Genomic DNA, 57,088 nt, shown 5'->3' with positions numbered 1-57,088 from the left:
TGCACGCTGGAGGGCGCCCTGCTGCGCACGCTCGCCACGTTGCTGCGGCGTGATCCGCGTCCCGAATTCATCGTGATCGAGACCAGCGGGATCGCCGATCCCGCCGACATCGTGCGCAACCTGATGGATCCCGTGATCTGGAAGGAGGCGCCGCTGGAGACCGTGCTGTGCGTGGTCGACGCGACGCAGCCTGCGGCGATGCTGAACGATGCGCTGCTGCGCTCGCAGCTCCGGGCGGCGGATGTGGTGGCGCTGAGCAAGGTCGATCTGACTGACGCCGCTGCGTGCGCCGCGATCCGCGACGCCGTGCGCGCGGTGCGTCCGGCGGCCGTGGTGGTCGATGCCTTGCATGGCGAGGTGCCGGCCGCGCTGCTGTTCCCAGCGGACCTCGATCATGTGTCGGCGCCGCGCGAGACCGCGCCGCGACGGCCGTCGTCCGATCGCTTCGACACGCTGAGCTGGACCTCGGAGCGGCCCGTCGTGCTGCCGCGCTTGCAGCAGGCGATCGGCAGACTGGCGCCGAAGCTGGCGCGGGCGAAGGGATTGTTCGAGACGGTGGAGCAGCCCGGGCGGCTGACCGTGCTTCACCTCGCCGGCGGCCGCGCGACCTTGGCTGCGGGCGGCGTGCCGTCGCCCGGCGTGCCGCGCACGCGCATCGTGTTCATCGCCGAGATGGGTGCGCTGTCGCGCGCGGAGATTGATGAGGTGATGCAGGGATGCGTCGAGGCTCAGTGACGCGAACCTACGTTTCCCGTCATACTGAGGTGCGAGGGAAGCGGCGTCTCGAAGGATGAATCGGCCACCAGCCGGGCCGTGCATCCTTCGAGACGCGCGTGCCGCGCTCCTCAGGATGACGGGTTGCCTTTCGGCGTCAGCCCTCGACGTCGCTGTGTCATCGCCGCAGCAGCATCTCGCAAAGCATGTGTGCGACAATCGCATCGAATTGACAGCCTTGCCGGCACCACCTATCGTTTTTGCCGACGGTTCCCTTCGGGGATCAAAAGGGAATGCGGTGCGAGGGTAACCCCAATGCCGCAGCTGTCCCCGCAACTGTAAACGGCGAGCCTTTCGTCAATTTTGCCACTGGGCCATCGGCCCGGGAAGGCGTCGACAGGCGATGACCCGTGAGCCAGGAGACCTGCCGTCAGTCGTGGTCACACGCGAGTACATCGGGCGGGGGCGTCCTGGTGGGATCGGAGCACTGCCTTTTTTGGCAATGCGCCAGTCCACGTTCGCGGTGACGTGCCACGTTACCGCGAGTCCTTTTCATGTCTCCGTCCTCTCCCGTTGCGCGCAAATGGCGCCTCGGTCTTCTCTGCTCCCTGTCATCATTGTTGTTGCCGGTCGAAGGCTCGGCACAAACGCCGCCACCAACCAGACTCGATCCGATTGAGGTCGCGCCTTCCGCTGCGGCAAAGCCGAAGCCTGCGGCGCGCAGCCGTGACATGACCGCTGCGGCGCGGCCACGGCCGAGGCCTGCAACAGCCGGCAACGCCCCGCGCGTCGCGGCGTCGGGCGTACCGGGATCGGCATCGCCGACGCTCAATGCCACCACGCAGGGCGGCACCGGCAGTCGTCTCAACCTGACGCCGCTGCAGACGCCGGCCAGCGTCGAGATCATCACGGCGCAGACCATCGCTGAACGCGGCCAGCATAATGTGCTCGATGCCGTCACCCAGGACGCGGCCGGGTTCGTCGCAACGCCGGCGCCAGGCAATGGCGGCCTGTCGTTCAGCACCCGCGGCTTTGCCGGCAGCAACTCGGTGATGACGCTGTATGACGGCACGCGCTTCTATATCGGCTCCGGCACGCTGACGTTCCCCTATGACACCTGGTCGACGCAGCGCATCGAAGTGCTGCGCGGCCCGGCCTCGGTGCTGTACGGCGAAGGCGCGATCGGCGGCGTCATCAACGTGATTCCGAAGAAGCCGCAGAGCACGCCCTATAACGAGGCCGAGGTTTCGCTCGACAGCAACATGACGCGGCGGCTCTCGGTGGACAGCACCGGTCCGATCAATCCCAATGTGTCGTACCGCATCAACGCCACCGGCAACATGTCGGACAGCTGGGTCGATCGCGACAAGACCTCGAACGCGGTGGTCTCCGCTGCCGTGCGGGTGCAGGCGTCGGACAATCTCGCCTTCACGCTCTCGGAAGATTACGGCGATCGCAGCCCGTCGCGCTATTTCGGCACGCCGCTGATCAACGGCGCGATCCAGGACGCGCTGCGTTTCAAGAACTACAATGCAGCGGACAGCGCGATCCGCTATCAGGACAGCTGGACCCGGTTCAAGACCGAGTGGGACGTCGCCGACGGCATCAAGGTCAACAACACGCTGTATTACCTGACCAGCGAGCGGCACTGGCGCGACATCGAGAACCACACCTGGAATCCGAAGACCCAGCTGATCGATCGCACGAGCTATATCGAGATCTTCCACGACCAGAAGCAGCTCGGCAACCGGATGGATACGACCTTCAGCGGCCACGTGTTCGGCCTTGCGAACCAGGTCGTCGCCGGGTTCGACGTCAACCGGATCGACTTCACCCATACCAACAACTCGCCCTATGGCGGCGCGTCGTCGGTCAATCCTTATGTGTTCGATCCCGGATCGTTCTTCGCCACGACGACGGCGACCACGCCGGGCTTCAACGCGATCGTCAATCAATACGCGCTGTTCGCCGAGGATCGGCTCTCGCTGACCGATCAGTTGTCGCTGGTGACCGGGGTCAGGTATGATCGCCCCGGAGTGGACCGCACCGACTACAAGACGCCGGCAAACAGTTTTGAGACGACGCTATCGGGCACTAGCTGGCGCGCGGGCCTCGTTTACGAGCCGATCAAGAACCTCGCGTTCTATGGCCAGTACGCGGTCGGCGTCGATCCGGTCAGCAATCTGATCTCACTGTCGACCACGCAGAAGACATTCCAGCTTGCGACCGGCAAGCAGACCGAGATCGGGGTCAAGCAGTCGTTCTGGGGCGGCCGCGGCGAGTGGACGCTGGCCGCCTACGAGATCGTCAAGACCGGGCTCACGATTCCCGATCCCGGCAACCCTACCGGCGGCGTGGCATTGCAGATCGGCCAGCAATCATCCCGCGGGGTCGAAGGATCGATCGGGCTCGCGCTGAACGACGGCTGGCGCGTCGACGCCAATCTTGCGCTGTTGCGCGCCAGATACGACAACAACAGCCAGGTGGTCGGCGGCAAGATCGTCAGCTTCAACGGCAATGTCCCGGTCAACGTGCCGCAGCAGGTCTCGAATGTCTGGCTGACCTGGGATTTCGCGCCCAACTGGTCGGTCTATGGCGGCGTGCAGATCGTCGGTGCGATGTACTCCGATCTTGCCAACACCCAGCTGCGTCCGGGCTACAATGTGGTCAATGGCGGCGTCAGGTGGAAGCCGGATGACCGCACCACGGTCGCGTTCCGCGTCTACAACCTGTTCGACAAGGCTTACGCGGCGACCTCGAACGGCACCGGGCAGTGGCTGCTAGGCATGCCGCGTACCGCCGAATTGTCCGTCAACGTGAAGTTCTGACCATGCGCAACGCTCTGATCCGGCGCGGGCGGCGGTGGCTCTATATCGTCCATCGCTGGATCGGCATTGCGACGTGTCTCCTGTTCGCGATGTGGTTCATCTCCGGCCTTGTCATGATGTACGTGGCCTTTCCGCGCCTTACCGACAGCGAGCGCCTCGCCGCGCTTCCTGTCATTCCCTGGAGCAAGGTGCGGGTCACGCCTGATCGCGCGATGGCGATCGCAGGTGTCGAGCGTTATCCGCGTGACCTGCGGCTTTCGATGATGGACGACACGCCCGTCTATCGGGTGACCGCCTGGAAGGCAGGGACGATCACCATTTCGGCGACCGACGGCAGCGTGATCGACCGGATCACGCCCGACCAGGCGCTGGCCATTGCCGCTCATCATCCGCATGCCGTGCAGCCTCGCTTGATCGAAACGATCACGCGCGACCAATGGTCGGTGACCGCGCGCTTCGATCCGTTGCGGCCGCTCTATCGGATCGGCCTCGGGGACGCCGATGGCACCGAACTCTACGTTTCCTCGCGCACCGGCGAGATCGCGCTCGACACCACGCGGCGCGAGCGCGTCTGGAATTGGCTCGGCTCGATCCCGCACTGGATCTATCCGACCGTGTTGCGCAAGGACGGCCCGCTGTGGCGGGATGTGGTGCTGTGGATCTCGGGTGTCTGTCTTGTCGTCGCGGTCACCGGCTTCTGGATCGGCGTCCTCCGCCTGCGGCTGATGCGCCGCTACGCTGATGGCGCCGTCTCGCCCTATCGCGGCTGGATGGCCTGGCATCACATCGCCGGCCTGGTCGGCGGCATCTGCGTCTTGACCTGGATGTTTAGCGGCTGGCTGTCGCTCAATCCCGGTGGCGCGTTCTCCGGCCGCGGCGTCACCCGCGAGATCGCGATCGGCTATAGTGGCCATGACACGGCCGACATCGTCGCCGGCTTCCAGTCGTCGCCATCGATGCCTGCGGTGGAGGCCCGCTTCGTCTGGATCGGCGGACACCGGTTAATGTTGCTCGACGACGGCAACGGCGGCCGCAGCATCGCCGATCCTGTGACCGGTGCGCGGATGCCCCTCTCGCGCGACGAGGTCATCGCTGCCGCCCGACACGCAATGCCCGGCGCTGCGATGACATCAGCGCGGCAGCTCGATGAACCCGACGCCTATTGGTACACGCTGCACCAGGCGCGCGAGCTTCCGGTATTGCGGATCGGGTTCGACGATCCCGCCCGCACCTGGCTGCACATCTCCCCCGTCACCGGCGAGATCCTCGAGCGCAGCGACGACAGCCGCCGGTCCTACCGCTGGCTGTTCAACGCGCTGCACAGCCTCGATGTCCCGCTGCTGCTGCGCATCTGGCCGGCGCGCGACGTCGTGGTGTGGCTGCTATCGGCGGCTGGTACGATTATCTCGATCAGCGGGATCGTGATCGGGTGGCGCCGGTTGCGGCGGCGGAAGGTACGAGGCAGGCGCGTGTCGGCGGGCCTCGTGCGCACACCCCCGTAAGGCGCGATTACTTGGCGGTCAGGTGCACGTCCGGCGCCGGCCGATCGGGGGCCCATTCCAGTGCAAACCGCTGACCGGCGATGATCTCATAGGTCGAGAGCTTGGATGCGACCGCATCGCGGAAACGGAGATAGGCATCGCGCTGCCGCCCGTTCGAGCGGGCCGCGGCCAGATTGAGCCATTTGTAGGCCAGCACGAAATCCGTCGGAACGCCGTGACCCTTGTCGTACATCAGGCCGAGCTGGGCCTGCGCGAACGGGTCGCCCTGCACGGCGCCGCGATAGTAGCAGTCGGCGGCGGCTGCGTAGGCCTGCGGCACGCCGAAGCCGTGCTCATACAAGAAGCCGAGCATGCCGAGAGCGCGCGGATTGCCGCGCTCGGCGGCCGGCGCGAGCTCCCGAGCCGCCCGGACATAGTCGCCGCGATGGAAGGCGGCCGATCCGCGCGCGACGCTGTCGGCGCTCGCGACAGAGGCGGTCATCGCCCAAAGCGCGATCGCAAGCGAAGCCGAGAGGCCCGTCCGTTGTGCGAGAACGCGGCGCATCCTGCTGCCCGGCTCAGTGATAGCTGGTGGTGATCGGCGCATTGGTCGATGTCGTGGCGATGCTGCCGCGCAATTTCGATCGAAGCTCCTCGGCCACAGTCTGGGCGTCGGAGCCGTTGCGGATGATCTGCGGGCGGATGAAGATGATCAGCTCGGTACGCTGGGTGCCGTTGCTCTGATGTCCGAAGGCGTCACCGAGGCCCGGAATCTGGTCGAGCACCGGAAGCGCGTTGCGGGCGCCGCTCTGCTGTTCGCTGATCAGGCCGGCCAGCAGCACGGTCTGACCGTTGGCCACCGAGATCTGGCTCTTGACCCGTCGCTCCGAAACGGTCGGCGTCAGGTTGACCGTGCTGCCGCTGCTTTGGGGAACGTTGCTGATCTCCTGCTCGACATCGAGCCGCACGGTGCCGTTCACGCTGACGCGTGGCGAGACCTTCAGGATGATGCCGGTGTTGCGATAGTCGATGGTGTTGACGACGGTGTTGCTCGTGGTCAGCACCGTCGCGCTGCCGGTCGAGACCGGGACGACGTCGCCGACCTGCAGGGTCGCGACCTGGTTGTTGATCACCACCAGCGAGGGATTGGACAGCACCTTGACGCTGGTGACGGCGTGCAGCGCATCCAGGATCAGGCTCGGCTGCGTTGCATTTCCGATCAGGAAGTTGAAGCCCGGGAAGCTCTGGTTGATGAAGGCATTGGTGAGCGACCCCGCGACCGAGACCGCGCCGGTGGTCGCGTCGGTGGTGGTCGCGGGAGCGGAAGTGGCCTGGGTGCCGAGGATCGAGCCGGTGTTCGGCTTCAGGCCGAGGTTCTGGCTGGTGAGATAGGTCTGCACGCCATAGGACAAGGTGTTGTTGAGCGTGACCTCGGCGATCGTCGCGTCGATCGCGACCTGGAGCTGCGGCTCGTCGATCTGCAGCAGGGTCGACTCGATAATGCGGTAGTTGGCCTGGTCGGCATAGATCAGGAGATTGTTGTTCACGACATCGGGCGTGATCCGGACGTCCTGCATGACGGGCTGCCCGTTGCCGCCGCCGGCACCGCGTCCGGCATCCAGCGCGGCATTGTTGCCCTGGCCCGGATTGTTGGGATTGTTCGCTTGCCCGCCGGCGCCGAATCCCTGGCCAAGGCCCTGGCCTGTTGCGCCTGTCCCCGACGTGCCGCGGGATGCGAAGCCGCTCATGCCTGAATTCGCGCCGTTGTTGTTGTTGAGCGACAGACGGTCGGCGACGCTCGAGGTCGACGAGGTGCCGGAGCCGGGCGCGAGCTGGCTGTCGGCACTGTCGAGCAGGTTGCCAGACGATCCGCCAAGGAACATGTCGGTCAGGACCCGCGCGATCTGGCGCGCATCGCCGTATTTGACGCGGTAGACATGGACCGAGGTGCGCGCCGTGTCGTTGCGGTCGAGGCGCTTGATCCAGGTCGCGGCCGTGTGCAGCATGTCGGGCTTCTTGGTCACCACCAAAATCGCGTTCAGGCGCGCGATCGGCATGAACTTGATGACATTCTGGCTGAGGCCGTTCTCGCCGGAATCGACGATCTTCTCCAGCTCGGCAATGACAGGCGCGGGCGAGCCGCTCGAGATCGGGAAGATGCCGACGGATTGGCCGCGCATCCAGTCGACGTCGAAACTGAGCACGGTATCGACCGCGGTGCGGCGCTCGGCGCCGGTGCCCTGGATCAGCAGCAGGTTGCGTGTCGTGTCGGCGCGGATCGCGCCCGCCCTGGTGGCGAAGCTGTCGGTCAGCTTCATGAGGGTCTGCGCCGACACATATTGCAGGGGGACCACCGAGATGCCGAATCCGGGTTCGGGATTGGCCGCCGCAGCATCGACGCGGCCGCCGCCGACGGCGTCGCCGAGCGGCGTCAGGCGATAGCCTGCCGTATCCTTGAGCAGCACAACGCCGCTCAGGCGGAGTGCGTTTTCAAGCACGAACACCATGTCGGACTTCGGCACCGGGCGGACCGAGACCAGGCTGACCGTGCCCTGCACCCGCGGGTCGATGGTGTAGCCGACATGCAGGATGTCGCCGAGCACCACCTTGGCGACGGTCGCCACCGGCGTGCTCTCGAAATTCAGATCGAAGCCATTGCCGTTCGACGCCGGTTGCGGCCGCGCGTCCGCGACCGCCGTCACTTCGCTTCCGTCATACATCGCCGCGCGGACGCTGCCGCTCTGGCTGCCGCCCGTCGCCGCCAGTGCGTTCACCGGTTGCGGCTGGCGCTGCGCCAGATCCAGCGAGCGCACCTTGTCGGTGACGTCGAGTTGGGATGCGTCCACGCTCTCGCCGACCGTCGCGGAATTGCAGGACGCCAACAGCCCCAGTGACGTCAAGGCAAAAATGGCTGCGAGGCCGCCACGGATCGTCGGGCAGCGGCCCACTGTGCCTACGCGTTGCATGAAGGCCCTTCGCTTTGACTAACTGAAATTTCGATTGCTTGCGACGATCGGTCCTACCCCGGAGGGACTCTTAGCGATCGAACATGACAGAAATAAATTGGTTACATGATTGTCGTTCGCGACCTGCCCATCGCATCGCACCGAAATCGTGCTGCCGGCGCGCTGCTTGTGTCCGCGATGCCACCCTCAAAGTTTCTTGAGCGCGACGAATGATGTGACTTCGCACAGCTGTCACACTTCGGATCGATAACCGCACAATTGCCGGGAGCCGAACGCGACGGCACGCAGCGGCGCTTGGCACGAACTGATCCGGGATAGTGTGGCGGGATATCGAGAATGGCCAACGACCTGTCCGTTCGGTTCGTGGATTATCTGCGTCAGAACAATCACCTGGCGCCGAGCGATGGACCGGCTGAGCGGACCGGGCAGGGCGCCGATGTCAGGCAATTGAAGCTGTGGGAGGTCACCAGCCTCTCCCCGACCGAATTCGCCGACGAAGCCGCGCGCTTCTTTGCGCTCGGCCGCCTGACGCTCCAGGAGATGACCTCGGCCGAACCGCTGGCCGGGGCGTTCTCGCCGCGCTTCCTGCGCGAGACCATGGTCTATCCGTGCCGGGCGGCCGACGGGACCACGGTGCTCGCGGTCGTCGACCCGACCGATCAGGCGACGCTGCGCGCGGCACAGATCGTGCTTGGCGCTGATATCAATGTGAAAGTGGCATCGTCGGAAGACGTCGCCATCGCGCTGAACAACTCTTCCAGCACTGAAGAGGCCGAGGCCGCCGATAGCGCGGCGGCGCTGCCCCGCGAAGACGACATCGAGAGCCTGCGCGATCTCGCCAGCGGCGCGCCGGTGGTGCGCGCGGTCAACGATCTGATCGAAAAGGCGGTCGAGCTTCGCGCCAGCGACATCCATATCGAGCCGTTTTCCGGCGGGCTGATGGTGCGCTTACGGGTCGATGGTCTGCTCCGGCCGGTCGCCGCGCTGTCGGGCGTGCTGCCCCAGGCGGTGGTCTCCCGCATCAAGATCATCGCCAACCTCAATATCGCCGAGCGCCGCCTGCCGCAGGACGGCGCGGCGCGGCTGCGGGCCGGTCGCACCGACATCGATATCCGCGTCGCGATCATGCCGACGCAGCACGGCGAATCCTGTGTCATCCGCATCCTGCCCAAGGATCGCGGCTTGCTGGTGGTCGAAAAGCTCGGATTCTCCGAGCCTGACGAAGCCAAGCTGCGGCGGCTCTTGAAGCTGCCGCACGGCATGGTCGTGATCACGGGGCCGACCGGCAGCGGCAAGACCACGACGCTGGCGACGATCCTGTCGATCCTCAATGAGCCGAGCCGCAAGATCCTGACCATCGAGGATCCGGTCGAATACGAGCTTCCCGGCGTCAACCAGTCCCAGATCAAGCCCGCGATCGGCCTGACCTTCGCCACCGCCCTGCGGTCCTTCGTTCGCCAGGACCCTGACGTGATCATGGTCGGTGAAGTCAGAGATTCCGAGACCGCGCATGTCGCGGTGCATGCGGCGCTGACCGGGCATCTGGTGCTGACGACGCTGCACACCGAGACCGCGGCTGCCGCGGTGCCGCGTCTGCTCGACCTCGGGGTCGAAGGCTATCTGTTGCGTTCGGTGCTGCGCGGCGTGATCGCGCAGCGTCTGGTCCGGCAACTCTGCGAGCGCTGCAAGACGGCGCGGCCGCTTGCAACAGCCGATTTCGCCGAGGACCCCCGGCTCGCCGCGCTCGGCTTCAAGGCCGACGAGATCATTCAGGAGCCATGCGGCTGCGAGCGCTGCGGCGGGACCGGCTATCGAGGCCGCCTCGGCGTGTTCGAACTGCTCGAACTGTCCAATGAACTGCGCGAACTGATCGGGGAGCGAACCGACGGGCTGAAGATCGATACGATGGCGATCCGCTCGGGCATGACCACGATGCTCGACGATGGGGTCGCCAAATGCCGCGCCGGATTGACCTCGCCCGCCGAGATCCTCCGCGTCGCAACGGTGCGGTGACGCCGTGCCGAATTATCGCTATCGCGCTCTGACCCAGGCCGGCGAGATCGTGAACGGCACGATCTCCGCCCCGACGGCGGCCGAGGTGGCGCGGCGGATCGAATATCTCAAGCTGCTGCCGATCGAAACCACCGAGGACAAGCGCGCATCCGGCGCCGTCGGCGCCCGCAGCCTGTTCGGCGGGCCGAGCGCGGCCGAGGTCACTACGTTCACGCGTGATCTCGCACTGCTGCTCAAGGCCGGTGCGCGTCTCGACGATGCCTTGGAGCTGCTGTCGGGCGACGCCGATGTCGGCCGGATGCGTCCGGTGGTGGCGAAGATTCGCGCTGCCCTGCTCACCGGCGAGAGCTTTGCCGATGCGGTGTAGCGGATCATCCAACCCTGTTCCAGCCGATGTACATCGCCCTGGTCCGGGTGGGGGAAATCTCCAGCACGCTCGATTCCGTGCTGGAGATGCTGGGCACCGAGCGCGCGCGTTCCGAGCAGATGCGGCGAAAGCTGACCGACGCCATGCAATATCCGGCCTTCGTGCTGGTCGCGGCGTCCGGTGTGATGCTGTTCTTCCTGCTGTTCGTGTTGCCGCAATTCTCGACCGTGCTCGGCGATTTCGGCGGCAAGTCGGACACGGCGCTCGCCAGCTTCATTGCGGTATCGGATTTCCTGCGCGCCAATGCCACCGCGGCAAGCCTGATCAGCGCGGCGACGATTGCGCTCGCATGGTGGCTGCTGCGGCAGGCGCGCGTGCGCGCCGCGTTGGTCAATGGAATTTCGCGGGTGCCGGGCATCAGCAGCGCTTTCCAGTTCTATCGGGCCAGCCTGTTCTGCCGCAATCTCGGCGTCCTGCTCGGCAGCGGCGTCAACCTCACCGCCGCGTTGCGCATCCTGGTCGACATCATGTCAGTGACCGGAAACGAGGCGAACTGGACCGCCGCCGCCGACCGCGTCCGCCATGGCGGCAAATTGTCGGAAGCACTCGCCGTGGCGGACAGTCTGCCGCCGATGGCGGTCCGCATGCTGCGGCTCGGTGAAGAGACCGGGCAGCTGCCGGTGCTGGCCGGGCGGGTCGCGGAATTCTACGAAGCAAAATTGCAGCGCAGCCTGGACCGGGTCGTCGGCATCGTCGGTCCGCTGGCGATCATCACGATCAGCACCGTCGTCGGCGGACTGATCGTGTCGGTCATGACGGCGCTGCTCTCGGTCACGCAGCTAGTCGGTTAGAGCAGGGGTCATCGGCCATGATATCGCGCAACACCATCATAAAGGCATTCGCCACGCGAGTGGAACGCGCTCGCGCGCCGTCGCAAAGCCAGAGGCGTTCGGGGCAGGAGGGCTTCACGCTGGTCGAGATGCTGGTGGTGATCGCGATCATCGGCCTGATCATGGGGCTGATCGGCCCGCGCGTGCTCAACTATCTCAGCGAATCCAAGGTCAAGACCGCGCGCATTCAGTTGCAGAGCTTCTCCAGCGCGCTCGACCTGTTCTATCTCGACGCCGGGCGCTTCCCGTCCACGGCTGAGGGGCTTGCCGCGCTGGTGCGGCGCACGCCGGGGGTCGCGGCCTGGAACGGCCCGTATCTGAAGGGCGGCAACGTGCCAAACGATCCCTGGAACCACCCCTATCTCTATCACTCGCCCGGCGAGCACGGACCCTATGACATCGTCTCCTACGGCTCCGATGGTCAGGAGGGCGGCAGCGGCACCTCGGCCGATATCTCGCTCGAGAAGACCACCGCCGCCAACAACGACCAATAAGGATGCATCGCAAGCATGAGTGACGCGACGCAGCGCGGTTTCACCCTGCTCGAGATGGTGTGCGTGCTCGCCATCATCGCGCTGCTGGCGGCCGTGCTGCTTCCGTTCATTCCGCACCAGACCTCGCGATCGCGCCTGCAGGCCTATGCATTGCAGACCGCGACGCTGCTGAAGGCCGATCGGAATGCCGCCATCGAGCGCAGCACCAGTGTTGCGACGCTGGTCGATGCGCCGAGCCGGGTGATCCACTCCGGCGCGTCGCGCATGACGGTGCGGATCCCCGAAGACGTGCGGTTCGATGCCGTGCTGCCGCAGAGCTGTCAGCGCCGCGCCGCACTGTCGACGATCCGCTTCTTCGCCAATGGCGGTTCCTGCGGCGGCTCCATCGCGCTGACGCGGCTCGATGCGGGATATGAGGTCCGCGTCAACTGGCTTACCGGAAGGGTTGAAATCGTTGCTCGCGACGTCGCCGCCAACTAACCGCACTGATGCGGGGTTCACCATCATCGAGGTGCTGGTGGCGCTGGCGCTGGTGGCCGTCTCGATCGTTGCGATCGGCGCCGTCATGGGCGTCAAGACGCGCGGCGTGCGGGCGCTGGAGCAGCACGTGGCGCTGATGCAGGCGGTGCGCACCTTGATGACGGTCGGCATCCCGCCCCGCGCGGAATTGCAGTCGGGCACCTCGACGGGGCAGGCGGAGGGCTACCGCTGGACGATTGATGTCAGTCCGCTCGGTGGCGACTGGAAAGTGCCCGAGGGCAATGTGCCCTGGGCTCCGGAGCTGGTACGGATTCGCGTCAAATCTCCGGGCGGTGCGCTGTCCGACATTCGCACCGTGCGCCTGATGCCGAGGTCGTCGGAATGACCCGGGCATGGGCAGACCAGCGAACGGGCGAGCGCGGCTTCACGCTGATCGAGACCATCGTCGCGCTGGCGCTGATGGGGCTGTTGCTGTCGGCGCTCGCCAGCATCACGGCGCAGTGGCTGCCGAGCTGGAACAGGGGCCTCGACCGGATCCAGCGCAGCGAATTGATCGGGATCGCGCTGGAGCGGATCGGCGCCGATCTTGCGGCCGCGGAGTTCGTTGCCGCCAACCGCGACAGCCACAAGCCGCTGTTCGACGGATCGGAGTTGTCCGTGATGTTTGTGCGCACGTCGGTGGGGCCGAATGCCGGGCCGGGGCTCGACGTGGTGCGCCTTGGCGAGACGCGCGATCGCGGCGAGTTCGTCACGGTTCGCACGCAGACGCGGTTCACGCCGCTGGCTGAAGGGGTGTCGCGGTCGGAACAGGTCCATCTCGCCAGCCCGGTGGTGCTGCTGCGCGCGCCCTATCGGCTGTCGTTCGCCTATGCCGGTGCTGACCGGGCCTGGAAGAGCGCGTGGAAGGACGCGGACAGACTGCCGGCGATGATCCGGCTGACCGTGCGCGACGCGGCGAGCCAGCGCGTCCTGTCGGTTTCGACCATCGCGCCGGTCCATGTCCAGATTCCGAGCGACTGCACCAAGCCGGACGGCAATTGCGGCGACAAGCAGAGTTCCGGCAGTGCCACCGATCAGGGGAAGACGTGATGGGCGCGTCCGGCAAGATCGGCCGATCGCCGGCCAATCGCGGTTTCGTCATCGTTGCGGTGCTCTGGATCCTGCTGGCGCTGTCGTCGCTGGCGATCATCTTCTCGGCGTATCTGGCCGCGTCGGCGCGCGCGCTGGCGGCCAGCAATCTGTCGTTGCAGACCGAGGCGCTGGTGTCGGCCGGGGTTGAGCTCACCGCCTATCAGCTGACGCTGACGGACGAGAAGACGAGGCCGCAGCAGGGGACGTTTCATTTCGGTCTCGACGATGCCAGCGTCGATGTCACCTTCACGTCGGAGGCCGGCCGCCTTGATCTGAATTATGCATCGAAGGAGATGCTGATCGGCCTGTTCGTCGTGCTCGGTGCCCGCAAGGACGCCGCCGCCGAATATGCCGACCGGATCGTCGGCTGGCGAACCCGGCCCGCGCCGGGCAGCGAGAACGTGGAGGCGGCGCGCTACAACGCGCTTGGCTATTCGCCGCGGCAGGGGCTGTTCACCCATGTTAACGAGCTGGCGCTGGTCGCCGGCATCCCCGAAGCGTTTGTCGATCGCGTGTTGCCATTCGTGACGGTGTTCAACGGTGGTCCGGACGTTGATCCGACCATTGCCGCGCCGGAAGTCGCTCTCGCCGTCGATAAGGCACCGGGGAAGGACCAGGACGGCTTCGGGGCGCGCCCGGCTTCGCCGAACGGAATCGCTGCCGGAACGCAGGCCCCAAGCCAGCAAAGCGCGGCATCGACGGCGCAGAGCCCGTGCTACCGGATCGCAATCTCGATCCGCTTCCGCAACGGTCACCGGACCACATCCGAGGCGGTGATCGCACTCGGTGACAAGGTCGAGCCCTATCGGGTGTTGTCCTGGCAAAACGACGTCGAGGCGCGAATTACGGCTCTGCCGCGCAGGAGAGGTTGATGGCAATGCTTGCCGAGGCACGGCAATGGTTCGAGCAATGGATCGCCGCGGTCGCGACGGCCGTCGACGGCGTCGCCGGCATGTTCATGCGCCGGCGCAGCATCGAGCTCGACGAGAATGGCGATGGTACGTTCACCGCCCGCCTCGCGGTCTCGAAGGATGGCTCGCCTTCGATGCCGGTTTCGTTCCGGCTCGATCACGATGCGCCGCAGCCTCCGCTGCCGGCGGAGTGGAAGACCGCGTTCGACGGCAGCCGCATCGAGGTGCGTTTGCGATCGGATCAAATCGTCAGCCGCGTGCTCGATTTCCCGAGCCAGGCAAGTGACTTCCTCGACGGCATGATCCGCGCACAGGTCGACCGGCTGACTCCATGGAGCGCTGCCGATGCCGTGTTTGGCTGGAGTTCGCCGCAACCGATCGCCAATGACCGCATCGAAGTCGCGTTCGGCGCGACCGCGGCGGCGAAGGTCGATCCGTTGATCCGGATGGCGAGGATGCTCGGCGCCGCCTCCGTCGCGGTCTTCGCGCCGGCGGTTGGCGGCGACGGCGCCGCGCAGCAGGTGACGCTGCTCGACAAGTCGCTGCGCGGCCTTGCCGGGCCTTCGGTTCCGCGGCTGTTGCGCGTCAGCCTGGTCTCGACGGCGGCCGCGGCCGCGGTCTCGCTGCTGCTGAACATCTATCTCGGCGGGTGGCTGCAATCCGAGCAGGACGACCTGCAACACCGGATCGCGCAGCGCCGCGCCGCGCTGCGTCTCGATGCCAATGGCGACTCGTCCGGGCTCGGCCTGCTGGCCAAGCGCAAGCAGACGACGCCGTCGAGCGTCATGGTCCTGGAAGCGGTCTCGCGCGTGCTGCCCGACACGACCTATGTGACGGAGCTTCGCATCGAGGGCAACAAGGCGCAGGTGGTGGGACTGACCCAAGATGCGCCATCCCTGATCCGGCTGCTGGAGCAGTCGCCGCAATTCACCCGCGCGACGTTCTTCGCGCCGACGACGCGTGCGGCAAATGAATCGGCCGAGCGGTTCCACGTCGAGGCCAACATCACTGCTTATTTTGGGTCCGGCTCATGAGCGCAGCATCCCGATCGCTGACCGCTGTCAGCACCTCGCCAATGGTCGCGACCGCGAGCTATCTCGGCCTGTTCGTGCTGCTGCTCTTTGTCGTCATCTCGTCGCTCTCGGACATCATCGGCCTGCGCAGCGATGTTGCGGCAGCGGCCGGATTGCTGGAGCAACTGGAGGGGCGATCCAGGGCGAATACCGCGCCAGGTCAGCCGGCGATGCCGACCGGCTCGGCCTATCTCGAGGGGGCGACCGTCACGGTGGCCGGCGCCACCCTGCTGCAACGGGTGTCGGGTGCGGTGATCAAGGCCGGCGGCAACGTGCTGTCGACGCAGCTCGATGTTCCCAACGCGCCGGCCAAGGCCGGCTTCATCAGCATGGTCGCGAGCAGCGAGATCGAGCAGGCGCAATTGCAGCAGGTGCTCTACGATCTGGAAGCTGGCATGCCGTTTTTGTTCATCGACCAACTGGTCGTGCAACCCGTCGCCGACGAGGCCGCCAAGGGCGCCGATCCCGGCAAGCTGCGCGTGCTGCTCGGCGTCTCCGGACAATGGCGAGGAGCGAAATGATGCGACGCTTCGCAGCGACCATCGTGCTGTTGGCAGTGTCGGCCTATTCGGCGCCGGCCGCGGTGCCTGCCCCGTCCGGCGATGCATTGGACGCCGGGATGCTCGACGATACCCGTCTCGGCGGACCGGTGCTGAGTTCACCGCCGCCGTCCGAGCTGGTGACGTCGGTCCGGGTGACACCGTCGCCGGCACCGACACCCCGGCCGCTTAGCGCCAATCCGTTGTGGGGCATCCCGCTCAAGACGCTGTCCAACACGCGCGACCGGCCGGTGTTCTCGCCGTCGCGGCGGCCGCCGCCTGCCGTCGTTGCGGAACCGGAGGTCAGCAAGCCGGCGCCGCCGCCGCCGCGCAAGGTCGCGATCGAGCCACCGCCGCTGTCGCTGGTCGGCACCATCGCGGGAGATGACGAAAGCTTCGGGATCTTTCTCGATCAGTCGACCAAGACGGCGCTGCGGCTGAAGATCGGCGACGACTTCCAGGGATGGAAGCTGCGGTCCATCAACGGCCGCGAAGTCACGATGCAGAAGGACGATCAGGGGGCCGTGCTCACATTGCCCCAGCCCGGTGGCGACGAGAGCGGCGATGTCCGCCTGGTTCCGGTCAGCAGCGAAAGGAAGCCCTTGGCCGCGCGGCGCCAGATGTGACCGCGCGTCGGACCGAGATGCTAGTTCAACGCGAGCCAGCTCTGAAGGGCCGGCGTCACGAGAAGCCCGAGCGCCAGAAACGGGCCGAACGGGATCGAGGTCTGGCGCTTCATCTCGTGACCGGCGAGTTGCAGGCCGCCGGCAACACCGAGCGCCGCGAGTGCCGCGATCAGCAGCAAGGTCGGAACGCCTGTCGCGCCGACCCAGATCGCCGCGGCGGCAAGAAACTTGACGTCGCCAAGTCCCAATCCGTCGACATGCCGCAAGGCGAAGTAAAGACGCTGCAGTAGAAGGAACACGATGCCGACCAGGACCGCAATCGCCATGGCGGTGAAGGCGGCCATCGTGCCTTCGGTGACGACGACGTTGGCGAGACCGAGCGCCGCGATCGCAAGGTTCAGCCAATTCGGGATGATGCCGTGGCGAAGATCGATCAGCGCGACCGCGCAGCAAAGCATGCAAAGCGCGCCGTAAGATCCGATAAAATAGAGAGCTTCGCGATCAATCTGCATGACGACGGACAAGTGTGACGGGTGCGAACGTTGTGTTGCAACAACTCACGCGCGTTGAACAGTCCAATTTCAATCCGTCTGCAGCAGCGCCAACGAGTTTGCGAGATTGTGATCGTCATCGACGATCGCGAAGCAGAAAAGATGCGACAAAAAGTCTGCGCTGTCACAAATCCGCATAGGATACCGACAATAGTTCGCCCCGCTACATGCCGCGAGCCCTTCGTGGCAGACGAGTGGGTTGACTATGCACAAGATGCAAGTGGCGGCGTGCCTTGCTTTGCTGGCAGCGTTCGCAGGCGTGCGCGCCGCGAATGCCGGCGCTCTCGAGGAGGGCGCCGAGCGCTACCGGCCATATTTGATCGAGGGCGTCGCCAGTGCGCTGACAGGCGCGCGTGCACTGCGCGAGCGCGCCGCAGCGGCGGATTTGCCCGGAGCGAAGAAGGCCTGGCTGTCGGCGCGCGCCGGCTGGGAGCGCTCGGAGGTGTTCACCGCGGGCTTCGTGCCTGAGCTCGATGCGCAGATCGACGCCTGGCCCAACGCGGACAGCGGGTTCCACGCCATCGAGGCGAAACTGTTCGGAGCTGCCAGCACCGACGTTGCAACGGATGCGACCGGCCTTGTCGAGCATCTGAACGATCTCCACGGCAAGCTCAAGGATATCAAGCTGACGCCGCAGGGCCTTCTGGATGGCACGGTGCGGCTTGCCTACGAGGTCGGAGAGAGCAAGGCCGATGGCGGCGAGTCGCGCATCAGCGGCACCTCGCTGGACGACATGCGCAACAACATCGCCGGCATCGACTTCGCCTACCACACGATCTTCTCGGCCGCGCTCAACACGGTCGACGGCAAGCTCGACGAGATGGTGACCAACCGGATCGAGCAGCTCGAAGCGATCGTCGCTACGCCCGACCTGCCGCATGTCAACATTGCCGATCTGCGCCAGACCAGCGAGGAACTGGTGGTTGCGTTGCAGAGCGCCTCGGCAAAGCTCGGGCTGCAGCGGCCGACCCTGGAGGCCCAGGCGCGATGACATCGCTTCACCTGCGTCTGGCCACGCTGCTCTCCGGTGTCATCGCCCTGGCACTGCTCGGGCGTGCGGTGGCGTTTCCGGTCGACGGTGACAAGACCGTGCTGCCTGTCGCGACCGAGCTGAACGAGGATGCGCTCGACAAGCCGCGCGAGGTGTTCCAGTCCGAGCGGACCGGTGCCAAGTCCTATCTGGTGAATCTCGGCGATCTCGCGTTCAATTCGCCGGGGCTGCTCGGTGACGTGGCGCGGCAGGCCGGCGTGAGCTGCGGCACCTGCCATGTCAATGGCGCGAACAACGCCAAATTTTTCATGCCGAAGATGTCGAGCCGGCCCGGCACGTTCGACACCACCGGTCCGCTGTTCAATCCGAAGGCCAACAATCTGGCGTTCGATCCAGTGCGGATCCCGAGCCTGCGCGGCGCCCGTTATCTAGCGCCCTACGGTGCAGACGGCCGATTCGCCTCGCTGCGCGACTTCGTCCGCAACGTCATCACCAACGAGTTCGCAGGTCCCGAGCCGTCGCCGGCAACGCTCGATGCGATCGTGGCGTATATTCACGACATCGACTTCCTGCCCAATCCGAGCCTTGGTCCCGCCGGACGGCTGGCCGGCAAGATCAGCGACGCGGAGCGCCGCGGCGAGGTGCTGTTCGCAAAGCCGTTCCCGCACGATCCATCATCGAGCTGCGCGGGATGCCACGTTCCATCGTCCGGCTTTGTCGATCACCAGCAGCACGACGTAGGTTCGGGCGGCCTGTTCAAGACGCCGACGCTGCGCAACGCCGACTTCAACGCGCCGTACTTTCACGACGGCCGCTTCGACAATTACAACCAGGTTGTCGATTATTTCGACCGGACCTTTCAGCTCGAGCTCTCGGCGCAGGACAAGGACGACCTCGTCGCCTATCTCACGGCGGTCGGCGATGGCGTTCAGCCCTATGAGCGCGACGGTGCCGGTGCAACGTTGAAAGAGATCAACGATTTCTCGATGGTGCTCGCGACTGCGATTCCGTCCGGTGACAAGGACATCGTCGCGCTGGCGGTCGATACGATCGGCCGCGAACTGCGCGAGTTGACCGAGCAGTATCCCGACCGCAAGAACACCAGCGTCTCGGGCGGGGAGCAGCAGCGCGTACTTGCGCGCAACGGCCTCAAGGAGCTCGTGCTCACGCTGCGGCGAATCGAGATGGCGGTTGCGGCAGGGCGCAACGCGGATGCCGCAACCGAGTTCAGGAATTATCGCAATCTGATGGCTGCTGCAGTGCCTGCGCTGTTGGCCAGCGCCGAGCCGTGGTCGCTATTCAATCAGGGCGTGCATGACCAACATTATGCTGCGCTTCGCCAGGTGATGCGCTCCAGGCACCTTTCGCATTGATTGCGTTGTATTGAAGTGATTTTGCGATCTGCGCTGCGGGCGCGGATGCTCGATCAATTTTCGATCATTGGTTGCATGATTGAATCGTGGAGATGCACCGCGCGGCGGCAGATGTCTCCTTAGAAAATATTTGAACGTTTCGAAATTTCTTGCGCGCTTTCACGTAAGCGAAAACCATGCGTCATATTGTCGCACTAAACAGTGTGTGTTGCTAACCGCAAACACCCTGAGGTCGACAATGAGTTTGAATTACAAAAAGCACTGGCGAACCAGCACCGCGCTCTGCATCGCGTCAACGGTGCTCGTCGCAACGGCCGCATATGCTGCTCACTATCCGGGCGGCCGCAGTGATTGGGACAAGCGTCCGCATCACAATCACCAGGCGCACGAAGAGGGCGATCGTGCGAATCATGGGAACCATGGCCATCATGGTGACGGCGATCACGGCGTGAAGACCGCGTCGCCGATCAAGCACGTCATCATCCTGATCGGTGAGAACCGCGGCCTCGATCACACCTTCGGCATCTACAAGCCGAAGGGCAAGGGACAGACCATCTCCAACCTGTTGTCGAAGGGCATCGTCAACGAGGATGGAACGCCGGGACCGAACTTTGCGCAGGCGCAGCAGTCCTCGGTCGCGGGCCAGCCCTTGTACTATATCGGCGCACCGACCATCGCGAAGTCGCCCTACAACGCGACCAACCCGATGCCGCAGCCGAACACGGCCGGCACGCCGACCGCGCAGAGCGACACCGCGCCCCCGTTCAAGACGATCGCCGAAGCCAGCGTCGAGAAGGACATGGACCCGGCCGATCTCGATATCCTCACCACCGGCTTCAGCGGCCTGCCGACCGGTGTGCTGGATACCCGCATTCCCGGCGCCGGCGGTCTGAACGGACCGTTCCAGTTGCAGGGTGAGCAGATCAGCGACGACGACTATACCGGCGACTCGACGCATCGCTTCTATCAGGATTGGCAGCAGGAAGACTGCAGCGCCGCCAACGCCACCAAGAAGAACAATTCGGGCTGCCTGAACGATCTGTTCCCGTTCGTGATGGCGACCTATTCGGCGTCCAACAAGAGCATGGCCAACTCGATGGGCTTCTACAATGCCCAGCAGGGTCAGGCTCCGGTCCTGAAGATGCTGGCCGACCGCTTCACCCTGAGCGACAACTTCCACCAGTCGTTCCACGGCGGCACCGGCGCGAACCACTTCATGCTCGGTACCGGCGACGCGGCCTTCTGGAGCGACGGCAAGGGCAATCCGGTGACGCCGCCGGCCAACCTGATCGCCAATCCGAATCCGGTCGCGGGTTCGGTCAACCGCTACACTGTCGACGGCAATTGGAGCAATTGCTCTGATGTCTTCCAGCCCGGCGTCAAGCCGATCGTCACCTACCTCAACAATCTGCCGTACGCGGCGGAGCCGAACTGCAAGCCCAACCACTACTACATGCTCAACAACGTCAACCCGGGCTATCTGCCGAACGGCGCGCTGTCGGGCGGTAACAACGTGCCGCCGTCGTCGGTTCGCACGATCGGCGATGCGCTCATGGAGAAGAACGTCTCCTGGGCGTTCTATGGTGGCGCGTTCAACGACGCCGTGGCGCTTTCCAACGCCGCGGTTGCCGCCAATCCGTCGAACCCCAACCTCAGCGCCGCTGCGGTCGCCGATCCGGCGCACGCGCTCGGTGTTGCCTACTGCCAGATCTGCAATCCGTTCCAGTATGCGACCTCGATCATGGCCAACCCGGCCGTGCGTCAGGCTCACATGAAGGACACTGCCGATCTGATCACGGCGATCCGGAACAACACGCTGCCTGCGGTGTCGTTCGGCAAGCCGGACGGCCTGCTCGACGGTCATCCGCAGAGCTCGAAGGTTGATCTGTTCGAGGCCTATGTCCTAAACGTGCTCAACTCGCTGGACAACAATCCGGAGCTGAAGGCTGAAACCGCGGTCTTCATCACCTGGGACGAGGCCGGCGGCTATTGGGATTCCGGCTACCAGCAGTCCATCGACTTCTTCGGCGACGGACCGCGCATTCCGACCCTGATCCTTTCGCCCTATTCGACGGGCGGCAAGGTCAACCACAACTACGCCGACCACGTTTCGCTGCTGAAGTTCATCGAGCGCAACTGGGCTCTCCAGCCGCTCACGAACCGCAGCCGCGACAACCTGCCGAACCCGACCTACTCGAAGAACAACGAGTATGTTCCGACCAACAGCCCGGCATTGTCTGATATGTTCGACGCGTTCGACTTCAGCAAGCCGGTCACGTTGTCCTACACCGAGTGATCAAGCTCTCGCCCACGGCGAGGTCTTGACTGCATCCAAGGGCGGCGCCGATCGAACCAATGGTTCGGTCGGCGCCGTCATGTTGTGTCCCTGCCACCTGATCGACCGGAGACATGCGATGAAACGCAATAAGAAGACGTGCGCGATCAGCAGCAGCGTCGCGGCTAGCCTGCTTGCCGTCGCCATCCTGGCCGGCGCGGCGATCCCGGCCATGGCGCAGCAGTTTTCCGCCGACCTCGTCGCGAACAAGGACGACACGGCAACCGCCATGGGAGCCTTGCGGGTCTCGGGCGGAAAAGCACGGATCGAGACAAGCGCGCTGCCCGACGGGTTCTTCCTGATCGATACGGGCAAGCCCGCGGCCTATTTCGTCCGTCCGGCGGCACGGGCTTACATGGACGCGCGGCAATCGAGCCCGCTCACCCGGATGTTCATTCCGGTCGATCCGGATGATCCCTGCCAGCAATGGCTGGCGATGGCGCAGCTGTCCGCGCCGATCGACCTCGCGACGTGGCACTGCCAGCGCGATGGAACGGAAACCATCGCGGGGCACGACACAGACGTCTTTCGAATCGCCGCGCCGTCCGGTTTGAGCTTTGTCGGCTGGATCGACCGCGCGCGCAGATTTCCGGTACGGATCAAGACCGCGGATGGGACGGTGATCGCTGCCGATCACATCCGCGACGAGCCGCAGCCGGCGCAGACGTTTGAAATCCCCGCAGGCTTGCGCAAGTTCGACCCGCAAGCGCTGATCCGTCGGATCCAGCAGAGTGACGTATGGGTTGAGCCGCCGGCTTCGGAGTGAGCACGCCGTCCGTTAGTGCGACTGCTGGCTTGTTACCGGCAGGATCCGGCCGAGCGCGGTGTAGTGCGACTGATGCACGTTGCTGTTGAACAGCGACCAGGGTTCGGCCTTTTTCAGAGCGACGGGTACGTCGAAGTGCGCCAGCTGCGCAAAGTTGCGATATTCAGCCATCGCGTCGTCGATACGGCCGGCGGCGACGTCGAGATCGATGCGGCGCAGGGTGAGAACGAGGTCCTTCAGGATCGCGCGCGCCGCCAGCCGCTCGTCCTTGCCACCGATCGAGGTGTTCCTGATGTCCGGGATGCGCTCGGTCAGTTCGCGCAGTTCGGCCCCGACCCCGGTCACGGCCAGTGACACCACCGCGGTGTCGGCAGCCGGGATCGCGACCTCGAGGACACTCGAGAGCTCGAGCACCTCTTTCATCCGGAGCATGACGCCGTCCTTGTCGAACGGGCGTTCGCCGTCGCCGACCGCATTCAGATAGGCCACGAGGTCCTGGGTGTCCTGGGTTGACAGTTCGAGGTCGAACACACGATCGAAATGATCGACCACCTGTTCATAGCTGTCGTAGCGGCCATCGTGGAAATACGGGGCGTTGAAGTTGGCGTTCAGCAAAGTCGGGGTCTTGACCAGTCCACCGGATCCGACGTCGTGGCGCATCTGGTCGTTGAAGGTTCCACCCGGAACATGACAACCGGCGCAGCTCAGCTCGGCCTGCTTCGGGAACGGCTTGAAGAACAGCTCTTCGCCGCGGCGCTCGGCCAGGCTCGCCTGCGCGGCAAGCCTGCCGCCGGGCGCAATCTTCGGATTGGGGAGGAAATCGATATCGTTGATATAGGCGACCAGGCCGTCGAGAACCTCGTCACGCGGCTTCGGACCGGAAAATTCATTGACGATGACATTGTAGACGAAGTCGCGCAGCGAGGTGATGCGTCCGTCATGTCCGTAGGGGGCGAGGAAGCGGGCGCCGCGCAGGCTCGGAATCCTCACCGGATCGAGGATGCTGTTGAACGTCTTCGCGTTGAAGACAAGGCTGGTCGTATCGAAGGTGCCCGGCCGGGAGGATGCGCCCGGAACGAACAGTTTCGGGTTCGATGCGCCGTTGACGTGACAGGTGCTGCAGCTCATCTCGGCCTGACGCGCCTTGCCGCCGAGGATGGAAGGCGAGTTGAACGCGAGATCGCCGAGATTGACCAAATAGGACTTTCGCCCACCGACGGCTTCGGAATGAAAGAGTTCGCGCGGCCGCGCCAGCGCTTCCTCGGAAAATTCGGTGCCGGCCGGCAGCACGGTCTGGTCGCCGCCGAGCGGGAACGCCGTCGCGCGCAACGGGAGCAGGGCAACGACGAGCGCCAGCCACGCGACCCGTGCCGGTCTGACGCCGCGATCGGCGGCTGTCGCACGATGTTTTCCGGAGCCGGACGCCAGAATATCCCAAGCCATCGCGCGAAAACGCCCCTGTCACAAATGCATATGCGCTGCCGTGCGTCGGAAGATGTCACGGAGGTGACAGTTTCCTGTCGGCAGGATCAATGACCATCTGACTGGATAGACGAATTTTGATTGCGGTTTGATGACGCTCGATCAGCGAAACGCAACGCAGTCTGCGTTTGACATGATGAAAGTCTGTTGGTGCGCGAGCATCTTTCCGCGCGTTTGCGCGCGCGTCGAAAAACAGTCATCCCAGCGAAATGTGTTTTGCATAGCGTGTAGCTCCATTTCTATTTCTTTCTAAATCAGGAGAGCACTATGCGGCCTTGGGGAGCCATTCCGGCGCTCGCGGTTGTTGCTGGCGCCGTTGCCATCTCGCCGGTAGCGAACGCAGAGAATTTGGTCGAAAAGATCGTTGATGAGTTCAAGCACGAGATCAAGGACGAGCTGCGCGACCTGCGGGATCGTGGCCATGAAGGCGTGCACCAGTACAAGCACATCGTCGTCATCTATCAGGAGAACCACAGCTTCGATAACCTCTACGGTCACTGGGGCGACGTCGCCCGCGACCGGATCAACGGCACATCCTATGCCGATCAGGCGCACACCCTGCAGGTTCGGCAGGACAACCAGACCGTCTATGCCTGTCTGCTGCAGAACGATGTCAACCTGACTTCTCCGTCGCCGCAACCGACGAGCTGCACCGACAATACGGGCACGGTCGCGATCCTGAGCGCCTTCAAGAACAAGCCGTTCGAGATCAATGAAGTCATTCCGACCTCGGCCACCACCTGCCCGAAGCCGCTCGGCGCTTTCGCGGCTCACGGTTTCCTCAACGGCACCGGCGCGCCCGGCGGCTGCACCGCGGACATCGTGCACCGCTTCTACAGCGAGCAGTACCAGCTGAACGGCGGCCGGCAAAACCGCTACATGACCGGCAGTGATGCGGCCGGTCTGGTGATGGGCTATTACGACACCAAGAAGCTACCCATCTACACCTATCTCCACGGCAACGGCGCGCCGAACTACATCATTGCCGACAGCTTCTTCCAGGGTGCTTTCGGCGGTTCGTTCCTCAACCACCAATTCCTGGTCGCCGCCGCGGCGCCCCAATTCGTCGGTGCCCTGAATGACGGCAGCGCCAACGACTTCCACTCGATCGTCGATGCCAACGGCATGCCGACCAGCACGCCGCTCTACACGCCGCTCTCGACCGTGAAGGATGCGCAGCTGACGGCGAAGTGCAATCAGGCCGGCCTGCCGGCGGGCCTCGCCTGCGGCGACTACGCGGTCAACACCACGCAGCCGTTCTATCAGCCCTATTCCCCGGGCACCGCCGACATCAAGCGTCTGCCGCCGCTGCACACGCCGAACATCGGCGATCGGCTGTCGGCAAAGCATGTCGATTGGGCCTGGTATTCGGGCGGCTGGTCGAACGCCAACGGCGACGTCGGCGCTTCGGGCTGGACCAACGGCAACGGTACGACCTGCACCGACCCGAACCATGTTTCCACGGCGGTGTTCCCGAACTGCCCGGACGTGGATTTCCAGTACCACCATCAGGCGTTCAACTACTTCGCCAACTACGCGCCCGGAACGCAGGCCCGCAAAGATCGCCTGAAGGACGAGGCGGAGTTCATCCAGGCGGCGAAGACCGGCCGGCTGAAGCAGGTCAGCTTCATCAAGCCGATCGGCGAGGAGAACGAGCATCCGGGCTACACCAGCGAGTCCGACGGCAGCCAGCATCTCGTCGATCTCGTCAAGGCGATCGTCGAAGGGCCGGATGGCAAGGACACGCTGATCGTCATCACCTATGACGAGTTCGGCGGGCAGTGGGATCACGTTCCGCCGCCGCCGTTCAACCGTCATGGTGCCGAAGCCAAGGCTGCGGACCACTGGGGCCCGGGTACCCGCATTCCGGCGCTCTTGATCGCCAAGCGCTTCAACAAGTCGGGCGTCGCCCATGAGGACTTCGACACCACGTCGATCCTCAAGATGCTCGAAAAGCGCTTCGATCTCGATCCGCTGGTAACGCGCCCGGTGCGTAGCCTCTCGGCGGCGCTGAAGGCCGGCGAAGGCTGGCACTGACGCGAAAAGCGATTCTGGCCCGCGTCAACGTCCGACGCGGGCCAGAAAGCCGGCCACGCGCTACACGATTGGATCGCTACACGATCAGATCGTGTAGCGGATGGGTCATGACGGCGTCCGGCGTATGGTCCGGGAAGAAATCTGTTTGGTGCTCCGGGACAGCCGGCCCCATTGCCGGCGTTCCACCAGCTGCAACTCCTTGCGCCAGCTGAAATCCGGCGGAATCGTCGTGGCGGCCGAACCACGCGAGGCTTTGATCGAACTGTGGAGGGGACGAAGCTCCCTGCTGTTCAAGGCTCGAAGGCTCCGCGAAATGAAAGGACTGCTCGGTCGTTCCCGACGTTCCGCCGTCTACAAAGGGCAAGATTGCCTGAGACAACGCCGCGTCCTCGTGGCTACTCGTTGACATCGGACTAACATCGGGTGCGGGAGCGCTGGCGCCGACCGGCGGCGCGGGGCTGTCCTGGCTGGCGGCGAATATGAAGGTGTCCATCCCCGCCGTGTGGCACTGAATATCGACCTGAAGGCTGCTCGTGGCCGAATCGCCGTCCGCATCGACCGCCGTCACATCGAACAGCAGATCCGCATTGATGCTCGTCTTTTCGGTATAGCTGATGTTGTTGATCGCGAAGGTGGGACACCCGGCTTCCACCCGATCGTAGTCGACCTGGACTTGATCGAACGACCTGTCAACGTAAAGCGTATACGTCGTCGTCGTGGCATCAAAGGTGTAGGTGTCGATCAGCGAAGCATCCGATGTCTCCTGCACCACGAAGCCGGCACTGCCGCAGAGCGGCCTGGGAACATCGATGCAGAAGTCGTGAACGTCGGCGCTGCCATCAAGAACCTTGAGGATCACACCGGCGGTGCCGTAGCCCTGCCATTCCGTGAGATTGAAGCCGACCTGCGACTGCTTCTCGGTGAACGCGAGATTCAACTGCTCGGCCGGGTCCATCTGCAGTCCACTGTCGCCGACCGCAATACCGCAGTCCGATGCCTTGACATCGAGCGGCTGGCCGGCGCAGTCCGACCCGGTAATAACCAGTTGTCCGTCCGGAGCCGTCAATGACGGCGTGCCGCAGATCGGGGCATCAAAATCGGAGCCATGGACGGTGACGTCCTTCGACGGCCCGGCGTGCTCGAGATCAAAGCAGAATGTTCCATCCGGATTGATCAGCAACTTGAAATAAGGATCGTCCAACCTACCGCCGCAATCGGTAAGATACGCGTCGAGCTCGACGCCGCCGCCCACCTCATGGGTCGTATAGTAGAAGTTGTAATCATCGCCATGTCCGGTGACGTGCACCGCGGTGATGCCGTTGCCCAGGCATGATGTGGCCAGATCATATCCCGAGCAGCCGACCGGACCGTTGTGGACGGCAACGAACATCGCGGCATCGCCATCCGCGCCGGAATTGATATCGTAGGTACCTGTCGCAGTCTGATGATCCTGAGCGGCGACGAAGGTCTCCGGGAAGCCGCAAATGGTCGGGTGATCGTCCGTGATCGTCAGTTGCTTGCCGAGGTCGATGCACGCGCTCTGGAAGTCGCCGTCCTTGTCCGTGATGGTGGCAACCAGGCTTACGACGCCGGCGGTCAGCGACACGGCTTCGCCGCTGTCAGGGCCGGCGCAGGCCGGATGCGTCACCGCGCGATATTCGGTGAAGGTGACGCATCCCGTGGCCGGATCAACCGCGATGGTGAATGCCAGCGCGCCACTTGCTGTGCCAACATGGCCTTCGATGGTGTTGCCGTTCAGAACTAGCACGTCGGAGCAGCCGGTATGCGAATCGATCAGACCGGATGGGGTGCAGTTACCTCCGTTGATCGACAGTGCATAGTGAGTCGTCGCGCCGTCGGCGCCCTGGAGCGAGCTGAACGCCGTCGAGAATTCGGCGGAAATTTTCGTCAGCGCCGCGTCCGGTGCCGAGCCCGCGACATGGTCGTCCAGTGCCGTTGCCGTCAGGTGCGTCTCGCTCAGCGTCAGCGACGGAGCGGTGCAATTGGCCCGGATGCAGGGGCCATCGTCGCTGATGGTCAGCCTGCTGCCGAGGTCGAGGCCGGCGCTCTGGAAGTCGCCGTCCTTGTCCGTGATCGTGGCAGTCAGGCCCACGATGCCCGCGGCCAGCGATACGGCTTCGCCGCTGTCCGGGCTGGTGCCGAGCGGCTGCTCCGCCGGCCGGTAGTCGGTGAAGGTCACGCGTCCCGTAGCCGGATCGAGCGTGATGGTGAATGCCAGTGTGCCGTTGGTCGCGCCGACGCGGCCTTCGATCGTGTTGCCGTTCAGAACCAGCAGGTCAGCGAGGCCGGTATGCGAGTCGATCAGCCCCGATGCCGTGCCGTTGCCGCCGGTGATCGTCAGCGCGTAGCGGATGGTCGCGCCATCGGCGCCTTGCACCGAAGTGAACGCGGTCGAGAAATCGGCGGAAGTCGTCGTCAGCGCCGCGTCCGGTGCCGAGCCGGCGATGTGGTCGTCCAGCGCCGTTGCCGTCAGATGCGTCTCACTCAGCGTCAGCGATGGGGCTGTGCCCGCCGCCTCGATGCGCGGGCCATCGTCCGTGATTGTCAGCTGCTTGCCGAGATCGATGCTTAGATCCTGGTACTGGCCGTCGCTCTCCGTGACCGTCGCGATCAGGTTGACGAGGCCGGTCCCCAGCGCGATCCCTTCGCCGCTGTCAGGGCTGGTGCCCGACGATTGTTCGACCGCGCGGTGCTCGACGAAGGTCACGCGGCCCGTGGCCGGGTCAACCGTGATGGTGAACGCGAGCGCCCCGCTTGCCGTGCCGACATGGCCTTCGATGGTGTTGCCGTTCAGAACCAGCAGGTCAGCGAGGCCGGTATGCGAATCGATCAGCCCTGACGCCGTACCGTTGCCGCCGGTGATCGTCAGTGCGTAGCTGACCGTCAGACCCGGTTCGGTGACGAATGCCGCCGAGAACTCGCCCGATGTCGTCGTCAGCGCGGCGTCCGGTGCCGAGCCGGCGATATTGTCGTCCAGCGTCGTCGCTGTCAGATGGGTCTCGCTCAACGTCAGCGATGGCGCGGTCCCAACCTCGATCAGCGGGCCGTGGATGGTGAGTGTCACCGTCTGCGGGGTTCCGCCGATCGTGGTCACCGTGAAGCTGTCGGTCAGCGTGTTGCCGACATGGAGGGCTTGCACGGAGCTGTTGGCGTTGTCGAGCGTATAGGTCCACACGCCGGCCGTTGTGAGCGTGAATGAGCCGTAGCCACCTGCGCTTGTCGTCGGCGCGTTCACGGCGGTGAAGGTATTGGCGGGATCGTCGACATCGGTGTCGGTGAGCGTGCCCTTTGCGATGAGCAGGCCGGGCGAGGCATGACTGACGCCGACCGCACCCACCACCGAGCCGGCCATGGTGCCGGAGATGATGGAGGCGTCGTCGGCGCCCAGGATGCTGATGTCGAAGCTCTCGCTGGCCGAAAGCGCGCCGTCCGAGACCGTGATCACGAAGCTCTGGGTCGTGTTGGCCTTCAGCGCGTTGATTGCGGTATTGTTCGGAACGAAGGTGTAGCTTCCGGTCGCGCTGTTGAGATAGAGCGTGCCAAAAGTACCGACGCTCGACACGTCGTATGTCGCCTGTCCCAGCACCGTATCGCCTGTGGCGCCTCCGCTGATGCCGAATTTCAGTGCGCCGCCCTTGATGCTGCTCGCGGAAAAGGTCCCGCTCGCCGCATTGAAGTCGTCAAATATCACCGTATCGATTTCAGTCGGCCCCGCTCCGAGGTTCAGCTTCGGCGGAACCGGCGGCAGCTTGAAGAGATCATTTTTCGCGAAGGTCGCTACCGGCAGCGGCCCGAGCGTATCTTGCACCGGCGACAGCGGAGACTGCTGAATAAAATTGATCGGCAGCAGGAGTTGTCCGCCTTCGAGAGCAGGCATGCCGGATCCTTTCGATGCCGGTCCTTTCTCGAAATAGGCAAGGGTCTCCTGTTGGGCCTCCCGTAATTCCTCCATGTGCGAAGGGGAATTCGTGGCATGGTTCACGCCGACGGAGGAGCCTCTTCTGCTCAGGATGATCGTCTCTTCGGGATCCTCGACGATGATGTGACGGGGGATCGCCTCCTTGGTGACGAGTTCGAACACGCCGTGGTGGAGGTCCTTGTACTTGATGTTGTCGTCGTCCAGGAACGTGACGTTCGGCTCCGCGGCCCGGGCGTCCTCCAGCAGCGAGAAGGTCAGGGCGGCCAACGACAGCATGCCGAGGCCGCTGACGCGGATGGTGCCAACTGGTGTGTCTGCCGTCAGGACGCCAGACCCTGCGAGCCGGCTGCCGATGAGGCGGAAGAGGCTTCTGGTTTTCGCGAACAGACCCCGCCGCAAGCCCCCGGTGGGGTCCTGCGCGATGTCCAACTCCAGCCGGGTGCCGGCCGGCAAATTGAGCACCCTGCCATCGACCAGGCAGATTTCGATCCGCCCGCCGGCTCCGACCTCGATGACGTCACCCTGGTGAACGGGATCGCCAGCTACGATTTGAATCGGTATGCCCCGGGCACCCGCGATCGTGCCGCAGCCGATCGCCGTCCGAACAGTGCCAACTAAGCGGGGCGGCTGGCCGAAAACGGCCATGCACGCGTCCCCGAACTCTACGCCGGACGCAACTGACATTGGCTTTTTGCCTGTTAGGCAGTTCGAGCGGAAAGTGGCGCCGCAGTCTTTTTATTTTGGCTTGGTTCGGCCACGCGGCGAAAAACCCCGCGCCGTCAGCCATAGGCTTGTCCGCTGAAACGTCCTGATTGAAACCAAATTCGGCAGTAAAAATGGAATTCCAATACTGCGGGGGAGCCTTACGAAAAGGTCAGAACAGCTGTCCTTTATCGCGCGTGCAGCCCCGCAAAATTAATAGTATGATTACCATGCAAATTGTCCACTTATTAATTTTTAGTCGAACTGCGTCAGGCATTTAGGCCTGTCTGCGACAACTCGTTTGGCACTCAAGGTCCTGCGGTCTCGGCCCGGTGGTCCCGGTCACCCATCGAGCCCCGGCACGACAAGACCTTTTCGAGGAGGGGATCGTGCGCATCCATTTGATTGTTCAATTGCTTGCAAGCTTCGTCCTGGCGCTCGCAACGCTCACGCCCGGCCAGGTGCAGGCGCAAACCGAACCGGACAATATCCAATTGAAATTCATCGGAAGGGTCGTAGCCGCCACCGGTTCGGTCACGATCGAGCATCCGAATGCAGTCGTCGTTCAGGCAGGGCTGCCCGGCAAACTGCCTCAGGCGCAGGTCGGCGACCCCGTGTATCTGGGCGACGTGGTGCAAACTGGAGCCGACGGACGCGTCGGGATCAATTTCTCCGACGGCACTTCGTTTAATCTGTCGAGCAACGCCAAGATGGCGATGACCGAGTTCGTGTACGACCCGAACGGCAAGTCGAACTCGACCTTGCTCAAACTGACCAATGGGACGTTCACCTTCGTTGCCGGCAACATTGCGAAGACCGGAGACATGAAGATCGACACCCCTGTCGCAACGATGGGCATTCGAGGCACCACGCCACGCATCGAGATATCGGACGATGGAACGGTGAGGTTCGCCACGCTCGTTGAAGAGGGCAAGAGCAAGGTCAGGAAGGTCGGGACTCGAACGCCGCAGCAACCTGAGCAAAACACCCTTCACAAGTTCAATCCCAACATCTGTCGAGGGTGCTAGGCCAGGCGCAGCCAGTTTCGTGCAAGCAAGGCCCGATATGAAACTTCGTGCAAGCGCCGGCGCAATTGTCAGCCTGATATCGCTCCTCGTTGCGACGCTCCCAGTGTTGCCGGCGGTCGCGCAGAACGCGAAGAAGGACAGCTATCTCCGCACTATCGGATTGTGCAGCGGCCTCGATCGCACACCGGCCGACGCGCGCATTGCTGCCTGCACGGCGCTGATCGATGCGGGGCAGGACATGACCCAGGCTGGCCTCGCGATCGCCTATAACAACCGTGGTAACGCCTACGCCGCCAAGGGAGACTATGACGGCGCCATCCGGGATTTCGATCGATCGATCGAACTCAATCCGACCTACACCAAGCCGTTCAACAACCGCGGCGTGGCCTATCTCAGGAAGCGCGAATATGATCGCGCGACCGACGCCTTCGATCAGGCGATCAAGCTCAACCCGAACTACGGCGAGGCCTTCGCCAACCGCGCCGGCGCCTATTTGAAGAAGAACGATTATGCGCGCGCGGCGCAGGACTACGACGAGGCCATTCGCCTCGAGCCGAAGCTCGACGGGGTGTGGAACGGACGCTGCTGGAGCCGGGCCATCCTCGGCGAATTGCAGGCGGCGCTGGAAGATTGCAACAAGGCCCTTCAATTGGCGTCAACCAACGCCGCGACGTATGACTCGCGTGCCCTTATCTATCTGAAGACCGGCGAGCTGGGCGCGGCGATCGCCGACTACAGCTCCGCACTTCGCATCGATCCCAAGCTCGCAAGCGCTCTTTATGGCCGCGGCCTGGCGAAGTTGAAGCAGGGTGACAAGGCCGGCGGCAATACCGACATGGCGGCGGCCAAGGCGATCCAGGGCAGCATCGGCGACGATTTCACACGCTACGGCGTGCGATAGGCGAGTGGTCGACGAGCCGCAGTAAGGTGCACCGGCTCGATGCTGTCGCCGCGGATGCGCCCGGCCAGCCGGCTAGTCCATGATCTCGACCGTCGCCGAACGGCCGGCGACCAGCGCGATGCGATCCGGCAGGTGGTCCAGCGCGATGCGCACGGGGATGCGCTGTGCGAGCCGAACCCAGCTGAAGGTCGGGTTGACGTTTGCGAGCAGGCTCGCGCCTGCCGCGCGGTCGCGATCCTCGATGCCGGCCGCAATGCTCTCGACATGTCCGGTGAGCCGCACCGGCTCGCCCATCAGCCGGATCTGCGCCTTGTCGCCGACGCGAATGCGCGCGAGCTTGGTCTCCTCGAAATAGCCCTCCACATGCAGCGTGTCGGTGTCGACCAGCGCCATCACGCCCTTGCCTGCGGTGACGTAAGCGCCCGGCCGCAGGTCCATATTGGTGATGGTGCCGTTCACCGAAGCGTGCACCTCGCTGCGATCCAGATTGAGCTGCGCGACGGCGCGGTCGGCGACCGCCTGGTCATAGGCCGCCTTGGCCTGCAGCTGCGTCGCCAGAACCTGCTCCTGCTTCTGCTGCGACACCGCATCGGTGGTCAGCGAGCTGTAGCGTTTGAGGTCGGCGTCGGCCTGATCCAGCGTCGCGCGATGGCCGGCGACCGCAGCATCGGCCTGCTTCAGCGCCAGGGCAAAGCGGGCGCGATCGATCCGGAACAGGATGTCGCCGCGACGCACCGGCTGATTGTCCCTGACCAGCACGTCGGTGACGAAGCCGGAGACGTCGGGAGCCACCTGGATCACGTCGGCGCGAACCCTGCCGTCGCGGGTCCACGGCGATTCCATATAGTAGACCCAGAGCGCGCGAGCGACAGCGAGTGCAGCGATGACGGCGACCGCGGTCAGCGCAACCCGGCCGAGCCAGGCGAAATTCCCTTTCATGGCAGAAACTCCGAAAGATAAACCACGACGCCGAGCAGGCATACATACAGGGCGAAATTGAACAACGCGCGATGCCACACCAGCCGGTAGAACCCGAAGCGCTGCATGATCCGGCTCGCCACCGCGCTCAATGCATAGGCAACGATCAGCCACAGCAGCAGCGCCGGAACGAGCACGCCGTAAATGTCGAGCTCATATCTCATGCGGCAAAGCTCTCCTCGGGCTGCGATCGATACGCGGGTGCATCCGGAAACAGGCCGCGGCGGATGCCGACGAGGCCGAGCAACGCATCGTCCCGCGCGCGCTCATTGGGGTCCTTGACGACCGCGGTCAGCGCCGCATCGATGCATGACAACAGTTCGGCCGGCATTGCCTGGTCCGCACGGGCGCGAAACGCCGCCGCGAGGTCGTCCAGCATGTCGTCGATGGCACGCACGGTCACTGCGGCGAGGCCGTAGCGGGCCCGCCGGAGGTCGATGATGTTGAGCCCGATGCGGAGCTGGACCAGGCTGTCGGCATCGCGGCGGTCGCTCTCGGAGATGAAGGCGATCCGCTGGACCAATAGCCCGAGCCGATGCAGCATCAGGCCGGCAAACTGCGCGCGATCGCCGTGGCCGCGCCGTTCGGCCGCGACCGCGAGCGTCTGCCAACTCGACTTCATCAACCGCTTGGCGATCCATTCGGCGCCGACGCCGCGCGCGATCCGCGTCACGATCTCCGCGATCACAACACCGAGGAAGAAGGCGACCGACGTGTTGGCGAAACTGGCGAAATCCGCGCTGTAGGTCGATTGCAGCGCGAGCAGCGTCGCGGTGTTGGCGGCGAGCGCCATGCCGATCGGCGCGGTCTTGGGTCGTGCGATCAAAAAGCCGTACAGGAGGAAGGTCGGCGCCAGTGCCGCGATCAGGACCTCGACATGGGAGATGCCGGGCACCAGCGCGAACTGATAGATTGCCACGATGACGATCGCGACCAGTGAAAACAGGCCGAAGGCCCGGATGCTGCGCGCAGGCTCGTCCTGTGCGGCGAAGAAGGAGCAGGCGACCGCCGCCATCATCGGCGCCGAGGCGCCATCGGCCCAGCCGGTCGCAATCCACAGGCCGCAGCAGATCAGGATGGCGACCGCCGCGCCCGCGGCCGACCACAGCGCCATGCCGTGGTCGCGATGACGGACCGGTGCGGCCCCCGACTCCGGGTGGAACGCCAGCTGGACGCTGGAGATATCCCGGCCCGCGGTGATCGCATCGCCCAGCGCGCGGCAGTCGGCCGAAATGTCGGCAAGCTCGCGCAGCCGGAGCAGCAGGCTGATCGTGATGATGCGTTCCCGCGGCGCGATACCGTCGAGCGCAGATTGCCGCTCGGCGATTGCGGTGCGGATCTGCTCGCCGGATTGCCGCTGGCGGTCCTCGTCCACGATCCATGCGGCGAGATCGCCGATCAGGCGTCGCAGCTCCGGTTGCCGTTGCAGCGCCGCTTCGCCAAGTGCGGTAAGCCGGTCTTCGATCGACGTGATGATCGGCAACAGCATCAGCATGCGCAGCCGGACCTCGCCGAGGCCACGCACGGTGCCGGCGTCGGCCAGCCGGTCATAGGCGACATGGGTCGCCAGCGTATCGATCTCGACAATGTCGGTCGCAAGACGGAGGCGTTGGGCCCGGCGCGTCTCGCCGGTCCCGCGGTCAAGCAGCACGTCGCGGGACAGACGGCGCGCATCCGACAGCCAACTCCTGATGCGGCCGCCGACCGCCGGCGCGACGCTGCGGGGAAACACCACCGTCGACACCAGGCTCGCACAGATGATGCCGAGCGAGATCTCCTCGACTCGTGCCAGCGCTACATCGAAGATGCTGCCCGGTTCGGCCACCGACGGAAAGCCGATCAGCGCGACGGTATATCCGCCCAGCATGAAGACATAGCTGCGCGGCGTGCCGTCGAGCAGCGATAAATAGAGACAGAGCCCGACCCAGAGCGCGATCGCGAGGCACAGTAGCTCCGGTGCATTGACCAGGTTCGGCACCAGGGCGACCGTGACGCTCGCGCCGACCAGCGTACCGATCACGCGGAAGAACGCCTTCGAGCTGGTCGCGCCGGCCAGCGGCTGCGAGGTGATGTAGACCGTCGCCATCGCCCAATAGGGACGCGGCAGATCGATCGCCAGGGCAATGACAAGCGCCAGCATCGACGCCGCGAACGTCTTCAACGCGAAGATGAGATCCGCGTGGCGGACCATGAACGGCTCTTCCGCGCGCATGACTATTTCGCCTCTGGAGCAGTCCTGGCTGGCGCAGTCCTGGCGTCCTGCAGGCGGCTCGCCCGCTGCTCGATGAGCTGCAGCGTCTCGAAGGTTACCGCAAGTTCCGCGCTGCCGATATCCTTCAGCAGGCTGGCCCGTACGCGACGCAGCACCCGATTGATCTCCTCGACCTTGGCTCCGCCGGCCGCGGTGAGATGCAGCGTCTTGGCGCGCCGGTCGGTCGGGTCCTCGCGACGCTCGACCAGGCCTTCGGACTGCAGCAGATCGATCAGCCGCACCAGTGAAGGCCCCTCGATTCCCAATTCATCCGCAAGCACGCCTTGCCGGACGTTTTCCCCCTGGCGCGACAACACCAGCAGCGGAATCGCCGTCGCGTAGGACAGTCCGTGGTCGGACAAGGCCTGATCCGACTCGCGGCGCCAGATCCGGGCCAGCCTGGTCACCAGGCGGCCGATCTCGGCGTGGACATGGGACTGTGAAGGCATGTAAACTAGATAGGATACGAACTATTAGGATGCAACGATATAGTACGAACATCGCGGATGATCACGCGAATGCGATCCTGCGTGAGGGAGTGTCAGTACTGCTGCGGGATCGACCTCGATGCGCTGGTTATGCTCGGTTGCGGGCGGACCTTGAGCGCGGCGGGTTAGGAACACATCGGGATACAGATGCTTCTGTTCTTGAGGAGATTGTCATGAACAGAAAGCCGGTAACGCAGGATTCCGGACGCTCGAGCGACTGGGGTTCCCACGCGCAAACCGACAAGCCGTGGAAGGGAAACCCGGAGAAGGAGCAGCGCTCCGGAGATGCGAGGCGCTCAGGAGACGCGAAGGCCTCCGGAGACGAGAAGCCGGACCTGGAAAAGTGGCATGAATCGAACACGCATTGATGCGCGGAGATAGCCAATGTCCGCCTTTCATTTCGCGATCGTGAATGATGAGCGTGTGATCGATGCAACCGGTCAGCCGGTTGCCGACCGCGATGAAGCCATTGCGGTGGCCAAGCGGCTCGCCATCGACCTTGCGGAGACCCGACAGGAATATCTGGGCCGCGGCTACATCTCGGTGATCGGCAGCGACGCCCGCGAAATTCACCGCGAAAGCATCGACAGTGCCGCGAAGAGCGGATGAACGATGCCGCCCCGGCGGGCGGCAAGAGAGCAAGGCTTCGAGAACAAGGCTTTGAGAACAAGGCCTGGAGAGACCAAATGGATATGGGCCTTGAGATCATCTACGGCATCGGAGCGCTCGCGCTGCTGACCGCTTTGATCTTCGGCGTGCTTCAACACCATTTTCGCAGCAGGCGCACGGTGCAGGCCGGCGAGGAGGTCGTCCGCGAGCGATACAAGCGGAATGAGACCTGACGCAGCGCCGCTGGCGCAAGGAGGAGACGATGGGATTGGCTCAATATGCGGTGATTGCAGCCGGCGAGGAATGGGGCGTCCTGCACGACGGCAATCTCAACGGCGGATACGCCACCAAGGAAGCTGCATTCGAATCCGCGGCGGCCGCCGCGGCTCTGGCGATCAGGATGGGGCACGAGGTCCACGTCAGCGTTCCCGGGCGCGAGGAGGGTGAAGCGGCCCTCACCAAGCGACCCGCCTGATCCAGATCACAGCAGTGCGGCTTGCATTCGGTGTAAGGATGGCGCGCGCCAGCGCGGTCTACGGATCGAGCTCAGTATCCCAGTAGAGATAATCGAGCCAGCTCTCGTGCAGATAGTTCGGCGGAAACAGCCGGCCGTTGCGATGCAGCTGATGCACGGTCGGGGCGTAGGGCGTCTGCTTCGGAAACATCCTGGCCTGCTGCGGCGTCAGATTGCCCTTGCGCAAATTGCAGGGCGAGCAGGCGGCGACGACGTTTTCCCAGGTGGTCTGGCCACCCTTGCTGCGCGGAATGATGTGATCGAAGGTGAGATCGTCGCCCGACAGGCAATACTGGCAGCTGAATCGGTCGCGCAGGAAAACGTTGAACCGGGTGAAGGCGGGGTGGGTGGTCGGCTTGACGAAGGACTTGAGGGATACGACGCTCGGCAGCTGGATTTCGAAGGAAGGACTTCGTACCGCCCGGTCGTAATATTCGACGATGTTGACACGATCGAGGAACACCGCCTTGATCGCGTCCTGCCAGGACCAGAGCGACAGCGGGTAATAACTCAGCGGCCGGAAGTCCGCATTCAAGACCAGCACCGGCCAACCGCCTTGCGAGACATGTGCGTTCAAATAACGCTCCTGACTCCCACTAGCTGCGAAGCAGCATGCACTCACATACTACAGGCAGCGTGACGGGATTGTGAAGAGCAATGAGCGGCTTATCCGCCGCGCCCTGCCATGTTCCTGCCCCGATTGCCTCCCGCCCGCGAGGCCCGTAAAGGGAGCCGCAAGGCCCTGTCGGCCAGTGACGGACCCTGCCGATGACCACGACCTCAAGCTATCTCGAGGCGCCGCGCCGGTTGCGCGCGTTCGTGCGCGCGCACGAGACGAGCCTTGTGGTGCTGGCGGTGCTGATCGGCGCCATTGGCGGCCTCGTGGTGGCGGTCATGAGCGGCCTCGTCACGGTGCTGCATTCGGTGCTGTTCAATCTGCCGCTCGGCGACCGGTTGTCGAGCCAGCCCAGCATCGATCCCGTGCGCGCGCTCGTGGTTCCCACGATCGGCGGCCTGCTGCTGGGATTTGCATTCCTTCTGTTGCTCCGGGTGCGGCCGGCCCGCGAAATCGACCCGATCGAGGCCAACGCGCTTTATGGCGGGCGGATGTCGTTCCGCGGCAGCGTGATCGTGGCGCTGCAGACGATCTGGTCAAGCGGCGTCGGCGGCTCGGTCGGGCTCGAGGCCGGCTACACCCAGCTCTCCAGCGGCCTCGCCGCCTCGCTCGGGCGCGGCTTTCACCTCCGCCGCAACGACCAGCGAATCATGGTGGGCTGCGGTGCGGCGGCGGCGATCGCCGGCGCCTTCAGCGCGCCGCTTGCGGGTGCGTTCTACGCTTTCGAGCTTGTGATCGGCGGCTATACGCCGGCCAGCCTGACCCCGGTCGGCGTGGCGGCGGTGACCGGCTACTTCGTTGCCCATGCCTTCGAACCGCTGCCGCTCGGCGTCGGCGTCGGAACCGTCGGCGATGTGCTCGGACGGGATCTTGCGATTGCAGCGCTGCTCGGCATGGTCGCGGCCCTGACCGGCATTGCGATCATGCGCGGGGTGACGCTGTGCGAGGCGCTGCTGACCAAGAGCCGGCTGTGGCCGCCGCTGCGGCCGGCGCTCGGCGGGCTTGCGGTCGGCGCGATGGCGCTATTGACGCCGCAGGTGATGTCGTCGGGCCATGGCGCGCTGCGCTTCGCCGGCATCGTGGCGATGCCGCTTGCCTTCATCGCCGGCGTGTTCGCGCTGAAGGCGGTGGCCTCGATCATCTCGCTCGGCTCGGGCTTTCGTGGCGGATTGTTCTTCGCCACGCTGTTCATGGGCGCGCTCGGCGGCCGGCTGTTCGCCGCCGGCGTCGACATCGTGTGGCCGGGGCTGAACCTCGACCCCAACGCCTATGCGGTGATCGGCATGAGCGCGCTGTCGGCCTCGGTGATCGGCGGCCCGCTCACGATGTCGTTCATCGCGCTGGAATCCACCGGCAACCTCTGGCTCACCACCGCGGTGCTGGTCGCGGTCATCATCTCGACCACGATCACGCGCGAGCTGTTCGGCTATTCGTTCGCGACCTGGCGTTTGCATCTGCGCGGCGAGACCATCCGCAGCGCCGCCGATATCGGCTGGATCCGCGATCTCACGGTCGGCAAGATGATGCGGCAGGACATGACGACGGTGAACGCCGCGATGCCGATCGAGGCGTTCCGCGAGGAATTCCCCCCGGGCTCGAAGACCCAGGTCGTCGCGGTCGACGGCGAGGGGCATTACGCCGGGCTTGCGCTGGTCGCCGAAGCGCACGCGCCGGATCTCGAGGCCGACAAGGGGCTTGCCGCGATTCTGCGCTACGCCGATGTGGTGCTGCATCCCGGCATGAACGTGCAGGAGGCGATCGCGGTGTTCGACGCGGCCGAAGCGGAATCGCTCGCCGTGGTCGAAGGTGACCGCCGGCCGATCGGCCTGCTCACCGAAGCGCACGCCATGCGGCGCTACGCGGAAGAATCCGAGCAGCGCCGCCGCGAGGTGATCGGCGAGATTTGACGGCGGCGTGATCGCTCTTTGCTCAACCCGTCATCCTGAGGTGCGAGCCTTGCGGCGCAATTGCACCGCTGGGCGAGCCTCGAAGGATGCACGGCCACCGACTGGGCCGTCGACCCTTCGAGGGCCGCTGAAGAAGCGGCCACCTCAGGGTGACGGGAATAGAGGGGGCGCTGCCTTTCAATTTAACCTGGCTACGGTCACGCGCTCCAGCTTCTGCAAACATCGTGTCACGCGCACCGCGGCCGGCATCTCGGTGTCCGGAAAGCTGGTCTTCCAGTCGGTGACGCCGACTTCGCCGACATAGATGTCGCCGCGGGAATCCAGCGCGATGCCGTGCGGCGCCAGGAATTTGCCGGTCTCGACGCCGGGGCCTTGCTCGCCGCCGAGGCGCGCGATGCGCTTGCCGGTGTGATCCACGATCGACAGTCTCGGGCCGAGATTGGGCACCTTGCGATTCACCGCCATGCCAGGGCCGAGCTCGCCGATCACGAAGTTCGGCTGCTTGCCACCGCCGCAGCAGCACAGCGCGCAAGGCCGGTGCAGGTTGTTCCACTGCGTCTCGTATCTGCCGTTGCCGTCGAACACCTGGACGCGGTGGTTCTCGCGGTCGGCGACATAGACCCAGCCATCGGCGTCGGTCGCGATGTTGTGCACGATGTTGAACTGGCCGGGGTCGGTGCCGGGCTCGCCCCAGGTTTTGATCAGCTTGCCATCCGGCGCGTATTTGTGGACGCAGGCATTGCCGTAGCCATCGGAGACATAGATCTCGCCCTTCGGCGACAGCGCGGTATGGGTGCAGCGGTGGAACGGCTCGCCGCTCATGAACGGCGCCGGCTTGTTCGGGATGCCGATCGTCAGCAGCACCTTGCCGTCGGTCGAGCATTTGCGCACGGTGTGGTCGCCGTCATCGGTGCAATAGAGATTGTCGTCGGCGTCGATATGCAGGCCGTGGGCACGCGAGAACACGCCTTCGCCCCAGCTCTTGACGAAATTCCCTGCGCGGTCGAGCACCACCATCGGATGGTCGCCGCGGTTGAAGACATAGACACGGTCCTTGCTGTCGACTGCGACGGACGCGACATCGGTCAGGCTCCAGCCGTCGGGCAGTTTTGCGAAGTTCTCCACCACGCGATAGCGGTGTTCGCCGGTGCCGAGGATGATTGGCATGTTGTCTCTCCTCTGAGCCGTCATTCCGGGGCGATGCGCAGCATCGAACCCGGAAGCTCGAGATTCCGGGTCTGGTCCTTCGGACCAGCCCGGAATGACGATGGTGGGGTTAGGAAAAATCCGCCCGTGGCCCGACGTCGCGCGGCAACAGGTCTTCCTCGATCGCCTTGATCTGCAATGCGAGATAGCGCGAGTTGATGCGGCATTGCGCGAGGCTGCCGGCGATGAACCACAGGCCGGGCTGCGGCGTGCGGGTGTACATGTTGCGCAGCTCCTGGCCGTCGCCAAAGCCCCAGATCGGGCCGACGCGCGCGGCCATCGCCTCGCCGAACAGCTTCTTCACCAGCTCTTCCTGCGGCCGGTAGCCGGTCGCGAGCACGATCAGGTCGGCGGCAATGATCTCGCCGTCTTTCAGCCGCGCGCCCTCGCTGACGAAGGTGTCGATGTCGGTGAATTGCTGCAGGGCGACCGCGCCGCTCGCGACGAGATCGGAGCAGCCGACGTTGAAGTAATAGCCGCCGCCGCGGGTCAGGTACTTGAACTGCCAGCCGGTGCCGCCATCGCCGAAATCAAGCTTGAAGCCCTTGCGCGTGAGGCCGTCGAGCAGCGGCTTGTCGAGCTCTTTCGACTGCTCGGTCATCAGCACATGGCTGCGCTTGGCGAGCACAAGCGGCATCGAGGTCGCGATCAGATCGTTATCCTCGAGCGTACCTTCATTGTAGGCGGCATAGGCCAGCTGCGCCGACGGCTCGATATTGGTGATCAGCGTCGAGGAGCGCTGTACCAGCGTGACCTCGGCGCCCGAGGAATGCAGGTCCTGCGCGATGTCGTGGCCGCTGTTGCCGGTGCCGATCACGAGCGCGCGCTTGCCGGTCCAGTTCTCGCCGTCCTCGTAGCGGCTGGAATGCATCACCTTGCCGCCAAAATCTTTCAAACCGGGGATGTCGGGCAGATTGGGAATGCCGCTGACGCCGGTCGCCATCACGACATGGCGCGGCTGCATTGTCCGTGTCGTGCCGTCGGCGCGGCGCAGCTCGACGGTCCAACGCCCATCCGCATCGTCATAGCTGCCGCCGACAAATTCGGTGCCGGTCCAGAAGTTCAGCTCCATGGCTTCGACATAGGATTCGAACCAGTTGGCGAGCTTGTCCTTCGGGATGTAGGTCGGCCAGTTCGGCGGGAATGGCATGTAGGGCAAATGATTGACCTGTACCTGGTTGTGCAGGGTCAGCGCGTGATAGCGCTTGCGCCAATTGTCGCCGACGCGCGCCTCGCGGTCGACGATCAGCGCGTCGATCTTGAGCTGCTGCAGCCGCGCGGCGATCGCAAGCCCGGCCTGTCCGCCGCCGACCACCAGCACATCAGGGTTGCGGTCGGCATATTCGGCGGATGCCTTGCGCAGGTCGAGCCAGTTGGGGCCGCGGAAGTCGCGCGAATAGGACTGCCCGCGCGGCCTGGTGTGGCCCTGCTGCTCCTCAAAACCCTTCAGCTCCTCGAGCGCCGTCAGCAAGGTCCAGGCCTTCAGGCGATCGTCGTCGGCGGCATCGGGGATCAGCCGCACGATGCCATGGCCGCGGCCGACCGCCGTCTCGAATTTGAAGATCGCCTCGATCGCATGGGTGCCGGCGCGCGTCACCCGTCGGGGCGGGGCGCGATCGGCATCGATGCGGAAGTCATGCGGCGCGCTGTGACGCGCATGCGCCGGCAGCTCCTCGATGATTGCGAAGGCCCGGTTGACGGTCTGGATGTTCCAGCTCAGCGCCAGCACGTCGCGCCAGTAGCTGTCGGGATGGAACAGTGGCTTCAGCAGCACATCGTCCGGGCTCGCCAGCGCATCTTCGAACTGCACAAGCCAATTGTCGGCGGCGACCGAAATATCGTCCGTCTTGTCGAGCATTGAGCGTTTCTCGCCATCGGCCGCCTTGCTGATATTTTCTTGGCGGCGTTCCCTTTCCGCGAAGCCTATACCCATCCGAAGGCGTGCAGAAAGGGCGCGACGGGATAGCGCCTATTCGGCCAGCGACAGGATCAGGCCTTGATCCGGTGGAACGCGGCCTTGCAGGGTATCGAGATAGGCCTCGCGCACCGCGGCCGGGCCGCGCCGCTCGACCACGTCAAGCCAATTCGGCAGATGCGGCACGAGCTCCGCCCATGCGGCGCCAAAACGCTGGTCGATGCCGCCGGGACCCCATTCCTTGGCGCGCTTGCGGATCTGGTCCGGGGCGAAGAACCAGACCGGCTTGGCGCCTGGCAGCGTCGGCTCCTCCGCCTCGCTCGCACGGTGCGTCAGCCCGACCCGGCCGGAATAGACCATCTGCGCGCCGAAGTGCCGGTGCAGACTTTCGCGCAGCGCACTGTTGCCGGCCATGTCGACATAGGCTGTCGGCTCGGCCGCCGGGATCGCGGCGACCTGGTCATAGGTGACGACCTCGTCATAACAACCGAGCGAGCTGACGAAATCGACATTGCCCTTGGAGGTCAGCCCGATCACGGGGATACCCCGCTTGTGCACGAGATGGGCGAGGCCGAACGCGGTCTTGCTCGAGGCCGACGACAGGATGACGCGGCGTGCGCCGTAGAACGCATTCTCGGCGAGGGCGTCGTCGACCAGGAACGACAGCATGAACAAGGGCAGCAGCAGTGCGCGGAAATCGCCCTGCTGACCGGCATAGGTCGGATCGCCGGAGACGCGGGCATAGGCGTTGTAGACCGGCGAGACCTCCTGCCGGTGTGCCGCGCCATCGCGCAGGCCGCGCTTGTTGACGTCGGCCGCCTCGATCACCAGATGGGCCGCCATCGGGAGATAGCCGAACAGCGTTTCGCCGACGGCGATCATCGGATGTTTCGAGATCAGCACCTCGCCAAAGCCCCACACCGGGATGATGCCGTAGCCCTCGGGCGCCGGGAACAGATGCCAGTATTTCAGCTGCTCGCCGATCACGGCGTAGGTGATGTTGTTGGCGGTGAAGGCGAAGCGGGTCACCTTCACCAGCAGCGCATCGGCCGGCAGCGCCGCGGCATCGGGCAACTGCGTCTCGATCACCTTGCACTGTTGCAGGTCGTTGCGGATGACGATGAAGTCGGTCGAGTTCATGGCGGTGATCCCAGCTTACGATGCGCCGGCATCGTTGCGTCGATTGCCGGCCTTTTGCAACAGCAACTAAGTTTCAAACGCCGTTCGCTTCGCCGTCACATCGTTCAGCGAAGCTGTCCTTCGCGGTAGAGGTCGCGCAGCTTGCGCTTGAAGATCTTGCCGGTGGCTTCCCGCGGCAGCGCGTCCATGAAGCGGATATCCTTGGGCACCTTAAAGTTGGCGAGCTTGCCGCGGAGAAAATCCTGGATCGCGCTGATCGACAGGGTCGCGCCGGCTTCCGGCTCGACGCAGGCGAACAGCCGCTCGCCGTATTCGTCGTCGGGAACGCCGAACACCGCGCAGTCGCGGACGCCTGCCATGCCGATAAGGGCATTCTCGATCTCGGCGGGATAGATGTTGACGCCGCCCGAGATCACCATGTCGCGCTTGCGGTCGCACAGGAACAGATAGCCGTCCGCGTCGAGATAGCCGACATCGCCGACGCTGATCAGGCCGTCGTGATCGGCCTCGGCGCGCGCCTTGGCATTGCCGTGATAGTCGAAGTCCGAGATCAACGTCTGACGCATGAAGATCTCGCCGGGCTCGCCGAGGTCGCATTGCGTCCCGTCGGGCCGGAAGATCTTGACGATGCCGCCCTCGATCGCGCGGCCGACGGTGCCGGGCTTGGCCAGCGCTTCGGCTGACGAATGCCAGACCGGGATGCCGGTCTCGGTCGAGCCGAGATATTCGTTGATGACCGGTCCCCACCACTCGATCATCGCGCGCTTGACGTCGACAGGGCAGGGCGCCGCGCCATGGACGATGAAGCGCAGCGACGACAGGTCGTAGCGGCGCCGTGTCTCCTCGGGCAGGCGCAGCAGCCGCACGAACATGGTCGGCACCATATGCATGTGGGTGACATGGTGGCGCTCGATCAGTTGCAGCAGATCCTCCGGATCGAAGCGCGGCTCGAGCACGATCACGCAGCCGTTGCGGAATGCGAGCATCCCGTAGGAGTGCGGCGCCGAATGATACATCGGGCCGTTCATCAGGATCACCTGATCCTCGTTCGGCTTGACGCCGTAGGTGATGGCGCCGACCCGCGCGGCTGCCGCCTGCTGCTCGGGCCGCATCGGCTTGCGCTTGACGCCCTTCGGCAGTCCAGTGGTGCCCGACGTGTAGAACATCGGCGCCGCGCCGATCGGTGCGTCGGTCAGTGGTTGGTGCGTCTCCCGCCAGACGTCCCAGTCGGTCATGCCGTCGGGCACGCGGGTGAGCGCCGGCGCCACGCCATAGGCCGCGGCAATCTCCGGCGGCGTCGTCACCACGAGCAGCTTGATTGCCGGCGGTAGCCCGTCGCGGATCTGCGGCAGCAGATCGGCGTGGCAGACCAGCGTGTCGGCGCCGCTGTCGGACAGGATGTAGGCGACCTCGTCGGCCTTCAGATGCCAGTTGATCGGCACCACCGGGCTGCCGAGCGCGGCCGAAGCCGCGACCACCTCGAACAGCGCGAAATCGTTGCGCAGCATCATGCCGACCGGCTTGCCGCCCTGCACGCCGAGCGCCCGGAAGCCGCTGGCCGCCCGCGCGATGCGGGCGTGAATGTCGCCGTAGCTGATCTGTCTTTCGCCGCTGATGATCATGTCGCGCCTCGTCTTCTAGCGATCGTCCAGGATCTCGCCGAAGCTGATCCAGCTCTTGCCGTTGAACCGGCGCAGCCGCAACTGCTGGAACGGCAGGTAGTCGTCCGGCCCGGTCGATACCGTCATGCCCGGCAACAATAGCGGCAGCGGAACGTCGCGCAATGACGCCGCCTGGCGCATGATGTTTTCGCGGCTGAAATCGTTCTTGCAGGCCTTCAGCACGGCCATCAGCAGTGTCGCATAATGATAGCCCGCCGAGTAGTTCGAGTTGCTGAGGTCCGCATTGGGCAGGTACTGCTTCATGAAGGCAAGATAGTCCTTCACGGCGGGATCGTCGGCCCATTGCGCATCCATCGTGTCCTTCTGGTTGCTGGACGAGATCAGGCCGACCGCGTTCTCGAGCCCGGCGGGCTCCAGGAACGAGATCGACGACGCGGAGGTCGGCACGAAGAACAGGTCCGGCTTCCAGCCGATCTCGGCCACGCCCTTGATCATCTGCGGCGTGAACTTGCCGAGCACGACACCGAACAGCACATCGGCACCGGACGCCTTCAGGGTCGCGAGCTGCGAGCTGATGGTGGGCGCTGAGGTCTCGTAGCTCGCTTCCGCGACGATCATGCTCGCGGCCTTGCCGCCGAGCGCACGCTTGAAGCCGGCGACATAGTCGCGGCCGAAATCGTCGTTCTGCGCAAGGATCGCGATCTTTGCGTCGGGCTTGGCCTGCAGCACATATTTGGCATAGACCACGCCCTCAGATTCGTAGGACGCCATGCCTGGCATGGTCCACGGATAGGTCTTCGGGTCGGCCCATTTGGTCGCGCCGCTCAGCACGAACAATTGCGGGATCTTCTTGCTGTTGAGATAGCGGTGCACGGCGTTGTTGGTGGCGGTTCCGAGCGAGCCGAACATCATCAGCACCTCCTCCTGCTCCACCAGCTTGCGGGTCTGCTCGACGGTCTTCGGCGGCGAATAGGCGTCGTCCAACGTGATCAATTTCACCTGCCGGCCGTTGATGCCGCCCTCCGCGTTGACCTTCGCGAAAAACGCTTCCTGGGCGCGGCCGATGGTGCCGAAGCCGGAGACCGGTCCGCTATAGGGCAGCGTCTGGCCGATTCGGATCGCTTCGTTGCCGTTGTCGGCGGCGGCCGTGCCGGCGATCGCGCAGACCGCAAGCGCGGCTGCCAGCGCGTGTTGCGCTCGTTTCATGGTTCACTCCCGGACTTTGTGAAACAGCGTCAGGCGCTGGCGCGCAGAAACTCGCTGCGCGCCGCGGCGAACTCGGACTTGAGCCGCGCCACCAGTTCGGCGACCGGCGGGGCATCGGAGATCTGGCCGATGCCCTGGCCCGAGCCCCAGATGTCGCGCCAGGCCTTGGCCTTCATGTTGCCGCCGGAGCCGAAGTTCATGCTGGATTTGTCGGCGACCGGCAGATTGCCCGGATCGAGCCCTGCCGCCGCGATCGACGGTCCGAGATAGTTGCCGTGCACGCCGGTGAACAGGTTCGAATAGACGATGTCGTGCGCTGCGTATTCAGTCAGCGCCTGCTTGTACCTGATATCGGCGTTGGCTTCCTCGGTCGCGATGAAGCGGGTGCCGATATAGGCGAGGTCGGCGCCGAGCGCGAGCGCGGATGCGATGCTCCAGCCGTCGGAGATCGCGCCTGACAGCAGGATCGTGCCGTTGAACCATTGCTTGACCTCGCGCACCAGCGCGAACGGCGACAGCGTGCCGGCATGGCCGCCGGCGCCGGCGCAGACCAGGATCAGGCCGTCGACGCCCTGCTCGGCGGCCTTGCGCGCGTGCTTCACGTTGATGACGTCGTGGAACACTACGCCGCCATAGGAGTGCGCGGCCTCGACGATCTCGGACGGCGGGCGCAGCGAGGTGATGATCACGGGTACCTTGTGCTTCACGCAGGTTTCCATGTCGCGCATCAGCCGGTCGTTGGAGGCGTGGCAGATCTGGTTGACGGCGTAGGGTGCGACCTTCTTTTCCGGATGCAGCGCCTGGTACTCGCCGAGCTCGTTCTCGATCTGGGTCAGCCATTCGTCGAGCTTTTCGGCCGGGCGGGCGTTCAGCGCCGGGAACGAGCCGACGATGCCGGCCTTGCACTGCGCGATCACGAGCTCGGGCCCCGAGACGATGAACAGCGGGGAGCCGACGACCGGCAGTTCAAGCCTGTTGGCGAGCGAAACGGGCAGCGTCATTTTCGGATCCTCCATGCGCGTCGCCCGGCCGGCAGCCGGGGCGGATCGCGATTTATTGTGATGGCTGGAGCGGTGGCGCTCTTGGCGCGGCAATATAAGGCTGGACGGCTCGGTCATGACGTTCAATATTGAACATCGGACCGACCAGAAATGAACGATGTCGCAACAAGGGGAGCGGCATGGACTGGGAGCTTTGCAAGACATTCGTCGCGGTCGCGGAGACACGCAGCCTTGCCGGGGCGGCACGGCGGCTGCGCATCAGCCATCCCACCGTCGGCCGCAACGTCGCGGCGCTCGAGCAGCAACTCGGCACCCGCCTGTTCGCGCGTTCCAATGACGGCCTGTCGCTGACGTCGCATGGCCGCAAATTCCGCGAGCACGCCGAAGCGATGGCCGCGGCGGCCTTGCGCGCGGAGGCGGCCGCGTCCGCCACCGGTGGGCAGGCGCGCGGTGTCGTGAAGCTGTCGATCGGCGCGACGCTGGCCGCGCACTGGCTGATGCCGCGCCTCGGCCCGTTCCTGCGCGATCACGCCAACATCCAGCTCGAGATCATCACCCATCCGTTCCCGGCCAGCGTGCGCCGCCGCGAGGCCGACGTGGTGCTACGGCCGGTCGATGCGGGCGAGGAGAACCTGATCGGGCGCAAGATCGGGCGGCTCGGCACCGGCTTCTACGCTTCCCGCGACTATGCGGCAGGCCGCAAGCTGCCGGAGCGGCGGGACGAGTGGCGGGGCCACCATGTGATCGGCTTTGCCGACCAGGCCTCGAACGCGCATCTGGCGCGCTGGAGCGACGTCATCACCCGACAGGGCACGCTGGTGATGCGCTGTTCATCGCAGGGCGACATGCTCGCGGCGGCGCGGGCCGGGCTCGGGATTTGCGCGCTGTCCTGCCTGGTCGGGGCCGACTACCCCGATCTGGTGCGGGTCGCGCCGCAAAAGCTCTCGAGCCTTTCCGATCTCTGGCTGCTCGCCCATCCCGATCTGGTCGAGCTTCCCGCGGTGCGCGCCGTCATCGGCTTCGTCACCGACTGCGCGCGCGAGGATCGCGTCAGGCTGCGCGGCTAGAGCGTTTTCGAGCGAAGTGGATACCGGTTCGCGTGAAGAAAACGCGTCAAAACAAGAATCTAGAGCGCCGTTCCGATTCCATCGGAACGGGAAACGCTCTAGGTCGCGTTGTCAAGCACGCGCCCGCAACAGCGTCACCGCGAGCAGGACAAAGGCCGCGCAGGTCCATAGCGACTGCCAGTTCTCCGCCCCTTCGTTGAATCCTGTGTAGATCGCCGTTGCAATGAAAATGCCGGCAAAGATCGACTCCGCCAGTGGTCGGATTCCCTTCGTGGGAGGATTGAGCAGCGTCACGGCAGCAAAGGGCACCGCCGCCATGGTGAGAGGCGCGAAGGGAAAGTCAATGAAGCGCGGGTCGAACACGAGACCGATTGCGGTCGGCGTGCCGATCACGACGGTGATCATCAAAGCCAGTCCATGCAGGGTTGCCAGAACCGATTCAGTGTGGTGACCCTTCGGACCCAACACTTCGAAAAAGCTGGGCGGTGCGCGGCCCGACATCAGGGCGTTGGCGCTCAACACCGGCGAAGCCGTGGCCGCCACCAGCAGCGAGCCCCAGACAAGCCAGCCTCCCGTTCCGTAGCTTTCATAGACCAATCTTTGCTCGGCGACGCCAAACAGGATTCCAGCCGTGGTCGCCGATAGCGCGACCGCAAGCCATGACGCGAATGCGGGCTTTCTCGGCTTGCGGCGCAAGGTCAGCCATGCCGCGCCGAATACCAGGATCGCCAGCGCCAATCCGCTGACCATTTGCAGCTTCCAGAGCGGAAAATTGCTGACCGGCTGGCCCGGCGGATATTTCGGCATGCGCTGCTCGGAATCGAACAGGCCCCAGGAGCCGCCGACCGTGCCCTCGATCTCCCGCTTCCATCCTTCATCATAGGCCTCGAACAGGTTGACGCGGAAATGCTCGCGCCGGGCAAGATCGAGGACCTCCGAAACCACTCGCGCCTGATTGATGCGGGACGGCAGCGCGGACTCCCGCATGCGCCCCTCGCTGGGCCAGCCGATTTCTCCGATAAAGATTTCCTTGCCTGGAAAAGCCGCGGCGATCTGCCGGCGCATCTCGTCGGCGTGAGCGGCGGCATCTTCCGCCCGGATTGGAACATTTTCCCAATAGGGCAGGATGTGAACCGTGACGAAGTCGACGGCGTCAGAAAGCTCGCGATTGCTCAGCCAGAATTCCCAGACGTCGGCATAGGTGACGGGCACGGAGACCTGCGCCTTGATCGAGCGGATCGTGGCGGCAAGGTCGGAAGCCGACATTTCCTTGCGTAGCAAGACTTCGTTGCCGACCACGAGCGCGATGATGGTTTCCGGATATTCCTGGGCGAGGCGGATCGCGGTGGCGACCTGCGTTGCATTCTTCTTGCGGTCTCGATCGAGGAAGATGCCCTGGATGACCTTCAGCCCCGCCTTGGCCGCGAGTGCGGGAATCTGATCGAGACCAAGATCGGTCGCATAGGTGCGGATGCAGTCGGATATCTTCGCGAGTTGCGCGAGGTCTTCCGCGATCTGTTCCGGCGAGACCTGCGTCGCCGGCGAAAGCGATGTCTGATTGTTACGGAACGGCGCGTACGAGATGCATTGCACCTTGTCGTTCGGATCGATCGGCGCGCGCGGCAGGTCGACCGGGATGCCGAGCCACCACCACGCCGCGGCGATCGCGCCCAGGGATAACGAGAGAAGCGTCAGCGGGATACGGAAAGAAATCAGGTCCGTCTCCTTGCAATAAGGACGTGCTGCGCGTGCAAAATGGGCGAGGCCGGCAAATTGAAAAACTATATGTCTGCTGATTCTATATCACGCGATCACGCAGTTGGTGTGTTTTTCTCCACGACTACTTTGCACCGGCGATCACGCCCTCGCGATTTCTGAGCACGCGATAATATGCCCACCACAGATGCGCTGCGGCGCCGCGCAGCGGACGCCACGGCTCCGCAAGCGGCGCCATCTGCTTCGGCGTCGGCCGATCCTTCAAGCCGAGCCCGACCTTGACCGCTTCCTGCACGGCGAGGTCGCCCGCGGGCCAGGCATCGCCATGGCCGAGGCAGAACAGCAGATAGACATCGGCGGTCCACGGGCCGATCCCGGGCAGCGCCGTCAGCGTGTTGTGCGCCGCATCGGCCTCCTCATTGGCAAGGACGTCGAGGTTCAGCCGCTCCTCGGCGAGCTCGCGCGCGATGTGCTTCAGCGTCTTGATCTTGGCCGCCGACAGCCCGAGCCGGCCGAGCCGGTCGGCCCGCGCCTTGCGGATCGCGTCATGGTGGAACGGGTCGAACGCCGTGCTGACGCGCCCCCAGATCGCCGCCGCACTCGCGGTCGAGAGCTGCTGGCCGCAGATGATCGCGGCAAGCCCGGCAAATCCGGGCTCGCGCTGCCGGATCGCCGGCATGCCGGTCAGCTCCAGGATCGGGCGCAGGCGGCGGTCCTGCTCGACCAGTTTTTGGATCGCGTCTTCGAGGTCGGCCTGGGTCTCGAGGTGAATCAGCATTTGCGGGGTCTGCATCGGCTTGTCAGGCGCGGGCTTGACCCGCGCATCGATATCCTATCGTAACAGAGTCTTGTCCGGGCGCATGAACCAGAGTCGCCGGGGCAAGCCCGGCCATGACGCGTGACCGATGACCATGCCACCCGTTTTCCGCTTCGCGCCGAGTCCGAACGGCTACCTGCATCTCGGCCACGCCTATTCGGCGCTGCTCAACCACGACCTCGCGCGGCAGTCGGGCGGACGCTTGCTGCTGCGGATCGAGGACATCGACGCGACGCGCTGCCGGCCGGAATTCGAGCAGGCGATTTATGAGGATCTGGCCTGGCTCGGCATCGCCTGGGAGACCCCGGTGCGGCGGCAGTCCGAGCATTTCGCCGCCTATGGCGCGGCGCTCGACCGCCTGTCGGCCCAGCCGCTGGTCTATCCGAGCTTCGAAAGCCGGGCCGAGATCGCGCGGCTGGTCGCGGAGCGCGAGGCCGGCGGCGCGTGGCCGCGCGATCTGGACGGCGTGCCGCTTTATCCGGGGCTGGCCAAATCGCTGTCGGCCGCGGCGCGCGACCGGCTGATCGGGCAGGGTGTGCCGTTCGCGTTGCGGCTCGACATGGCCTCAGCCCGCGCGCGCGCCGGTGAGCTGCGTTGGCTGGAAGCGGGCGAGGGGCCGGCTGGCGAGAGCGGAGACGTCGTGGCCCGGCCTGAGGCCTGGGGCGACGTGATCCTGGCGCGCAAGGAGACCCCAACCAGCTACCATCTCTCGGTCGTGATCGATGACGCCCTGCAGGGCGTTACCGATGTCGTCAGGGGCGTTGACCTGTTCTGGTCGACCAGCGTGCATCGGCTGTTGCAGGAACTGCTCGGCCTGCCCGCGCCAAACTACCGGCACCACCGGCTGATCCGAGACGCGGCCGGCCAAAAGCTGTCGAAATCGACCCAGGCGACCGGACTGCGCGAATTGCGGGCGGCTGGGGCGAGCCCGGCCGATATCCGCCGCCTGGTCGGTTTGCAGTAGATTTTGGCCATTTGATCGCATCATGGCGTTTTGCGCAGGCGCGCCGTAAACGTCGCCGTGACTCCGGCCCGCCTGGCATGCCATGTTGTTGACCGGGGCGGGGATCACGGAGACCATGGCGTCAAAATCGCGCGCACGGCGCAGCAAGCGGCCTTCCAAAAGGACGCCGCCGAAGGCGCGCGCCGCCAAACCGCGTGCTGCCAAGACACGAACTGCCAAAACACGAACTGCCAAGACAGGTGCCGCCAAGACGCGAACGGCCAAGGTCCGCGCCGCCAAGGTGGCCGCCAGGCCGCGCCGCAAGCGGGCCGTGCCGAAGCCGGCCCCGAAGGCCGGTCCCGGCATGGTCGATACTGCACTTGCCGCCTTTGCCCATGAGGTGCGGACGCCGCTCACCGGAATCCTTGCGATCAGCAATCTGCTCGCGACATCCGATCTCGGCGAGCGCGAGCGGCGCTGGGTCGACACCATCAAGGCCGGCGCCGAGCATCTGGCGAGCCTTGCGACCCTGTTCGTCGACGCCGCCCGGAGCGAGGGGCCGGGGCTCGAGATCCGGCAGGATTTCTTCGACCTGCGCACGCTGGCGCGTCACGCAGCGGATTCGCTCGCCGGCCGCGCGGCGGCCAAGGGGCTGCAGGCTTCCGTCGAGGTCTCCGACCAGTTGCCTGCCTTCGCGGTCGGCGATCCCGTCCGTCTGCGCGCGGCGCTGGAAAATCTGATCGACAACGCGGTGAAGTTCACCGAGCAGGGCAGCATCGAGCTGCGTATCGTGCCGGTGGGCATGGTCAAGGCAAGGTCGGGCGACAAGATCGGCGTCGCGTTCGCGATCTCCGACAGCGGCATCGGCCTGTCGCTATCGGAGGTCAAGCGCCTTTTCCGGCCGTTCTCGCAGGCCAACGTCTCGATCGCCGCGCGGTTCGGCGGCGCCGGGCTCGGCCTGTCGTCCGTCAGGCAGCTCGCGCGCGCCATGGGCGGCGACATCGTCGCGGACCGGCGCGCCGGCGGGGGCACCACCTTCACGCTCAAGGTGGAGCTGGCGCCCGCCGAAGGGCCGGCCGGCACCGCCTCCGGCGAGAGCGCGGCGGCGCTGCTGTCGCAAGGGCTGCGGCTGCTCAGTGTCGAGGACAATCCGTTCGGCCGCGTCGTGCTCAACACGATCCTGACCGAGCTCGGCCACCACGCCGAATTCGTCGGTCAGGGCGAGGCCGCGCCCGACCGGCTCGTGCAGGGCGCCTTCGACGCCGTGCTGATGGACATGGTGCTGCCCGGCATCGGCGGCATCGAGGCGATCAAGCGCATCCGCGCGCTGCCGCCGCCGCACGGTCGCATCATGATTGTCGGGATTTCCGGCCGGGCCGAGGACGAAGCCGCGGCGCGCGCTGCAGGTGCAGACGGCTTCCTGGTCAAGCCTGTGTCCCCGCGGGCGCTCGCGACTGCGCTGCATGAAGCGACACGCCGTGCGGCAACCGCGACTTGATGATCGCCGCGTTCAACTCGCCGCCGAACACGAAGATCGCGGCGATGAAATACAGGAACACCAGTGCGATCACCACCGAGGCCAGCCCCGCATACATCGTGACGTAGTTGTTGGCGAAGCGTGCGAGGTACATGCCGAAGCCGATGCCCGAGAGCAGCGAGGCCACCATGGTGAAGATGATGCCGGGCAGGATTTGCGTGAAGCTGCGACGGCCCGCCGGCAGCCAGGCGTGCAGGATGAAGAGCGCGACGACCAGCGCCAGGATCGTGACGCCGTAGCGGGCGGTGTTGAGCAGGCTCTCGTTTGATTCGACGAAGAACGGGATATAGCGCCGCGCCGCCTCGATGATCAGCGGTCCGAGCACGATCAGGAAAGCCATCGCGAGCGAGGTGAACGCCGCGACCAGCGTGTAGCCGATCGACTCCAGCCGCAGCCAGTACCAGCGCCGCGGCTCGATCACGGCGTAGGCGCGGTTCAGCGCCACCCGCAGCGCCTCGACGCCGTTGGAGGCGAAGTAGACCGCGAGCACCGCGCCGATGGTCAGGATATCGCCGCGGGTGTTGGTCAGCACGTCGTGGATCTGGCCGGACAGCGCCTCGGCGACCTGCTGCGGCCAGACCTGCAGCATCAGCCCGACCGCCTGGTCGGCGAGTTGCTTGGAGCCGAAGAAGCCGGCCACCGAGGTCAGCACGATCAGGAACGGAAACAGCGCCATCAGCGTCGACAGCGCGATGTGGCTCGCGATCGCCCAGCCGTCGTCGGCGAGGAACGTGTAAAAGGCATCCATCACGACGTGGGTGACGTAACGAAGCTGCTTCACATTCCACCCGGCATTGTCGAAAACCGCTCGGCCCGAGAACCGACCCAGCATCTGATATTACGCGCTGAAAAGCCAGTTGGTTGCATGGCCGGGCTGTGTGGAAGTCCGCGTCCTGCGGTGTTATGTACCGCAAATGACATCTCTCCTCAGCACGATCATTCTTCCCATCGCCGTCGGCGCCGTCGCGCTGGTGCTCCTGCTCGGCCTCATCAATATGATGAAGGGCGGCTCGCCGAACACGTCGCAGAAGCTGATGCGGCTGCGCGTGCTGCTGCAGTTCGTCGCCATCGTCATCGCAATGCTCGCGGTCTGGGCGATGGGGCGCTAGGTGAGGTAGATTTGTCGGGCTATTCTCCACCTCTCCCGATCGGAGTGGTGGACTCGAACATCGAACACCGGAGCCTGCCATGGTCGTTCTCAATCGGATCTACACGCGCACCGGCGATGACGGCACCACCGCGCTCGGCTCCGGCGAGAGGCGGCCGAAATACGATCTGCGCATTGCCGCCTATGGCACGGTCGACGAGACCAATGCCGCGATCGGCGTGGTGCGGCTGCACCTTGCCGGCAGCCCCGAGGTCGATGCGATGCTGGGCCGGATCCAGAACGATCTGTTCGATCTCGGCGCCGACCTCGCGGTGCCCGAACGCGAGGGCAAGGCCGAACGTCTGCGGATGCTGGCAAGCCAGGTCGAGCGGCTCGAGCGCGATATCGACAGCCTGAACGACCAGCTCGCGCCGCTAACCTCGTTCGTGCTGCCCGGCGGCACGCCTGCCTCTGCCTATCTGCATCTCGCCCGGACGATATGTCGCCGCGCGGAACGGATGATGGTGGAACTCGCCGCCCAACCCGACGAGCCGGTCAATCAGGCTGGCATCCAGTATATGAACCGGCTGTCGGATTTCCTGTTCGTTGCCAGCCGCTTCCAGAACAGTAAGGGAGCGGGAGACGTGTTGTGGGTGCCGGGCCAGAACCGCTAAACTGGTTCAAAACCGGGGGACGGTTTTTTGGCTTTGGCGCGTTGACCGGGAGAAACGGGACCTTTAGGTTCCGCGCCAGCCAACCGAAACCCATAAAATCAAAGCGAAAGAGGATCGATGAAGGTTCTTGTGCCGGTAAAGCGGGTCGTCGACTACAACGTCAAGGTCCGCGTCAAGAGTGACGGGACGGGCGTGGAGCTCGCCAACGTCAAGATGTCGATGAACCCGTTCGACGAAATCGCCGTCGAGGAAGCGCTGCGGCTGAAAGAAGCCGGCAAGGCGACCGAAGTGGTGGTGGTGTCGATCGGACCCGCGCAGGCCTCCGAGACCATTCGCACCGGACTTGCGATGGGTGCCGACCGCGGCATCCTGGTCAAGGCCGAAGGCAATGTCGAACCGCTCGCGGTTGCCAAGATCCTGAAGGCGGTGGTCGAGGCGGAGCAGCCCGGCCTCGTCATTCTCGGCAAGCAGGCGATCGACGACGACTCGAACCAGACCGGCCAGATGCTGGCCGCGCTGCTCGGCTGGTCGCAGGCGACCTTCGCCTCCAAGCTCGAGGTCGAAGGATCCGACTTCAAGGTCACCCGCGAAGTCGACGGCGGCCTGCAGACCATCAAGCTCAAGGGCCCGGCGATCGTCACCACCGACCTGCGCCTGAACGAGCCGCGCTATGCGTCGCTGCCCAACATCATGAAGGCGAAGAAGAAGCCGATCGACGACAAGAGCGTCGCTGACTACGGCGTCGATGTGACGCCGCGTCTGGAAGTGCTGAAGACCGCGGAACCGGCAGGCCGCAAGGCGGGCGTCAAGGTCAAGGACGTCGCCGAACTCGTGAACAAGCTCAAGACCGAAGCCGGGGTTCTCTGATGACGACGCTGTTGATTGCTGAACACGACCACGAGACGCTGAAGGACGCGACCAACAAGGCGCTGACCGCGGCGAGCCAGCTCGGCGGCGATGTCCATGTGCTGGTTGCCGGTGGCGGCCAGGGCACCAAGGCGGCGGCGGAAGCAGCCGCCAAGCTTGCCGGCGTCACCAAGGTGCTGGTGGCCGAAGGCCCGGCCTATGAACACGACCTTGCCGAGCCGCTGGCCGCGCTGATCGTCGCGCTGGCTCCTGGCTATGACGCGTTCGTCGCGCCCGCGACCTCGCGCTTCAAGAATGTGATGCCGCGC

At 64.9% G+C, this 57,088-nt stretch carries 50 protein-coding genes, 1 pseudogene and 1 riboswitch (2 of these 52 only partly in view); of the genes and pseudogenes, 32 read left to right on the top strand and 19 right to left on the bottom strand.

Translation table 11 applies throughout. From position 1 onward, the window contains the following. The 3 genes from ACVMIH_RS23410 to ACVMIH_RS23400 form a co-directional block, all read left to right on the top strand. Positions 1-735, top strand: the 3' portion of a protein-coding gene (locus ACVMIH_RS23410; protein ID WP_156436251.1) for a CobW family GTP-binding protein. The gene continues 195 nt to the left of window position 1, outside the view; the window shows 735 of its 930 coding nt (coding positions 196-930); its start codon lies off the left edge, out of view; its stop codon occupies positions 733-735. Between the two features lie 229 nt (positions 736-964). After that, positions 965-1,160, top strand: a riboswitch (cobalamin riboswitch). Between the two features lie 108 nt (positions 1,161-1,268). After that, entirely contained in the window at positions 1,269-3,542 is a 2,274-nt protein-coding gene (locus ACVMIH_RS23405) for a TonB-dependent receptor (protein ID WP_456855165.1), read from the top strand. A 2-nt stretch (positions 3,543-3,544) separates the two neighbouring features. Beyond that, the gene (locus ACVMIH_RS23400; RefSeq protein WP_456863482.1) at positions 3,545-5,044 is read left to right on the top strand and encodes a PepSY domain-containing protein; all 1,500 of its coding nucleotides are present in this window, start codon (positions 3,545-3,547) and stop codon (positions 5,042-5,044) included. Between the two features lie 7 nt (positions 5,045-5,051). On the opposite strand, the gene ACVMIH_RS23395 is transcribed toward ACVMIH_RS23400, so the two are convergent. Next, positions 5,052-5,525: a tetratricopeptide repeat protein gene (locus ACVMIH_RS23395; RefSeq protein WP_253625332.1), complete on the bottom strand. Its 474-nt coding sequence runs from the start codon at positions 5,523-5,525 to the stop codon at positions 5,052-5,054. A 76-nt stretch (positions 5,526-5,601) separates the two neighbouring features. Beyond that, the gene (gene gspD, locus ACVMIH_RS23390) at positions 5,602-7,989 is read right to left on the bottom strand and encodes a type II secretion system secretin GspD (RefSeq protein ID WP_283067618.1); all 2,388 of its coding nucleotides are present in this window, start codon (positions 7,987-7,989) and stop codon (positions 5,602-5,604) included. Positions 7,990-8,325: 336 nt separating this feature from the next. Here gspD and ACVMIH_RS23385 point away from each other — a divergent pair, with 336 nt between their 5' ends. The 10 genes and pseudogenes from ACVMIH_RS23385 (at position 8,326) to ACVMIH_RS23340 (ending at position 16,513) form a co-directional block, all read left to right on the top strand. Further along, positions 8,326-10,002 carry a GspE/PulE family protein gene (locus tag ACVMIH_RS23385; protein ID WP_456855168.1) on the top strand — a complete coding sequence of 559 codons (1,677 nt, stop codon included), beginning with the start codon at positions 8,326-8,328 and terminating at the stop codon, positions 10,000-10,002. 4 nt (positions 10,003-10,006) lie between these two features. Then, a pseudogene (locus ACVMIH_RS23380) lies at positions 10,007-11,220 on the top strand (type II secretion system F family protein). Between the two features lie 17 nt (positions 11,221-11,237). Next, on the top strand, positions 11,238-11,753 hold the full coding sequence (gene gspG / locus ACVMIH_RS23375; protein WP_456855170.1) for a type II secretion system major pseudopilin GspG: 516 nt from the start codon (positions 11,238-11,240) through the stop codon (positions 11,751-11,753). A 15-nt stretch (positions 11,754-11,768) separates the two neighbouring features. Then, entirely contained in the window at positions 11,769-12,233 is a 465-nt protein-coding gene (locus tag ACVMIH_RS23370) for a type II secretion system protein (protein WP_050386340.1), read from the top strand. Further along, complete coding sequence (locus tag ACVMIH_RS23365; protein ID WP_245311511.1) at positions 12,199-12,618, top strand: prepilin-type N-terminal cleavage/methylation domain-containing protein; 420 nt, start codon at positions 12,199-12,201, stop codon at positions 12,616-12,618. The genes ACVMIH_RS23370 and ACVMIH_RS23365 overlap by 35 nt, the downstream gene beginning before the upstream one ends. Then, the gene (locus ACVMIH_RS23360) at positions 12,615-13,322 is read left to right on the top strand and encodes a PulJ/GspJ family protein (RefSeq protein ID WP_456855171.1); all 708 of its coding nucleotides are present in this window, start codon (positions 12,615-12,617) and stop codon (positions 13,320-13,322) included. Before ACVMIH_RS23365 ends, ACVMIH_RS23360 begins: the two co-directional genes overlap by 4 nt. Next, positions 13,322-14,236, top strand: coding sequence for a general secretion pathway protein GspK (locus ACVMIH_RS23355; RefSeq protein WP_456863478.1), 915 nt, complete (start codon positions 13,322-13,324; stop codon positions 14,234-14,236). The genes ACVMIH_RS23360 and ACVMIH_RS23355 overlap by 1 nt, the downstream gene beginning before the upstream one ends. Further along, positions 14,236-15,309 carry a PilN domain-containing protein gene (locus tag ACVMIH_RS23350; protein ID WP_456863475.1) on the top strand — a complete coding sequence of 358 codons (1,074 nt, stop codon included), beginning with the start codon at positions 14,236-14,238 and terminating at the stop codon, positions 15,307-15,309. The genes ACVMIH_RS23355 and ACVMIH_RS23350 overlap by 1 nt, the downstream gene beginning before the upstream one ends. Next, positions 15,306-15,869: a type II secretion system protein GspM gene (gene gspM, locus ACVMIH_RS23345; protein WP_063790101.1), complete on the top strand. Its 564-nt coding sequence runs from the start codon at positions 15,306-15,308 to the stop codon at positions 15,867-15,869. The genes ACVMIH_RS23350 and gspM overlap by 4 nt, the downstream gene beginning before the upstream one ends. Then, positions 15,869-16,513, top strand: coding sequence for a hypothetical protein (locus ACVMIH_RS23340; protein WP_456863472.1), 645 nt, complete (start codon positions 15,869-15,871; stop codon positions 16,511-16,513). The genes gspM and ACVMIH_RS23340 overlap by 1 nt, the downstream gene beginning before the upstream one ends. A gap of 20 nt (positions 16,514-16,533) precedes the next feature. Here the strand turns inward: ACVMIH_RS23340 and ACVMIH_RS23335 are convergent, their stop codons facing one another. Further along, entirely contained in the window at positions 16,534-16,971 is a 438-nt protein-coding gene (locus ACVMIH_RS23335) for a prepilin peptidase (RefSeq protein WP_063790104.1), read from the bottom strand. Positions 16,972-17,269: 298 nt separating this feature from the next. Between ACVMIH_RS23335 and ACVMIH_RS23330 the strand changes: the two genes are divergently transcribed. The 4 genes from ACVMIH_RS23330 (at position 17,270) to ACVMIH_RS23315 (ending at position 22,529) form a co-directional block, all read left to right on the top strand. Continuing rightward, positions 17,270-18,055 (top strand): EfeM/EfeO family lipoprotein, encoded by a 786-nt coding sequence (locus ACVMIH_RS23330; RefSeq protein WP_057017731.1) that lies wholly within the window; start codon positions 17,270-17,272, stop codon positions 18,053-18,055. Then, a complete protein-coding gene (locus tag ACVMIH_RS23325) occupies positions 18,052-19,428 on the top strand; it encodes a cytochrome c peroxidase (RefSeq protein ID WP_456855174.1) in 1,377 nt (458 codons plus the stop codon). Before ACVMIH_RS23330 ends, ACVMIH_RS23325 begins: the two co-directional genes overlap by 4 nt. 244 nt (positions 19,429-19,672) lie before the next feature. After that, entirely contained in the window at positions 19,673-21,724 is a 2,052-nt protein-coding gene (locus ACVMIH_RS23320; RefSeq protein WP_076827494.1) for an alkaline phosphatase family protein, read from the top strand. A gap of 118 nt (positions 21,725-21,842) precedes the next feature. Next, entirely contained in the window at positions 21,843-22,529 is a 687-nt protein-coding gene (locus ACVMIH_RS23315) for a hypothetical protein (protein WP_456855175.1), read from the top strand. Between the two features lie 12 nt (positions 22,530-22,541). Here ACVMIH_RS23315 and ACVMIH_RS23310 read toward each other — a convergent pair whose 3' ends face one another. Further along, positions 22,542-23,972 (bottom strand): cytochrome c peroxidase, encoded by a 1,431-nt coding sequence (locus tag ACVMIH_RS23310; protein ID WP_456863469.1) that lies wholly within the window; start codon positions 23,970-23,972, stop codon positions 22,542-22,544. Positions 23,973-24,278: 306 nt separating this feature from the next. Here ACVMIH_RS23310 and ACVMIH_RS23305 point away from each other — a divergent pair, with 306 nt between their 5' ends. Next, the gene (locus tag ACVMIH_RS23305; RefSeq protein ID WP_456863466.1) at positions 24,279-26,048 is read left to right on the top strand and encodes an alkaline phosphatase family protein; all 1,770 of its coding nucleotides are present in this window, start codon (positions 24,279-24,281) and stop codon (positions 26,046-26,048) included. Between the two features lie 76 nt (positions 26,049-26,124). On the opposite strand, the gene ACVMIH_RS23300 is transcribed toward ACVMIH_RS23305, so the two are convergent. Next, entirely contained in the window at positions 26,125-30,633 is a 4,509-nt protein-coding gene (locus ACVMIH_RS23300; protein WP_456863463.1) for a DUF5801 repeats-in-toxin domain-containing protein, read from the bottom strand. Positions 30,634-31,079: 446 nt separating this feature from the next. Here ACVMIH_RS23300 and ACVMIH_RS23295 point away from each other — a divergent pair, with 446 nt between their 5' ends. Further along, positions 31,080-31,718 carry a FecR family protein gene (locus ACVMIH_RS23295; RefSeq protein ID WP_194295347.1) on the top strand — a complete coding sequence of 213 codons (639 nt, stop codon included), beginning with the start codon at positions 31,080-31,082 and terminating at the stop codon, positions 31,716-31,718. 37 nt (positions 31,719-31,755) lie between these two features. Next, a complete protein-coding gene (locus tag ACVMIH_RS23290; protein ID WP_076827396.1) occupies positions 31,756-32,619 on the top strand; it encodes a tetratricopeptide repeat protein in 864 nt (287 codons plus the stop codon). Between the two features lie 72 nt (positions 32,620-32,691). Here the strand turns inward: ACVMIH_RS23290 and ACVMIH_RS23285 are convergent, their stop codons facing one another. Genes ACVMIH_RS23285 through ACVMIH_RS23270 form a run of 4 tightly spaced genes read right to left on the bottom strand, consistent with a single transcriptional unit; the run spans position 32,692 to position 36,297 of the window. Then, positions 32,692-33,558, bottom strand: coding sequence for an efflux RND transporter periplasmic adaptor subunit (locus ACVMIH_RS23285; RefSeq protein ID WP_225646561.1), 867 nt, complete (start codon positions 33,556-33,558; stop codon positions 32,692-32,694). Continuing rightward, a complete protein-coding gene (locus ACVMIH_RS23280; RefSeq protein WP_092080457.1) occupies positions 33,555-33,761 on the bottom strand; it encodes a DUF1656 domain-containing protein in 207 nt (68 codons plus the stop codon). Before ACVMIH_RS23280 ends, ACVMIH_RS23285 begins: the two co-directional genes overlap by 4 nt. Then, positions 33,758-35,809: an FUSC family protein gene (locus tag ACVMIH_RS23275; RefSeq protein ID WP_456782716.1), complete on the bottom strand. Its 2,052-nt coding sequence runs from the start codon at positions 35,807-35,809 to the stop codon at positions 33,758-33,760. The genes ACVMIH_RS23280 and ACVMIH_RS23275 overlap by 4 nt, the downstream gene beginning before the upstream one ends. A 2-nt stretch (positions 35,810-35,811) precedes the next feature. After that, positions 35,812-36,297, bottom strand: a complete 486-nt coding sequence (locus ACVMIH_RS23270; protein WP_456863460.1) for a MarR family winged helix-turn-helix transcriptional regulator — start codon at positions 36,295-36,297, stop codon at positions 35,812-35,814. Positions 36,298-36,509: 212 nt separating this feature from the next. On the opposite strand from ACVMIH_RS23270, the gene ACVMIH_RS23265 reads away from it, so the two are divergent. Genes ACVMIH_RS23265 through ACVMIH_RS23250 form a run of 4 tightly spaced genes read left to right on the top strand, consistent with a single transcriptional unit; the run spans position 36,510 to position 37,420 of the window. Beyond that, positions 36,510-36,704, top strand: a complete 195-nt coding sequence (locus ACVMIH_RS23265; RefSeq protein WP_076827404.1) for a hypothetical protein — start codon at positions 36,510-36,512, stop codon at positions 36,702-36,704. A gap of 16 nt (positions 36,705-36,720) precedes the next feature. Continuing rightward, complete coding sequence (locus tag ACVMIH_RS23260; RefSeq protein WP_456782715.1) at positions 36,721-36,945, top strand: DUF6894 family protein; 225 nt, start codon at positions 36,721-36,723, stop codon at positions 36,943-36,945. Continuing rightward, entirely contained in the window at positions 36,942-37,178 is a 237-nt protein-coding gene (locus ACVMIH_RS23255; protein WP_456782714.1) for a hypothetical protein, read from the top strand. Before ACVMIH_RS23260 ends, ACVMIH_RS23255 begins: the two co-directional genes overlap by 4 nt. 29 nt (positions 37,179-37,207) lie before the next feature. Continuing rightward, a complete protein-coding gene (locus ACVMIH_RS23250; protein WP_028333636.1) occupies positions 37,208-37,420 on the top strand; it encodes a hypothetical protein in 213 nt (70 codons plus the stop codon). Between the two features lie 58 nt (positions 37,421-37,478). Here ACVMIH_RS23250 and ACVMIH_RS23245 read toward each other — a convergent pair whose 3' ends face one another. Beyond that, entirely contained in the window at positions 37,479-38,036 is a 558-nt protein-coding gene (locus tag ACVMIH_RS23245) for an HNH endonuclease (protein ID WP_168857820.1), read from the bottom strand. A 191-nt stretch (positions 38,037-38,227) separates the two neighbouring features. On the opposite strand from ACVMIH_RS23245, the gene ACVMIH_RS23240 reads away from it, so the two are divergent. Further along, on the top strand, positions 38,228-39,982 hold the full coding sequence (locus ACVMIH_RS23240) for a chloride channel protein (protein WP_057017742.1): 1,755 nt from the start codon (positions 38,228-38,230) through the stop codon (positions 39,980-39,982). 177 nt (positions 39,983-40,159) lie between these two features. Here ACVMIH_RS23240 and ACVMIH_RS23235 read toward each other — a convergent pair whose 3' ends face one another. The 6 genes from ACVMIH_RS23235 to ACVMIH_RS23210 all read right to left on the bottom strand — a co-directional run bounded on the left by ACVMIH_RS23235 (position 40,160) and on the right by ACVMIH_RS23210 (position 48,072). Further along, positions 40,160-41,149, bottom strand: coding sequence for a peptidyl-alpha-hydroxyglycine alpha-amidating lyase family protein (locus ACVMIH_RS23235; protein ID WP_456855180.1), 990 nt, complete (start codon positions 41,147-41,149; stop codon positions 40,160-40,162). Between the two features lie 109 nt (positions 41,150-41,258). Further along, complete coding sequence (locus ACVMIH_RS23230; RefSeq protein WP_057017744.1) at positions 41,259-43,046, bottom strand: flavin-containing monooxygenase; 1,788 nt, start codon at positions 43,044-43,046, stop codon at positions 41,259-41,261. Positions 43,047-43,157: 111 nt separating this feature from the next. Further along, entirely contained in the window at positions 43,158-44,243 is a 1,086-nt protein-coding gene (locus ACVMIH_RS23225) for a DUF2855 family protein (RefSeq protein WP_057017777.1), read from the bottom strand. A gap of 104 nt (positions 44,244-44,347) precedes the next feature. Continuing rightward, a complete protein-coding gene (locus ACVMIH_RS23220; RefSeq protein ID WP_057017745.1) occupies positions 44,348-45,865 on the bottom strand; it encodes an acyl-CoA synthetase in 1,518 nt (505 codons plus the stop codon). 15 nt (positions 45,866-45,880) lie between these two features. Further along, the gene (locus ACVMIH_RS23215; protein WP_057017746.1) at positions 45,881-47,071 is read right to left on the bottom strand and encodes an ABC transporter substrate-binding protein; all 1,191 of its coding nucleotides are present in this window, start codon (positions 47,069-47,071) and stop codon (positions 45,881-45,883) included. A 29-nt stretch (positions 47,072-47,100) separates the two neighbouring features. Continuing rightward, complete coding sequence (locus ACVMIH_RS23210) at positions 47,101-48,072, bottom strand: NAD(P)H-dependent flavin oxidoreductase (protein ID WP_057017778.1); 972 nt, start codon at positions 48,070-48,072, stop codon at positions 47,101-47,103. A 179-nt stretch (positions 48,073-48,251) separates the two neighbouring features. Between ACVMIH_RS23210 and ACVMIH_RS23205 the strand changes: the two genes are divergently transcribed. After that, positions 48,252-49,139, top strand: coding sequence for a LysR family transcriptional regulator (locus ACVMIH_RS23205; RefSeq protein WP_057017747.1), 888 nt, complete (start codon positions 48,252-48,254; stop codon positions 49,137-49,139). A 111-nt stretch (positions 49,140-49,250) separates the two neighbouring features. On the opposite strand, the gene ACVMIH_RS23200 is transcribed toward ACVMIH_RS23205, so the two are convergent. After that, positions 49,251-50,813 (bottom strand): glycoside hydrolase family 17 protein, encoded by a 1,563-nt coding sequence (locus tag ACVMIH_RS23200; RefSeq protein ID WP_456866539.1) that lies wholly within the window; start codon positions 50,811-50,813, stop codon positions 49,251-49,253. 166 nt (positions 50,814-50,979) lie between these two features. Further along, the gene (locus tag ACVMIH_RS23195) at positions 50,980-51,633 is read right to left on the bottom strand and encodes a DNA-3-methyladenine glycosylase family protein (RefSeq protein WP_456855181.1); all 654 of its coding nucleotides are present in this window, start codon (positions 51,631-51,633) and stop codon (positions 50,980-50,982) included. 133 nt (positions 51,634-51,766) lie between these two features. Between ACVMIH_RS23195 and gluQRS the strand changes: the two genes are divergently transcribed. Both gluQRS and ACVMIH_RS23185 read left to right on the top strand, forming a co-directional pair. Then, positions 51,767-52,636: a tRNA glutamyl-Q(34) synthetase GluQRS gene (gene gluQRS / locus ACVMIH_RS23190; RefSeq protein WP_456856771.1), complete on the top strand. Its 870-nt coding sequence runs from the start codon at positions 51,767-51,769 to the stop codon at positions 52,634-52,636. A gap of 115 nt (positions 52,637-52,751) precedes the next feature. Next, positions 52,752-54,113: an ATP-binding protein gene (locus tag ACVMIH_RS23185; RefSeq protein WP_168857828.1), complete on the top strand. Its 1,362-nt coding sequence runs from the start codon at positions 52,752-52,754 to the stop codon at positions 54,111-54,113. On the opposite strand, the gene ACVMIH_RS23180 is transcribed toward ACVMIH_RS23185, so the two are convergent. After that, entirely contained in the window at positions 54,040-54,900 is an 861-nt protein-coding gene (locus tag ACVMIH_RS23180; protein WP_370143883.1) for a YihY/virulence factor BrkB family protein, read from the bottom strand. The genes ACVMIH_RS23185 and ACVMIH_RS23180 overlap by 74 nt on opposite strands. Before the next feature lie 166 nt (positions 54,901-55,066). On the opposite strand from ACVMIH_RS23180, the gene ACVMIH_RS23175 reads away from it, so the two are divergent. The 4 genes from ACVMIH_RS23175 to ACVMIH_RS23160 form a co-directional block, all read left to right on the top strand. Then, complete coding sequence (locus ACVMIH_RS23175) at positions 55,067-55,261, top strand: twin transmembrane helix small protein (RefSeq protein WP_028340366.1); 195 nt, start codon at positions 55,067-55,069, stop codon at positions 55,259-55,261. 79 nt (positions 55,262-55,340) lie between these two features. Further along, positions 55,341-55,913, top strand: coding sequence for a cob(I)yrinic acid a,c-diamide adenosyltransferase (locus tag ACVMIH_RS23170; protein WP_456778834.1), 573 nt, complete (start codon positions 55,341-55,343; stop codon positions 55,911-55,913). Between the two features lie 117 nt (positions 55,914-56,030). Next, a complete protein-coding gene (locus tag ACVMIH_RS23165) occupies positions 56,031-56,780 on the top strand; it encodes an electron transfer flavoprotein subunit beta/FixA family protein (protein ID WP_016845285.1) in 750 nt (249 codons plus the stop codon). After that, positions 56,780-57,088 carry the beginning of an electron transfer flavoprotein subunit alpha/FixB family protein gene (locus ACVMIH_RS23160; RefSeq protein ID WP_057017750.1) on the top strand. 642 nt of this gene lie beyond the right edge of the window, so the window shows 309 of its 951 coding nt (coding positions 1-309); its start codon is at positions 56,780-56,782; the stop codon falls past the right edge of the window. The genes ACVMIH_RS23165 and ACVMIH_RS23160 overlap by 1 nt, the downstream gene beginning before the upstream one ends.

Source organism: Bradyrhizobium sp. USDA 4503 (assembly GCF_054055815.1).
Note: the sequence above shows the minus strand (reverse complement) of the source record. Positions and strands in the feature narration are given on the sequence as shown.

Bases quoted from the DNA above. Each gene is read 5' to 3' on its own strand.
- ACVMIH_RS23235 (WP_456855180.1), bottom strand. From the start codon at position 41,149: ATGCCAATCATCCTCGGCACCGGCGAACACCGCTATCGCGTGGTGGAG.
- ACVMIH_RS23350 (WP_456863475.1), top strand. From the start codon at position 14,236: ATGGCAATGCTTGCCGAGGCACGGCAATGGTTCGAGCAATGGATCGCC.
- ACVMIH_RS23230 (WP_057017744.1), bottom strand. From the start codon at position 43,046: ATGCTCGACAAGACGGACGATATTTCGGTCGCCGCCGACAATTGGCTT.
- ACVMIH_RS23165 (WP_016845285.1), top strand. From the start codon at position 56,031: ATGAAGGTTCTTGTGCCGGTAAAGCGGGTCGTCGACTACAACGTCAAG.
- ACVMIH_RS23180 (WP_370143883.1), bottom strand. From the start codon at position 54,900: ATGGATGCCTTTTACACGTTCCTCGCCGACGACGGCTGGGCGATCGCG.
- ACVMIH_RS23270 (WP_456863460.1), bottom strand. From the start codon at position 36,297: ATGCCTTCACAGTCCCATGTCCACGCCGAGATCGGCCGCCTGGTGACC.
- gluQRS (WP_456856771.1), top strand. From the start codon at position 51,767: ATGCCACCCGTTTTCCGCTTCGCGCCGAGTCCGAACGGCTACCTGCAT.
- ACVMIH_RS23205 (WP_057017747.1), top strand. From the start codon at position 48,252: ATGGACTGGGAGCTTTGCAAGACATTCGTCGCGGTCGCGGAGACACGC.
- ACVMIH_RS23285 (WP_225646561.1), bottom strand. From the start codon at position 33,558: ATGAAAGGGAATTTCGCCTGGCTCGGCCGGGTTGCGCTGACCGCGGTC.
- ACVMIH_RS23210 (WP_057017778.1), bottom strand. From the start codon at position 48,072: ATGACGCTGCCCGTTTCGCTCGCCAACAGGCTTGAACTGCCGGTCGTC.
- ACVMIH_RS23310 (WP_456863469.1), bottom strand. From the start codon at position 23,972: ATGGCTTGGGATATTCTGGCGTCCGGCTCCGGAAAACATCGTGCGACA.
- ACVMIH_RS23280 (WP_092080457.1), bottom strand. From the start codon at position 33,761: ATGAGATATGAGCTCGACATTTACGGCGTGCTCGTTCCGGCGCTGCTG.
- ACVMIH_RS23215 (WP_057017746.1), bottom strand. From the start codon at position 47,071: ATGAAACGAGCGCAACACGCGCTGGCAGCCGCGCTTGCGGTCTGCGCG.
- ACVMIH_RS23315 (WP_456855175.1), top strand. From the start codon at position 21,843: ATGAAACGCAATAAGAAGACGTGCGCGATCAGCAGCAGCGTCGCGGCT.
- ACVMIH_RS23195 (WP_456855181.1), bottom strand. From the start codon at position 51,633: ATGCTGATTCACCTCGAGACCCAGGCCGACCTCGAAGACGCGATCCAA.
- ACVMIH_RS23170 (WP_456778834.1), top strand. From the start codon at position 55,341: ATGGTCGTTCTCAATCGGATCTACACGCGCACCGGCGATGACGGCACC.
- ACVMIH_RS23330 (WP_057017731.1), top strand. From the start codon at position 17,270: ATGCACAAGATGCAAGTGGCGGCGTGCCTTGCTTTGCTGGCAGCGTTC.
- ACVMIH_RS23305 (WP_456863466.1), top strand. From the start codon at position 24,279: ATGCGGCCTTGGGGAGCCATTCCGGCGCTCGCGGTTGTTGCTGGCGCC.
- ACVMIH_RS23225 (WP_057017777.1), bottom strand. From the start codon at position 44,243: ATGAACTCGACCGACTTCATCGTCATCCGCAACGACCTGCAACAGTGC.
- ACVMIH_RS23400 (WP_456863482.1), top strand. From the start codon at position 3,545: ATGCGCAACGCTCTGATCCGGCGCGGGCGGCGGTGGCTCTATATCGTC.
- gspM (WP_063790101.1), top strand. From the start codon at position 15,306: ATGAGCGCAGCATCCCGATCGCTGACCGCTGTCAGCACCTCGCCAATG.
- ACVMIH_RS23335 (WP_063790104.1), bottom strand. From the start codon at position 16,971: ATGCTTTGCTGCGCGGTCGCGCTGATCGATCTTCGCCACGGCATCATC.
- ACVMIH_RS23290 (WP_076827396.1), top strand. From the start codon at position 31,756: ATGAAACTTCGTGCAAGCGCCGGCGCAATTGTCAGCCTGATATCGCTC.
- ACVMIH_RS23260 (WP_456782715.1), top strand. From the start codon at position 36,721: ATGTCCGCCTTTCATTTCGCGATCGTGAATGATGAGCGTGTGATCGAT.
- ACVMIH_RS23240 (WP_057017742.1), top strand. From the start codon at position 38,228: ATGACCACGACCTCAAGCTATCTCGAGGCGCCGCGCCGGTTGCGCGCG.
- ACVMIH_RS23185 (WP_168857828.1), top strand. From the start codon at position 52,752: ATGGCGTCAAAATCGCGCGCACGGCGCAGCAAGCGGCCTTCCAAAAGG.
- ACVMIH_RS23300 (WP_456863463.1), bottom strand. From the start codon at position 30,633: ATGGCCGTTTTCGGCCAGCCGCCCCGCTTAGTTGGCACTGTTCGGACG.
- ACVMIH_RS23250 (WP_028333636.1), top strand. From the start codon at position 37,208: ATGGGATTGGCTCAATATGCGGTGATTGCAGCCGGCGAGGAATGGGGC.
- gspG (WP_456855170.1), top strand. From the start codon at position 11,238: ATGATATCGCGCAACACCATCATAAAGGCATTCGCCACGCGAGTGGAA.
- ACVMIH_RS23395 (WP_253625332.1), bottom strand. From the start codon at position 5,525: ATGACCGCCTCTGTCGCGAGCGCCGACAGCGTCGCGCGCGGATCGGCC.
- ACVMIH_RS23405 (WP_456855165.1), top strand. From the start codon at position 1,269: ATGTCTCCGTCCTCTCCCGTTGCGCGCAAATGGCGCCTCGGTCTTCTC.
- ACVMIH_RS23355 (WP_456863478.1), top strand. From the start codon at position 13,322: ATGGGCGCGTCCGGCAAGATCGGCCGATCGCCGGCCAATCGCGGTTTC.
- ACVMIH_RS23220 (WP_057017745.1), bottom strand. From the start codon at position 45,865: ATGATCATCAGCGGCGAAAGACAGATCAGCTACGGCGACATTCACGCC.
- ACVMIH_RS23255 (WP_456782714.1), top strand. From the start codon at position 36,942: ATGAACGATGCCGCCCCGGCGGGCGGCAAGAGAGCAAGGCTTCGAGAA.
- ACVMIH_RS23265 (WP_076827404.1), top strand. From the start codon at position 36,510: ATGAACAGAAAGCCGGTAACGCAGGATTCCGGACGCTCGAGCGACTGG.
- ACVMIH_RS23175 (WP_028340366.1), top strand. From the start codon at position 55,067: ATGACATCTCTCCTCAGCACGATCATTCTTCCCATCGCCGTCGGCGCC.
- ACVMIH_RS23385 (WP_456855168.1), top strand. From the start codon at position 8,326: ATGGCCAACGACCTGTCCGTTCGGTTCGTGGATTATCTGCGTCAGAAC.
- ACVMIH_RS23275 (WP_456782716.1), bottom strand. From the start codon at position 35,809: ATGCGCGCGGAAGAGCCGTTCATGGTCCGCCACGCGGATCTCATCTTC.
- gspD (WP_283067618.1), bottom strand. From the start codon at position 7,989: ATGCAACGCGTAGGCACAGTGGGCCGCTGCCCGACGATCCGTGGCGGC.
- ACVMIH_RS23370 (WP_050386340.1), top strand. From the start codon at position 11,769: ATGAGTGACGCGACGCAGCGCGGTTTCACCCTGCTCGAGATGGTGTGC.
- ACVMIH_RS23360 (WP_456855171.1), top strand. From the start codon at position 12,615: ATGACCCGGGCATGGGCAGACCAGCGAACGGGCGAGCGCGGCTTCACG.
- ACVMIH_RS23340 (WP_456863472.1), top strand. From the start codon at position 15,869: ATGCGACGCTTCGCAGCGACCATCGTGCTGTTGGCAGTGTCGGCCTAT.
- ACVMIH_RS23325 (WP_456855174.1), top strand. From the start codon at position 18,052: ATGACATCGCTTCACCTGCGTCTGGCCACGCTGCTCTCCGGTGTCATC.